This is a genomic window from Candidatus Sulfurimonas baltica (assembly GCF_015265455.1).
Classification (GTDB): Bacteria; Campylobacterota; Campylobacteria; order Campylobacterales; family Sulfurimonadaceae; genus Sulfurimonas; species Sulfurimonas baltica.
Genome location: NZ_CP054492.1, coordinates 749,728 through 807,398, shown reverse-complemented (window position 1 = coordinate 807,398; position 57,671 = coordinate 749,728). Strand labels below are relative to the sequence as shown.

Annotated in this window: 63 protein-coding genes (2 of these 63 only partly in view); 21 read left to right on the top strand and 42 right to left on the bottom strand. The window is 33.2% G+C overall.

Going from position 1 to position 57,671, the window contains the following annotated elements; genetic code table 11:
- A protein-coding gene (locus HUE88_RS04015) for a hypothetical protein (protein ID WP_194371317.1) crosses the window boundary here: on the top strand, nucleotides 1-616 show its 3' portion. Its footprint begins 509 nt before the window's first position; only the last 616 of its 1,125 coding nucleotides appear in the window; the start codon falls outside the window, past its left edge; it ends in the stop codon at nucleotides 614-616.
- An 8-nt stretch (nucleotides 617-624) separates the two neighbouring features.
- Here HUE88_RS04015 and HUE88_RS04010 read toward each other — a convergent pair whose 3' ends face one another.
- The 26 genes from HUE88_RS04010 to gspG all read right to left on the bottom strand — a co-directional run bounded on the left by HUE88_RS04010 (nucleotide 625) and on the right by gspG (nucleotide 24,445).
- Nucleotides 625-915: a Dabb family protein gene (locus HUE88_RS04010; protein WP_194371315.1), complete on the bottom strand. Its 291-nt coding sequence runs from the start codon at nucleotides 913-915 to the stop codon at nucleotides 625-627.
- Between the two features lie 56 nt (nucleotides 916-971).
- Nucleotides 972-2,327 carry an SLC13 family permease gene (locus HUE88_RS04005; protein WP_194371313.1) on the bottom strand — a complete coding sequence of 452 codons (1,356 nt, stop codon included), beginning with the start codon at nucleotides 2,325-2,327 and terminating at the stop codon, nucleotides 972-974.
- Nucleotides 2,328-3,584, bottom strand: a complete 1,257-nt coding sequence (locus tag HUE88_RS04000) for a protein kinase (RefSeq protein ID WP_194371311.1) — start codon at nucleotides 3,582-3,584, stop codon at nucleotides 2,328-2,330.
- Nucleotides 3,585-3,590: 6 nt separating this feature from the next.
- Entirely contained in the window at nucleotides 3,591-4,481 is an 891-nt protein-coding gene (locus HUE88_RS03995; RefSeq protein WP_194371309.1) for an NAD(P)H-dependent glycerol-3-phosphate dehydrogenase, read from the bottom strand.
- Nucleotides 4,478-5,176, bottom strand: a complete 699-nt coding sequence (locus HUE88_RS03990) for a TrkA C-terminal domain-containing protein (protein WP_194371307.1) — start codon at nucleotides 5,174-5,176, stop codon at nucleotides 4,478-4,480. The genes HUE88_RS03995 and HUE88_RS03990 overlap by 4 nt, the downstream gene beginning before the upstream one ends.
- Nucleotides 5,173-6,729 carry an ion transporter gene (locus tag HUE88_RS03985; RefSeq protein WP_229860147.1) on the bottom strand — a complete coding sequence of 519 codons (1,557 nt, stop codon included), beginning with the start codon at nucleotides 6,727-6,729 and terminating at the stop codon, nucleotides 5,173-5,175. Before HUE88_RS03985 ends, HUE88_RS03990 begins: the two co-directional genes overlap by 4 nt.
- A gap of 6 nt (nucleotides 6,730-6,735) precedes the next feature.
- Nucleotides 6,736-8,160: an Asp-tRNA(Asn)/Glu-tRNA(Gln) amidotransferase subunit GatB gene (gene gatB, locus HUE88_RS03980; RefSeq protein WP_194371305.1), complete on the bottom strand. Its 1,425-nt coding sequence runs from the start codon at nucleotides 8,158-8,160 to the stop codon at nucleotides 6,736-6,738.
- A gap of 104 nt (nucleotides 8,161-8,264) precedes the next feature.
- On the bottom strand, nucleotides 8,265-8,522 hold the full coding sequence (locus tag HUE88_RS03975) for a hypothetical protein (protein WP_194371303.1): 258 nt from the start codon (nucleotides 8,520-8,522) through the stop codon (nucleotides 8,265-8,267).
- A 16-nt stretch (nucleotides 8,523-8,538) separates the two neighbouring features.
- Entirely contained in the window at nucleotides 8,539-9,213 is a 675-nt protein-coding gene (locus HUE88_RS03970; protein ID WP_194371301.1) for a F0F1 ATP synthase subunit A, read from the bottom strand.
- Between the two features lie 90 nt (nucleotides 9,214-9,303).
- Nucleotides 9,304-10,335: a tRNA pseudouridine(13) synthase TruD gene (locus HUE88_RS03965; protein WP_194371299.1), complete on the bottom strand. Its 1,032-nt coding sequence runs from the start codon at nucleotides 10,333-10,335 to the stop codon at nucleotides 9,304-9,306.
- Complete coding sequence (locus HUE88_RS03960; RefSeq protein WP_194372508.1) at nucleotides 10,332-11,153, bottom strand: bifunctional riboflavin kinase/FAD synthetase; 822 nt, start codon at nucleotides 11,151-11,153, stop codon at nucleotides 10,332-10,334. Before HUE88_RS03960 ends, HUE88_RS03965 begins: the two co-directional genes overlap by 4 nt.
- Nucleotides 11,143-11,853 (bottom strand): 23S rRNA (cytidine-2'-O)-methyltransferase TlyA, encoded by a 711-nt coding sequence (gene tlyA, locus HUE88_RS03955; protein WP_194371297.1) that lies wholly within the window; start codon nucleotides 11,851-11,853, stop codon nucleotides 11,143-11,145. Before tlyA ends, HUE88_RS03960 begins: the two co-directional genes overlap by 11 nt.
- Nucleotides 11,850-12,401, bottom strand: coding sequence for an outer membrane beta-barrel protein (locus tag HUE88_RS03950; RefSeq protein ID WP_194371295.1), 552 nt, complete (start codon nucleotides 12,399-12,401; stop codon nucleotides 11,850-11,852). The genes tlyA and HUE88_RS03950 overlap by 4 nt, the downstream gene beginning before the upstream one ends.
- Nucleotides 12,402-14,363, bottom strand: a complete 1,962-nt coding sequence (gene ligA / locus HUE88_RS03945) for an NAD-dependent DNA ligase LigA (RefSeq protein WP_194371293.1) — start codon at nucleotides 14,361-14,363, stop codon at nucleotides 12,402-12,404. It lies immediately after the preceding gene.
- A gap of 28 nt (nucleotides 14,364-14,391) precedes the next feature.
- Nucleotides 14,392-14,901 (bottom strand): PulJ/GspJ family protein, encoded by a 510-nt coding sequence (locus HUE88_RS03940; protein ID WP_194371291.1) that lies wholly within the window; start codon nucleotides 14,899-14,901, stop codon nucleotides 14,392-14,394.
- Complete coding sequence (locus HUE88_RS03935) at nucleotides 14,898-15,335, bottom strand: type IV pilus modification PilV family protein (protein ID WP_194371289.1); 438 nt, start codon at nucleotides 15,333-15,335, stop codon at nucleotides 14,898-14,900. The genes HUE88_RS03940 and HUE88_RS03935 overlap by 4 nt, the downstream gene beginning before the upstream one ends.
- Nucleotides 15,328-16,845 carry a GspE/PulE family protein gene (locus HUE88_RS03930; protein ID WP_194371287.1) on the bottom strand — a complete coding sequence of 506 codons (1,518 nt, stop codon included), beginning with the start codon at nucleotides 16,843-16,845 and terminating at the stop codon, nucleotides 15,328-15,330. The genes HUE88_RS03935 and HUE88_RS03930 overlap by 8 nt, the downstream gene beginning before the upstream one ends.
- Nucleotides 16,846-18,717, bottom strand: a complete 1,872-nt coding sequence (gene gspD / locus HUE88_RS03925) for a type II secretion system secretin GspD (protein ID WP_194371285.1) — start codon at nucleotides 18,715-18,717, stop codon at nucleotides 16,846-16,848. It lies immediately after the preceding gene.
- Complete coding sequence (locus tag HUE88_RS03920; protein WP_194371277.1) at nucleotides 18,704-19,519, bottom strand: PDZ domain-containing protein; 816 nt, start codon at nucleotides 19,517-19,519, stop codon at nucleotides 18,704-18,706. The genes gspD and HUE88_RS03920 overlap by 14 nt, the downstream gene beginning before the upstream one ends.
- Entirely contained in the window at nucleotides 19,503-20,033 is a 531-nt protein-coding gene (locus HUE88_RS03915; RefSeq protein ID WP_194371275.1) for a hypothetical protein, read from the bottom strand. Before HUE88_RS03915 ends, HUE88_RS03920 begins: the two co-directional genes overlap by 17 nt.
- Nucleotides 20,027-20,434, bottom strand: a complete 408-nt coding sequence (locus HUE88_RS03910; RefSeq protein ID WP_194371273.1) for a hypothetical protein — start codon at nucleotides 20,432-20,434, stop codon at nucleotides 20,027-20,029. The genes HUE88_RS03915 and HUE88_RS03910 overlap by 7 nt, the downstream gene beginning before the upstream one ends.
- Complete coding sequence (locus HUE88_RS03905) at nucleotides 20,431-21,360, bottom strand: hypothetical protein (protein ID WP_194371271.1); 930 nt, start codon at nucleotides 21,358-21,360, stop codon at nucleotides 20,431-20,433. Before HUE88_RS03905 ends, HUE88_RS03910 begins: the two co-directional genes overlap by 4 nt.
- Nucleotides 21,350-22,267: a hypothetical protein gene (locus HUE88_RS03900; RefSeq protein ID WP_194371269.1), complete on the bottom strand. Its 918-nt coding sequence runs from the start codon at nucleotides 22,265-22,267 to the stop codon at nucleotides 21,350-21,352. The genes HUE88_RS03905 and HUE88_RS03900 overlap by 11 nt, the downstream gene beginning before the upstream one ends.
- A 3-nt stretch (nucleotides 22,268-22,270) precedes the next feature.
- Entirely contained in the window at nucleotides 22,271-23,485 is a 1,215-nt protein-coding gene (locus HUE88_RS03895) for a type II secretion system F family protein (RefSeq protein WP_194371261.1), read from the bottom strand.
- Nucleotides 23,482-24,027, bottom strand: coding sequence for a prepilin-type N-terminal cleavage/methylation domain-containing protein (locus tag HUE88_RS03890; RefSeq protein WP_268245921.1), 546 nt, complete (start codon nucleotides 24,025-24,027; stop codon nucleotides 23,482-23,484). Before HUE88_RS03890 ends, HUE88_RS03895 begins: the two co-directional genes overlap by 4 nt.
- The gene (gene gspG, locus HUE88_RS03885; RefSeq protein ID WP_194371251.1) at nucleotides 24,014-24,445 is read right to left on the bottom strand and encodes a type II secretion system major pseudopilin GspG; all 432 of its coding nucleotides are present in this window, start codon (nucleotides 24,443-24,445) and stop codon (nucleotides 24,014-24,016) included. The genes HUE88_RS03890 and gspG overlap by 14 nt, the downstream gene beginning before the upstream one ends.
- Before the next feature lie 100 nt (nucleotides 24,446-24,545).
- Here gspG and HUE88_RS03880 point away from each other — a divergent pair, with 100 nt between their 5' ends.
- The gene (locus HUE88_RS03880) at nucleotides 24,546-25,343 is read left to right on the top strand and encodes a hypothetical protein (protein WP_194371250.1); all 798 of its coding nucleotides are present in this window, start codon (nucleotides 24,546-24,548) and stop codon (nucleotides 25,341-25,343) included.
- Between the two features lie 104 nt (nucleotides 25,344-25,447).
- Here the strand turns inward: HUE88_RS03880 and HUE88_RS03875 are convergent, their stop codons facing one another.
- The 6 genes from HUE88_RS03875 to HUE88_RS03850 all read right to left on the bottom strand — a co-directional run bounded on the left by HUE88_RS03875 (nucleotide 25,448) and on the right by HUE88_RS03850 (nucleotide 32,724).
- Nucleotides 25,448-26,590, bottom strand: a complete 1,143-nt coding sequence (locus HUE88_RS03875; protein WP_194371249.1) for a hypothetical protein — start codon at nucleotides 26,588-26,590, stop codon at nucleotides 25,448-25,450.
- The gene (locus HUE88_RS03870; RefSeq protein ID WP_194371248.1) at nucleotides 26,565-29,450 is read right to left on the bottom strand and encodes a hypothetical protein; all 2,886 of its coding nucleotides are present in this window, start codon (nucleotides 29,448-29,450) and stop codon (nucleotides 26,565-26,567) included. The genes HUE88_RS03875 and HUE88_RS03870 overlap by 26 nt, the downstream gene beginning before the upstream one ends.
- A gap of 116 nt (nucleotides 29,451-29,566) precedes the next feature.
- Nucleotides 29,567-30,844, bottom strand: a complete 1,278-nt coding sequence (locus tag HUE88_RS03865; protein WP_194372506.1) for an MATE family efflux transporter — start codon at nucleotides 30,842-30,844, stop codon at nucleotides 29,567-29,569.
- 35 nt (nucleotides 30,845-30,879) lie between these two features.
- Complete coding sequence (locus tag HUE88_RS03860) at nucleotides 30,880-31,152, bottom strand: hypothetical protein (RefSeq protein ID WP_194371247.1); 273 nt, start codon at nucleotides 31,150-31,152, stop codon at nucleotides 30,880-30,882.
- A 115-nt stretch (nucleotides 31,153-31,267) separates the two neighbouring features.
- Nucleotides 31,268-31,519, bottom strand: a complete 252-nt coding sequence (locus HUE88_RS03855; RefSeq protein WP_194371246.1) for a hypothetical protein — start codon at nucleotides 31,517-31,519, stop codon at nucleotides 31,268-31,270.
- 2 nt (nucleotides 31,520-31,521) lie between these two features.
- The gene (locus tag HUE88_RS03850) at nucleotides 31,522-32,724 is read right to left on the bottom strand and encodes an MFS transporter (RefSeq protein WP_194371245.1); all 1,203 of its coding nucleotides are present in this window, start codon (nucleotides 32,722-32,724) and stop codon (nucleotides 31,522-31,524) included.
- Between the two features lie 131 nt (nucleotides 32,725-32,855).
- Between HUE88_RS03850 and HUE88_RS03845 the strand changes: the two genes are divergently transcribed.
- From HUE88_RS03845 to HUE88_RS03760, 18 genes are all read left to right on the top strand, one after another.
- A complete protein-coding gene (locus HUE88_RS03845) occupies nucleotides 32,856-33,233 on the top strand; it encodes a flagellar protein FlaG (RefSeq protein WP_194371244.1) in 378 nt (125 codons plus the stop codon).
- A 146-nt stretch (nucleotides 33,234-33,379) separates the two neighbouring features.
- The gene (locus HUE88_RS03840; RefSeq protein ID WP_194371243.1) at nucleotides 33,380-34,615 is read left to right on the top strand and encodes an argininosuccinate synthase; all 1,236 of its coding nucleotides are present in this window, start codon (nucleotides 33,380-33,382) and stop codon (nucleotides 34,613-34,615) included.
- Nucleotides 34,616-34,624: 9 nt separating this feature from the next.
- A complete protein-coding gene (locus HUE88_RS03835) occupies nucleotides 34,625-35,362 on the top strand; it encodes a ferredoxin-thioredoxin reductase catalytic domain-containing protein (protein ID WP_194371241.1) in 738 nt (245 codons plus the stop codon).
- A 102-nt stretch (nucleotides 35,363-35,464) separates the two neighbouring features.
- A complete protein-coding gene (gene rplI / locus HUE88_RS03830; protein ID WP_194371239.1) occupies nucleotides 35,465-35,911 on the top strand; it encodes a 50S ribosomal protein L9 in 447 nt (148 codons plus the stop codon).
- Nucleotides 35,911-36,456, top strand: a complete 546-nt coding sequence (hslV, locus tag HUE88_RS03825; protein ID WP_194371237.1) for an ATP-dependent protease subunit HslV — start codon at nucleotides 35,911-35,913, stop codon at nucleotides 36,454-36,456. Before rplI ends, hslV begins: the two co-directional genes overlap by 1 nt.
- Nucleotides 36,453-37,781, top strand: coding sequence for an ATP-dependent protease ATPase subunit HslU (hslU, locus tag HUE88_RS03820; RefSeq protein WP_194371235.1), 1,329 nt, complete (start codon nucleotides 36,453-36,455; stop codon nucleotides 37,779-37,781). The genes hslV and hslU overlap by 4 nt, the downstream gene beginning before the upstream one ends.
- Before the next feature lie 70 nt (nucleotides 37,782-37,851).
- On the top strand, nucleotides 37,852-38,754 hold the full coding sequence (era, locus tag HUE88_RS03815; RefSeq protein WP_194371233.1) for a GTPase Era: 903 nt from the start codon (nucleotides 37,852-37,854) through the stop codon (nucleotides 38,752-38,754).
- Nucleotides 38,751-39,719, top strand: a complete 969-nt coding sequence (locus HUE88_RS03810; protein ID WP_194371231.1) for a L,D-transpeptidase family protein — start codon at nucleotides 38,751-38,753, stop codon at nucleotides 39,717-39,719. Before era ends, HUE88_RS03810 begins: the two co-directional genes overlap by 4 nt.
- A gap of 11 nt (nucleotides 39,720-39,730) precedes the next feature.
- Nucleotides 39,731-41,029 carry a M99 family carboxypeptidase catalytic domain-containing protein gene (locus HUE88_RS03805; protein WP_194371229.1) on the top strand — a complete coding sequence of 433 codons (1,299 nt, stop codon included), beginning with the start codon at nucleotides 39,731-39,733 and terminating at the stop codon, nucleotides 41,027-41,029.
- 16 nt (nucleotides 41,030-41,045) lie between these two features.
- Nucleotides 41,046-42,581 carry a hypothetical protein gene (locus HUE88_RS03800; protein WP_194371227.1) on the top strand — a complete coding sequence of 512 codons (1,536 nt, stop codon included), beginning with the start codon at nucleotides 41,046-41,048 and terminating at the stop codon, nucleotides 42,579-42,581.
- On the top strand, nucleotides 42,578-43,213 hold the full coding sequence (locus HUE88_RS03795; RefSeq protein WP_194371225.1) for a type 4a pilus biogenesis protein PilO: 636 nt from the start codon (nucleotides 42,578-42,580) through the stop codon (nucleotides 43,211-43,213). The genes HUE88_RS03800 and HUE88_RS03795 overlap by 4 nt, the downstream gene beginning before the upstream one ends.
- Nucleotides 43,213-43,680 carry a hypothetical protein gene (locus tag HUE88_RS03790; protein WP_194371223.1) on the top strand — a complete coding sequence of 156 codons (468 nt, stop codon included), beginning with the start codon at nucleotides 43,213-43,215 and terminating at the stop codon, nucleotides 43,678-43,680. The genes HUE88_RS03795 and HUE88_RS03790 overlap by 1 nt, the downstream gene beginning before the upstream one ends.
- Before the next feature lie 8 nt (nucleotides 43,681-43,688).
- Nucleotides 43,689-45,212: a pilus (MSHA type) biogenesis protein MshL gene (mshL, locus tag HUE88_RS03785; RefSeq protein WP_194371221.1), complete on the top strand. Its 1,524-nt coding sequence runs from the start codon at nucleotides 43,689-43,691 to the stop codon at nucleotides 45,210-45,212.
- Complete coding sequence (locus HUE88_RS03780) at nucleotides 45,202-46,017, top strand: ATP-binding protein (RefSeq protein WP_194371219.1); 816 nt, start codon at nucleotides 45,202-45,204, stop codon at nucleotides 46,015-46,017. The genes mshL and HUE88_RS03780 overlap by 11 nt, the downstream gene beginning before the upstream one ends.
- On the top strand, nucleotides 46,010-46,837 hold the full coding sequence (locus HUE88_RS03775) for a hypothetical protein (RefSeq protein ID WP_194371217.1): 828 nt from the start codon (nucleotides 46,010-46,012) through the stop codon (nucleotides 46,835-46,837). The genes HUE88_RS03780 and HUE88_RS03775 overlap by 8 nt, the downstream gene beginning before the upstream one ends.
- Nucleotides 46,834-47,376 (top strand): hypothetical protein, encoded by a 543-nt coding sequence (locus HUE88_RS03770; protein ID WP_194371215.1) that lies wholly within the window; start codon nucleotides 46,834-46,836, stop codon nucleotides 47,374-47,376. The genes HUE88_RS03775 and HUE88_RS03770 overlap by 4 nt, the downstream gene beginning before the upstream one ends.
- Before the next feature lie 9 nt (nucleotides 47,377-47,385).
- Nucleotides 47,386-49,119: a GspE/PulE family protein gene (locus HUE88_RS03765; protein WP_194371213.1), complete on the top strand. Its 1,734-nt coding sequence runs from the start codon at nucleotides 47,386-47,388 to the stop codon at nucleotides 49,117-49,119.
- A complete protein-coding gene (locus HUE88_RS03760) occupies nucleotides 49,119-50,363 on the top strand; it encodes a type II secretion system F family protein (protein ID WP_194371211.1) in 1,245 nt (414 codons plus the stop codon). The genes HUE88_RS03765 and HUE88_RS03760 overlap by 1 nt, the downstream gene beginning before the upstream one ends.
- Here the strand turns inward: HUE88_RS03760 and HUE88_RS03755 are convergent, their stop codons facing one another.
- Complete coding sequence (locus HUE88_RS03755; RefSeq protein ID WP_194371209.1) at nucleotides 50,364-50,930, bottom strand: YigZ family protein; 567 nt, start codon at nucleotides 50,928-50,930, stop codon at nucleotides 50,364-50,366.
- Between the two features lie 40 nt (nucleotides 50,931-50,970).
- A complete protein-coding gene (locus tag HUE88_RS03750) occupies nucleotides 50,971-51,681 on the bottom strand; it encodes a YebC/PmpR family DNA-binding transcriptional regulator (protein WP_194371207.1) in 711 nt (236 codons plus the stop codon).
- A 78-nt stretch (nucleotides 51,682-51,759) separates the two neighbouring features.
- Here HUE88_RS03750 and HUE88_RS03745 point away from each other — a divergent pair, with 78 nt between their 5' ends.
- Nucleotides 51,760-52,251 carry a hypothetical protein gene (locus HUE88_RS03745; protein ID WP_194371205.1) on the top strand — a complete coding sequence of 164 codons (492 nt, stop codon included), beginning with the start codon at nucleotides 51,760-51,762 and terminating at the stop codon, nucleotides 52,249-52,251.
- Here HUE88_RS03745 and HUE88_RS03740 read toward each other — a convergent pair.
- The 8 genes from HUE88_RS03740 to HUE88_RS03705 all read right to left on the bottom strand — a co-directional run.
- Entirely contained in the window at nucleotides 52,241-52,972 is a 732-nt protein-coding gene (locus tag HUE88_RS03740; protein ID WP_194371203.1) for a tRNA 2-thiocytidine biosynthesis TtcA family protein, read from the bottom strand. The genes HUE88_RS03745 and HUE88_RS03740 overlap by 11 nt on opposite strands.
- A 28-nt stretch (nucleotides 52,973-53,000) precedes the next feature.
- Entirely contained in the window at nucleotides 53,001-53,693 is a 693-nt protein-coding gene (locus tag HUE88_RS03735; protein WP_194371202.1) for a 5'-methylthioadenosine/adenosylhomocysteine nucleosidase, read from the bottom strand.
- An 8-nt stretch (nucleotides 53,694-53,701) separates the two neighbouring features.
- Nucleotides 53,702-54,418 carry a nitrilase-related carbon-nitrogen hydrolase gene (locus HUE88_RS03730; protein ID WP_194371200.1) on the bottom strand — a complete coding sequence of 239 codons (717 nt, stop codon included), beginning with the start codon at nucleotides 54,416-54,418 and terminating at the stop codon, nucleotides 53,702-53,704.
- A gap of 1 nt (nucleotide 54,419) precedes the next feature.
- The gene (fabD, locus tag HUE88_RS03725) at nucleotides 54,420-55,358 is read right to left on the bottom strand and encodes an ACP S-malonyltransferase (protein ID WP_194371198.1); all 939 of its coding nucleotides are present in this window, start codon (nucleotides 55,356-55,358) and stop codon (nucleotides 54,420-54,422) included.
- A gap of 15 nt (nucleotides 55,359-55,373) precedes the next feature.
- Entirely contained in the window at nucleotides 55,374-56,159 is a 786-nt protein-coding gene (locus HUE88_RS03720; RefSeq protein ID WP_229860145.1) for a DNA-binding transcriptional response regulator, read from the bottom strand.
- On the bottom strand, nucleotides 56,113-56,631 hold the full coding sequence (locus HUE88_RS03715) for an FKBP-type peptidyl-prolyl cis-trans isomerase (RefSeq protein WP_194371196.1): 519 nt from the start codon (nucleotides 56,629-56,631) through the stop codon (nucleotides 56,113-56,115). The genes HUE88_RS03720 and HUE88_RS03715 overlap by 47 nt, the downstream gene beginning before the upstream one ends.
- Before the next feature lie 68 nt (nucleotides 56,632-56,699).
- Nucleotides 56,700-57,662, bottom strand: coding sequence for a tetratricopeptide repeat protein (locus HUE88_RS03710; protein ID WP_194371194.1), 963 nt, complete (start codon nucleotides 57,660-57,662; stop codon nucleotides 56,700-56,702).
- Between the two features lie 3 nt (nucleotides 57,663-57,665).
- A protein-coding gene (locus HUE88_RS03705; protein WP_194371192.1) for an OmpA family protein crosses the window boundary here: on the bottom strand, nucleotides 57,666-57,671 show its 3' portion. It continues 585 nt past the right edge of the window; 6 of the gene's 591 nt are visible here — the last part of the coding sequence; its start codon lies beyond the right edge, outside the window — the gene reads right to left on this strand; it ends in the stop codon at nucleotides 57,666-57,668.

Here is a 57,671-nt window from a genome sequence, read left to right as displayed (position 1 = left end):
TGTATATCTGCGTGCAAGTGAATCACTAAATAAAGACTACTACACCCTTGCTACAAATCAAGAAGAATCAAATAACATTGCTATGCGTCTTTACCTTCTTTGGCATGACACTGATATAGACTTAATTTACAACTATTCAGACGTAACCAAGGAAAAAATAGGTTTTGACTTTTCCAAAAATATTCAAACAAACTTTGAAGTTCATGGTGAATATGCTAAAGTCATTGATGATAATTACTCATATCTTTTAGGTATCCGCTACCTAACTGACTTTGAACTTACAATAATCAGTGAATACATCTATCAATCAGATGGTTTAAACAAAGAGCAGATTAAAACATCAATGGTCACACTTCCATTTATTGCAAAAGATTATGCCATTACATCAATTTCTCAAAAAGAGCCCTATGAGCTACTATATTTTAGTATCTACTACAACAATATGACAAACCTTCAAGACCTCTCACAGCAAAATAAAATTGGAGCTGCTTATAGTTTTAGTAACAATATAGATCTTGACTTCTCTTACAACATAAACAGTGGTTCAGACTTGAGTGAGTTTGGGAAAAAACAGGTAAGTGACTTTGTCTGGTTAAGAGTGACTTGGAACTACTAAAGGTATGATTACAATACGTAATCAACGACCTTGGACTCTAGAGTTACAGATTTTATAAGCTCTACTACTTTTAGATGCTCAGGATGCACTGCATAAGCCTGCAAATCTTCTTTTGTATCAAATGTTGAGTATAGTGACATATCAAATGCTCTCTCGGTTCGTGAAAAGTCAACCCCTACTTCCATAGATTTTAGAGTTGGTATTAGCTCAACTAAAGAGTTTAACCTTTTTACAACCTCTTCAATATTTGAATCTCTATTTTCTTCTTTAAATTTAAACATTACTATATGAACTATCATTACAAACCTTCTAATATATTTGGCAAAATTTTATCTAACTAGAGGCAATATAGCCCTTAAATAATCCCTTTCCAGAAAAACTGGGCAATCATCACTATTAAAAATACTCCGACAAGATTTAGAACTATTCCGTATCTCGCCATATTTTTAACAGATACCGCTCCACTGCTCATGGCTATTGCATTTGGCGGCGTGGCGATTGGAAGTATAAAAGCATAACTGGCACATATCGTTGCGACCATCATAAAGAGAGTTGTATTTATGCCGGCTTGCTCTGCTACTGCGTATATAACAGGAAGCATTATAGAGATTAGTGCAGTGTTTGAAGTTATCTCTGTTGTAAAAGTAATAAGCATTGCCACACTAAAAAGCAGAAGTATTGGTGGCAGGTCTGTCATAACTATAAGATAAGATGCAACTTCATCTGCCAAGCCTGTTTCGCTAAAAGCTTTTGCAATACTAAATCCAGCACCAAATAAAAACATAATTCTGTATGGGATTTTTGCTTTATCATCCATCCAATCTAGTATGCTAAATGGTGGTGCGAAGAGTAAAAGACCACATGTAAGTAAAATTCCCGCTTCACTTAGTCCAAGTCCATTCCAATATGGTTTTATAGGTGCGTTTATCAAAAGTAAAACTACTAGACCGGCAATTAGATATAACACTTTTTTTTGATTTATGTCTAAAGTTTTATTTTCACTACCTATTGAAATGTCAATATCTTTTACCCCCATGCTAAGAAGTGAAGCAACTACGAAGAACATAAGAAAAACCAAAGGAGCAGTCATCCACATCCACTGAAAAAATGGTATAGCCTCCATTGCTTTGTCCTGCATAATCCCTAGTAAAATAAGGTTCGGTGGTGTTCCAATAGGGGTTAATATTCCGCCAACGCTAGCACCATAAGCTATTGCAAGAGCAAATCTCATTTTAAGTCTTAAATTATCCGTTATAAAAAGAGCAATAGACATAAGTAAAAGCGTTGTAGTTGTGTTAGATAAAACTGAACTAAGCATTCCAGATGTAATTGTTAGTGAAAAAATTATACCCTTTGGGGTTGAGGGAAAAATAGATAACATCTTGTCCGCTATCCAAGTGTGAAGATGAGTTTTCTCAACCGCAATAGCAAGTAAAAAACCGCCTAAAAATAAAAATATAATAGGGTGAGAGTAGTTCGCTGTTGTTTCTTTGGTGGTTAAAATTGAGAATGCAGGAAAAAGGATGATTGGTAAAAGAGAAACCACACCCAACGGTAAACCCTCGTTTGTCCACAGAGTAACTAAAATAGCTATCAGCCCAAGAAGTGAAGCTTGTTGTGTTGTAAAGACAGTTAAAGATAGAGCGAAGACTAAAGCACCTATTAAAATAGCTACTGCAATCTTTTTAAACTGTTCTGCATGTTCACCCATCTAAAACACCATCTCTTCAAACAGTGGTCTGCTCTGCACATCTTCACTCATGCACTTTTCTCTTAATAAATCAAGACTTTTATACTCTCCACTATCTTTTTCACTACAACGAACTAACATGTCATCTAAAAGACATCCAAAAGCTCGTACTTCTATTTTCTCATAATCTCTATTTTTTTTGTCGTAAAAACTTGCAGCTCCAAAGTCACCAAGATAACACTTATTCTCGTTGTTGATTAAAATATTGTGAGCATAAAGGTCGCCATGCATCAGACCTTTGTCATGTAGATGAGCAGCAGCGGAGACAATAGCTTTTGCTATTTTATAGATAGCTTCTACACTGAACTCTCTACCCTTTTCATATATGTCTCTTGTGCATGTATCAAAGTTTGGCGGGTATCCCAAGTTCTCAAAAATAGCTGGGATGTACTCTAAAAGCAGACCTAAGCGCTCATCTCCTTTTATCTTCGCAAATACTTTAATAAGATTCTCATGTTCACCAACACTCATACATGCATTCATCTCATCTTTTGCATATCCATCGCTAGTTACGGCACCCTTAAAAAACTTAATGGCTACATCTTTGTCTAACTCTTTCATATAAGCCTTAAATATCTTACCTGAAGCACCCTCACCTAAAAGTTCTTTCACCTCTAACTCTTCGTAAGCTATCTCTTTGTGACATATATCTGGACTCTCTATACATGGATTACCAGAGAATGCTAACCATGAGAGTTTTGGAAGTCTTAATAACCAAGATGGTATATCTTGTAGTTGGTTTGCAGATAAACGGAGTAGTTCTAGATTTTTACACTCTGCCATAGAGTCTGGCAGATTAGTTAGTTGGTTACCAGCGAGTGGAAACTTTTGCAGTTTTGATAGTTTGCCGATGGAGTTTGGCAAGCTTTTAAGTCTGTTGTCTGTCAATATAAGCCAACTAATACTAAGAGGCAATATATCTTCATCAAAATGCTCTATTTGGTTTGCTTTTAAACCTAACATGTAAAGATTTTCACACCCTTTAAATGCAGATGGCACAGTAGTAAAGTTGTTATATGAAAAGAAGGCAATCTTTAGTTTTTTAAGACTGCTTAACTCCGCTGGGATATGAGAAAGTGAGTTATTACTTAAATCTAAAAACTCCAAGGTGTCTGCTAACTCAAATATTTCATATGGAAAAGATGTAAGATTCTCAGATAAAGAGAGTTGTTTAGTCCCTTTTAGCTCGCCTGAACGAAGTTGTGCTAATGTTTGCATATAAATCTAACTTGAGAGCAAGTCTCTTAAAGACTCTTTAGGATTTTTGCCCTCCAACATCTCATAAACCTCTTTGGCAATTGGAAGATACAAATTGCGAAGCTGAGAAATTTCATGTAATGCATAAGCAGTACCTATCCCCTCCGCAACTTCTCCAAGCTCTTGAAGAATATCCTCTTGAGTTCTCCCTTTTGCTAAACCTAAGCCGACACGAAAGTTTCTTGACATGTTAGATGATGCAGTTAGAAAAAGATCACCCGCTCCACTAAGTCCCAAAAAACTATCCTCTTTTGCTCCGTAGTGAAGGCCAAACCTCTGCATCTCAACTAGTCCGCGAGAAATAAGGGCTGCTGCAGCATTTTTACCAAGTCCTAATCCTTCGCAAATCCCCGCAGCTATTGCTATTACATTTTTATATGCACCGGCAACCTCCGCTCCAATTACATCAGTTGAAGTATATATTTTTATAAAAGATGGAAATAGATATGAAAACTCTTTACTTAACTCTTCATTTTTAGAATTAATTACTAAAGCCGTAGGGAGTGACTGCATAACCTCTGTTGCAAATGATGGACCTGAAAGAAAAGCAATGTTAGATTCAGGAATATGGTTTGCATAAATATCATTTAAAAATCTACCAGTCGTTGCTTCTATACCTTTGGATGCAACCAAAATCTTTTGATTTGTAAATACAAAGTTGTCTTCCAGCCAAGATGCTATTTGTTGCGCAGGCACCGTAATAATTAAGTACTCACACTTTAGTATCTCTTTTAATGAAACAAAGTTTTTCACCTCTCTTGGTGTTCTTGAGGTTATAAAAACATCACTTTTCTCACTCAGTGCGAAAGCTAAAGCCGAACCCCATTTACCTGCTCCTATAACACCAACTTTACTCACAATCTGCTCCCTATCAACTTTTCAAAATCTTTAATATCTTGTTCATATCCAACAACAACAAAAATGTCACCGCTTTTAATTATATGGTGTTTTTCCTTCGATGCGTATATGAACTCGCTACTCATATCATCATGTACAATAGAAATAACGATTATTCCATGCTCCCTGCTCCAATCTATGTCTGCCGGGTATTTACCATCGAAAAAATTATTGTTATCAACTACTATTTGAGCTATTTTTAAATCACTTTTTTCATATAAAATATTGTGCAATACCTCTGTAACTATTGGTTTTTCAAGCATCTCTACAATAATATTCGCAGTAGTCTGCGTAGTTGGAATAACTCTTGTTGCCCCCGCTAAAGTAAGTTTGTCTGTACTCTCTTTATCTTCTGCTAAAGCGACTATTGTCAAATCTTTAAACGAGTCTCGCAGTGAAATAGTTAAAAATATATTTTCTGCCATATCCTCAAGAACACAAAACGCAACACAATCATCTATATCAACAATAGTGCTTAAATCATCCCAATTGTCACTCAAATCAAAACTATGTATTTTATAATTATTCTGCTCTTTTAGCTCACTATATTCGCCTAATCTAAAAATGTATATATTTTTATAGTATGCTGATATATTTTTTTCAATCTCAAAAGTGTAGTCGTTGTAGCCAAAAATCAGAGCACTTTTTTGTCTCATTTTTTACCCTTATTATTCAATGAGTTGCTAAACTCCTTTATAAACTGTATATTTCCTATTACAAGAAGATAATCGCCAACTTCTAAAACTGTGCTGTCAATAGGATTAAATAAAAATCTTTTTTTACTCTTTTTATATATTCCCAAAAGTATAACCCTATACTTTTTATTATGCAAATCACTAACGGTTATAAAATTACTTAGAACTCTATCGCTTACAAGAATCTCTTGCATATCAATACCGTTAAAGTTTGAACGTAAAGCATGGATTGCTTCAAATGCAACTGGCTGACCAACAAACTCTTTAGCGACTATCCCAACCAACTCTTTTTCATAAATAAGTTCATTAACACCTGCAAATATTAACTTGTTTCTATTGCTCTTATTTTTTAAAATAGACAATATAAAGACATCCTTGTTAAAGGAGCGAACAGTTAATGCTGTATATACATTCTCTACATCGCTATAACTTAAGCAGATAATTGCTTTTACTTGCGCTTGTATATTTATACGAAGTTTTCGGTAGCTCTCTGTAGCTCCTGGATCGTAATTTAGCACTACAAAACCATCTTTACGTGCCGATTCAGCTTTTGAGAAATTTTCTTCTAAAATAATGACTCTATTTTTTATAGAAAGTTTTTTAGCAACCTCTTTTGATATATTTTCATAACCGCAGATAAGATAAAACTCTTTTATTTTTTCTATATCGTCAATAAGTTTTGTGTCTTTTATCTCATCTAATTTTTCTGTAAATGCTGTAACTATAAGTGAAGTCGTAAATGAAAAGACTGCGATACCAGCAACTATAACAAACATCGACACTACTCTTCCAGGCTCCGTTATTGGAGTTATATCTCCGTAACCGACTGTTGATATTGTAACTATAGACCAATACAAGGCATCAAAAAGAGTCTTTATCTGTGAGCCTGGGCTGTTTGCTTCCATTACATAAATCAAAACAGATGAAACAAAAATAATAATTGAAGCAAAGATTAGTAACGTAAAAAACTCAAACTTTTTTGCAGCAAGAACTGAGGCAAAAGTTTGAATACTTTTTGCATATCTAAAGAGCTTGAAAACTCTAAATAGTATAAAAATTCGAAGAAGTCTTAGCTCATGAAAAAATGGAATAATTGCCATTAAATCAATAATAGCTTTAATTGATAATATATATTTAAATTTAATTTCGATTATCTCTTTTAAAGCATCAAATAACTTAAATTTTTCTCCAAGCATAGCATTATGCTCACTTTGCTCAATTATAACTTGAGTTACACTGCTACTTACCCAAAGCCTCAACATGTACTCAATAAAAAAGATAATAGATATGACATAGTTATTGAAAAAAAGAAGAGTGTCATTAACATGTGACTTTACTTCTCGTATCAAAATTACAACACTTATAAAAATAAGAGTAATCATAAATAGGTCGAAATATCTTTTATATTTGTTGTTGCTGTTTTCTAATAGATTATAAAAAAAATGTTTATTTTTTGCATATTTTTCAGATGTATTTATATGGTATGCAGTATCAACCAGCAAACGCTTAAGCAAAACTAATTATCCTAGTTTTGCTTTTAGCACTTCATTTACGGTTTGAGGGTTTGCACTGCCCTTTGACTCTTTCATGACTTGCCCGACAAAGAAGCCAAAAAGTTTATCTTTACCGCCTCTATACTGTTCAGCCTTATCTTGGTTTGCAGCTATAATAGCGTCACATATAGCTTCAATTGCACCATTGTCACTAACTTGTTTTAAACCAAGAGCATCAATAACACCGTCAACTTCAAGATTTTCAACCATAAGCCTGTCAAGTACCTCTTTTGCCGCTTTTCCACTTATGGTGCCGTCCTCAATTCTTTTCACCAATTGTCCAAGTTTTTTAGCATCTACTGGAGAATTTGTGATGTTCATATCACCTTTTAGACGACCTTGTAGTTCTGTTGTAAGCCAAGTCAAGGCATTTTTTGCAGATATGCCTTCTTGCATCATAGCCTCAAAAAAGTGCGCCATCTCTACAGCAGAAGTTACAACACCCGCACTATACTCGTTCATGCCATAATCTTTTACAAATCTATCTCTCTTTTCATCTGGGAGTTCTGGTATTTGTGAGTATACAGCCATCATCTCATCAGTTACTACAGCTTTTAGCAGGTCCGGCTCTGGGAAGTAACGGTAATCAGCAGCTTCCTCTTTACCACGCATAGAACGAGTCTCTTGCTTCGTTTGGTCAAACAATCTAGTCTCTTGAGCTATCTCTTGCTCATATACACCATCTTCCCAAGCCTCGCTCTGACGAGCCACTTCCAGCTCAATTGCTTTTTGGATGAATTTAAATGAGTTTATATTTTTAACTTCAACACGAGTATAAAGTTTTTCATCACCTTTTGGACGAATTGAGACATTTACATCAACGCGAAATGACCCCTCTTGCATGTTCGCGTCACCGATATCTAAGTAACGAATTATTGAGTGAAGTTTTTTAAGATAAAGGATAACCTCTTCTGCACTTCTCATATCAGGCTCAGATACTATCTCTAAAAGAGGAGTTCCTGCACGATTTAAATCAACTTTAGATATATCACCGTCATGTATATTTTTTCCGGCATCAGCTTCGATATGAGCACGATTAATGCGGATAATCTTGTGGCTTCCGTCTTCAAAGTCTATTTGCAATTTTCCATGCTCAACAATAGGTGTGTAGAGTTGTGTAATCTGATAAGCAGAGGGACTATCTGGATAGAAATAACTTTTTCTATCAAAGAATGATGTTCTATTTACAGTCCCGTCAATAGCAGTTCCGAGCATAATAGACTTATGTAAAACTTCTTTATTTAGTACCGGCAAAGCACCTGGAAGAGCTAAACAAGTTGGACAAGTATTTGTATTTTGTTTGTGATTGAAACTCGTAGGACACGAGCAAAAAAGTTTTGATTTTGTATTTAGTTGTACGTGGACTTCAAGACCGATAACTACTTCAAACATAAGTTTCCTTAGATAAAATTCATAATATTAAGGGTACATTTTACCTGATTAAAGCTTTTAACTCTCATAAAGTAAAAATATCTTAATTAACTATAGCAACATATTTATTTTAGTTTTAAAATGCTCTCTAACAGTATTGTTTGTTTTTTAGCTTCTTCGAGTCTTTGTCTGTTTATAGAAAAAGCATCCAGAGATAAAGTCATAAAAAGTGAGATAATTATAAAGAGTATTGTGCAGAAAATTGCCAGGCCTAAACCTAAAAAAAGGAGAGTGTTAAAAACAATCACAGAACCAAAAAGTAATATGGCCCATGACGCTCCAAGCAAAAAGCTTATAATTCTATCGAATTTATCTTTTTGCATAGTTTTTCAGTTACGACTAGTGGTCGTCAACCGCTACAGCGCCACCAAGGTAAACATACGTAAGCATCATAAAGATGAAAGCTTGCAAGAATGCCATAAAAGTAAGTAGTGCAAATGGAATCATCGGTAAAACCCATGGAGCAAGCATTAAGATTACCATTAAGAACATATCGTCACCTTTAACATTTCCGAATAAACGGAAAGAAAGAGACACTAAACGAGAAAAGTGAGACACGATTTCGATTGGGAACATTAACCAGTACAACCACCAAACCGGACCCATAAAGTGCTTGAAGTATTTTATAACACCCTGCTCTTTAATACCAACATAGTTATAGTATACAAACACAGACAAAGCCAATGTTAACGGCATCTCTAAAAATGCAGTTGGAGCTTCAAAGCCTGGCACTACACCTATGAGGTTAGCAATACCGACAAAAAGGCCGATTGTAGCAACAAGCGCTACATATTTGCGAGCTTTTTCTTCGCCCATAACATCTGTTCCCATTTTAAGAACACCGGAAATGTATGCTTCCATAACATTTTGAGTTCCTCTTGGAACCATCTGAAGGTTAGACATAGCAATCTTAACAAGCATTAAAGCTATTCCTGCTGATAAAAGCATGTGCGTCATGTAGATAAAAGTTTTATCGTGAGATAATAAACCGAAAAATGTGAACAATTCACCCATAGGTGTACTCCCTGTCTTAAATAATTGAGGCATTATATTCAAAGTTGGATTAAACTTTTATAATACTGCCTATAATTTATGTAATTTTTTTTATTTTTGTTTAATTTTTGGCTTTACATCTTTAGCTGTATAGTTCTTGTTCGCAATACTTTCTAAAAAAACTGTTGCATAAGAGCCTTTTGGAAGTGTAAAAGAGATATTTAACATTGTTTGCTTTCTAACATAATTACACTCTATATCTTTAGGGTAAATCAGTGCTTCTCTTCTGTACCCTTTTTCTTGTAAAAACTCGTCATCGTACTCTTTTTCTATCTCTCTTGCTTCATCTCTTGCACGAAAAGTATCTCTACCACATAAAAGCCCGGTAGGAACCAGTTTTTTATTTTCAAAGTCTCTTGTGGGCATAATTTTAGGAGTAGATAGGTTGCCTTTACTATCTTGGTAAACATCTCCATCAAGAAGTAAATATTTACCATCATTTTTTTCACGTGAGAGTTCTACTCTCTCTCTCAGCCAGTCATTAAAAAATGTACTCTGATAAATAGAGATTAAAAAGTTTTTAATCTTTGAATCTTCTATAAATATTTCACCTTTTATCATCTCCTGAGCTTGTTTTATTGAGTCGTTATCACGCCCAAATCTCTGGTAACCGAAGTAATTTGGCAAACCATTTTTAGCAATTTTTCGTGCACACTTCTCAATCTTGCCTGAATCGATATTATCAACAAAATGTAAATTTACACTAAATCTATTCCCGCACAAATCACCCATTCTAATAGAGTGTGAGTGTCTTATTGTCTTTAATATTTTAATCTGTTTGTGGTGAAATTTTTTAAGCATCTTTTCATACGAAGCGTCAACAGACAGATATTGCGTTGTTGTCGCATGTTTATCTTTTAATCCTGCATAACCAATCTTTTGCGCAGGAATACCAAAGTACTCTGCAAAAATCGCTACCATGTCCCAAGTTGTAAGTTCAACTTTTTTTACATGTATAATTAAGTAGTTCCCTTTGCCCTTAAACTCTGTGCACATAACTTCATCAACCATAAAATCATCCGGTGTTTGGAAAAACTTAAAACTTATATCTTGTGTTGTATCTAAATATTCTCTTTTTCTCATAATTGCAAAAACTTTAATTCTTTTGAAGCGACAAGTATATCTTTGTTTATCGCTTTTTTGAGCTCATCAAGTGACTCAAACTTTTTGTTATCTCTTATAAAAGAGACAAAACTAATTCTTGCTTTGTTGCTACATGTAACTTCGCCGTCAAGTATATGAGACTCAATAGCAAAACTTCCATCTGTAGTTACGCGGTGCCCCACAAATGATACTGATGGATGATAATGTTCTTCATCATCTATTCTAGTAAGAGTAGCATAAACTCCCTCTTTTGGAGTAAGAAAACCTTCTGCTTCTATATTTATAGTCGCTACCAACTCTTTTTTTCCAATGCCTTGACCTTTAACTATTTTACCTTTAATAGTGTAATTATGCCCTAAAAATGCATTAGCACCTTTTATATCGCCTATACTTACTTTTTGTCTGATTTTATGTGAATGAACAGAGTCCCCATTTAAAGTCACCTCATCAACGACTTTAACATCTCCTGCAAAAAGTGTTTTCAAATCATCAAAAGAGTATTTTCTGTTTTTCCCAAAGTGAAAATCATACCCGACAACTATTTTTTCCAATTGAGGAAATTTATCATTCAAAAAACCTATAAACTCTTCACCGCTCAAATGGCGGATATCCTCTAGCTCAATATATAAAATAGGGTACTGAGAAAAGTTTTCACGCTCTGACTTTGGAGTAAGGTTGGCATAACCCGTCTCTATTACAACAACAGTCCCTTTATCGCCAAGCTCCGCAAAAAGGTGCTGATGACCTATATGCATCCCATCAAATCCACCGATAGCAATAGCGGTGCTATTTTTCATAGCAATAGCAGTATTCAAGATTTCCCTCCTTACCAGTTAGTTTTGAAGCAGATTTCAAAATTCGTTTCCACCCCTTTAATTTACAGGCATCTTCAAATTTTATCATCGCATTTAGTATTGCTTTTTCATCGAGAACAACACCGTTGTTGTCCCTTTTTGCTTCACGCCCTACTTCGAACTGTGGCTTAAACAGCAAAATTATTTTATCATTTGCCAATCTATCAACATCATCTAAAATGTATAGCAGTGATATAAAAGCAACATCACTTACGACTATATCAAATGTTTTGTCACTCTTAAACTCTCTGATGTCACAGCTCTCATAAGAGTGGACTCTTGCATCTTCTTTAAGGCTTACATGTAACTGTTCTTTTCCAACGTCTACAGCAGTCACTTCGCTAGCACCATATTCCAAAAGAACCTGTGTAAATCCGCCTGTTGATGAGCCTATATCTAATGCTGTTTTACCATCTACATGTAATTTCAATTCATCAAGAAAACTGCTAAGTTTAAAAGCTGAACGAGAGACATACTCTTTATGCTCTTTTACAAGAACTTCATCGCTCTGCTCTAGTTTATATGAGCTTTTTATAATAACTTTCCCGTTTACACTTACCAATCCATCTTTTATTAGGCTCTGTGCTTTGTTTCTGCTTTGTGCAAGTGAGTTCTCAAAAAGATAATTATCTAACCTGCTCAAAACTGAACCTCCAAAGCAGCGTACATATAGTCTATTGACATGCCATATTTCACAGCGCTTACCGGTTCTTCATATTTAAATCTGTACATGTCGTATGCTACCTTCATACTTAGCCATTTATTGAACCTGACACCGATACCTACTCCATACTCTTCGCTAAAACCTTTCAGGCTTAGTTCATCCTCTCTAATCTCACCTGCTCCAAGCCTTACATAAGTGTCTAAAACATCGTTAAAAAAAGCATAATGACCTAAAACGCTAAAAGTAAAGGCCGTAAAAGAGAGGTTGCTGAGACTACTACTCTTCTCAACGCTAAAACCCTTATCACTAGAGCCGAATTCTGCATAGCCAACCTCAACAGAGAGATGTTTATTTATGTATGCACCGGCATAAAGGGACATTGCTTTAGAGCTAGATTCTGCAATGGAGTCATAGTAATCACTATTGCTATACTCAGCAGTTCCATAGCCAATCCCTAAATACGGTCCGCCATCTCTGTCTGCGAGTAAAGCAGTAAAAAACAATGTAATTATTAAAAATATTCTCATTTAAACACTCCCACTTATTTTTTTTCTCATCTCATCTTCTGTTATACACTCTACATGTAGAGATATAGCTTTGTCATATTTACTTCCGGCATCCTCGCCGTAAATCAAGAAGTCTGTCTTTTTAGAAACACTTCCTGAGACTTTTGCACCAAGATTTTCCAACATATCTTTTATATCACCGCGTGACTCACTCATAGTTCCAGTTAGAACTGCCGTTTTACCTTTAAAAGGGTTCTCTTTTGCTTCTTCTTTTTGCACAGGTTCCAATGGCTTTAAAATATCTTGTAATTTTAAAATCGTCTCTTTATTTACTCTTACAAACTCCAAAACAGACTCAGCCATCTCTTCGCCTATTCCATCACAAGCGATTATCTCTTCCTTGCTTACATGTAAGAAGTTACTGCCAAACTTTTCACTCAAAGTTTTAGATGCAACCTCCCCCACATGTTCAATCCCAAGTGAGTTTAAAAAACGCCAATATTCAGAACCTTTTGCATTTTCTAATGAGTTGAGAAGATTTTGAGATTTTTTCTCTTTAAAACCTTCAAGTTCCAAGAGCTTATCTAGTGTTAAATCAAATAAATCAACAACGCTTTTCACAAGACCTGAGTTAAAAAGAGCCTCAACTATCTTGTTTCCAAGTCCATCTATATTTAGACACGGTTTTGAAGCAAAGTATATTATGGAGTTTATAACTCTAGCTTCACATGTAAGATTTTGGCATTTAAGCAAAACCCCCTCATCCAAGAGTTCGCTACTACAAACTGGACAACTTTGCGGTCTTTCGTATTTTACTTCGCTTCCATCACGCTCATGGGTTAAAACTTTAATAATCTTAGGAATAACATCCCCGCTTCTTAGGATGATAACTTTGTCATTAAGTCTTATATCTTTTCTATCTATCTCATCGAAGTTATGTAGAGTCGCACGCTCCACTACTACTCCGTCTATATCGGTAGGTTCGACTATTGCCACTGGAGTTACAGCACCAGTTCTTCCAACTTGTAAAACTATCTCTTTAACAGTAGTTATCTTCTCAACTGCCGGAAATTTATATGCAACAGAAAAACGTGGATTTTTAACAGTGTAACCCATATCTATTTGAGAAGCTATTTCATTAACTTTAACAACCATTCCATCAAGCATCATAGAGTAACTATCTCGGTCTCTCTTCATAACTTCATATATCTCTTCTATCTCGGCAAAATCTTTACATGTAGAACTCTGCGGCGGCTTTCTAAACCCTAAAGAGTAAATAAACTCCATCTTGTCACTTAGCAGTTTATGTTCTAGTGCGTTCTCTCCGACACCATATGGCAAAAAGACCAAATTTCTTGAAGCAGTTACAGCAGAGTCAAGTTGTCGTAAACTTCCAGCAGCCGCATTTCTAGGGTTTGCAAAAACAGCTTCACCCTCTCTCATTCTTGCTTCGTTTATCTTTTCAAACTCTTCTTTAAATATAACAACCTCGCCGCGAATCTCAATACGCTCTTCATACTCTATAGTAAGAGGAACAGTTTTTATTGTTTTGACATTTTGGGTAATTAGCTCACCAATTTCTCCATCACCGCGTGTAATTGCCTGAGTAAGTTCACCGTTTTCATAAATGAGATTTAGAGATGCACCGTCAAATTTAGGTTCACAATAAAATGAGATTTTTTTATCTAGTTTGTATGTTTTAGTAAGCCACTTTTGCAAGCCATCTGCATCAAAAACATCTTCTAAACTCCACATACGAGTGAGATGCGGAGCCTTTGTAAAACCATCTCTAACTGCGTCACCGACTCTCATGGTAGGTGATTTTTTTAAAATATCATCTTTATTATTTTGTTCATACTCGACAACTTCATGATAGAGCTTATCGTAAACCTCATCAGTTGTAATCGGGTCATCTAAGACATAGTAGTGGTATGAGTAGAGGTTAAGTTTCTCTACTGCTTCTTTATACTCTTGTAAATTCATAATGGAATTTTATCTTAATCTTTCTAAATTAATCTTCCAACACTTTAACTTTAAGAAGTATCTCATCCGCCTTTTTAAACTCTACATGTATTAGATAAGCCTCTTTTAGATTATCTTTTGATTTGTAGACTCTAAAACTATCCACTTCACCTAAATAATCTACGCTAAATACACTATCTCGGTTTAATGGGTACTCTTTAAACTCTTGCAGAGATTCAAGTCTGTAAAGCTTAGACTCTTTAACTATATAAGCGATGTATGGGTTGTGTTTTCTATGAAAAGAGTTTGAACTTTGCATAAAAACGACATCTACATGTGGGTCTTGATTTATGATATTTATTTTTTTGTTAATTGCTAAAGAGAAGTCCAAAAATATAATTTTTTTTCTGAGTTGTTGGCTTTTTATAGTGTTTAACTCTTTTTCTAAAAAGTCATTAGAATTGTTCAAAGAAGCATAGCTTTTATATAAAAAAACCATCATAATAGATAAAATAGTTACAGAGATAAGCATCTCAATAAGTGTAAAACCTTTTCTCATTGAACTCTAAGCCTTAGCAGTCCGGCAGAAGATGTATCGCTCTTAAGTACAGTTTTTCCTATCTCAAAAACCATATTAGTCTCTGCTTGGTTCTCTACTCTATCTTCCATGTTGTCTGACTCACCTATATCGCTCATGTCAATTCTCTCAAGCACTTGATAGACTACTTCCACCTTACTCTGTTTAACTCTTCGTCTTAAATCATCGTCAAGATCAAAATCAGATATAAGCTTGTCTAAGGTAGTGGTCTCATTTTCAAATCCATAATCTTTATTTTCAATTATAAATGAGACAAACTGGTTTATTTTTATTTTTTTTTCAAGCTCAAAAAATATATGTGAGCTATTACCCTTCATCTGCAAAAGGGCTGCGATTACTACTGATATAATCAGTACAGCAACCATAACTTCAATCAGTGTAAAGCCTTTACGCATGCCCTAAACCGATACGAATCGCTTCTTCTAAAGATGTTTCTCCGTTGTGCAACATATCTGAGAGCTGAAATGAGATACTCTTAAGTCCATCAGCTTCAAGTGCTGTTTTAATAGTATGCTCATCTGTTGTAGTTTTTAACAAATCTTTTATTTTATCATTCATGATTAAAAGCTCACCTATGGAGCGGCGACCGGAATATCCGGTGTAGTTACAACTTTTACACCCATTTGCCTTAAATATTTTTGCATCTGCATGTAGGTTATAATCTTGCGCGAAATTTTCTGCTAAAGCATCCTCAACTTTGCACTCAACACACAAAACACGGACTAACCTTTGAGCAAGAATTCCCAAAAGAGAAGATGAGATCAAAAAAGGTTCTACCGACATGTCAGCAAGTCTTGAGATAGTAGCAGCTGCAGAGTTTGTATGCAAGGTTGAGAACACCAAGTGACCGGTGAGAGCCGCACGAATAGCAATAGCCGCTGTCTCTTCATCACGAATCTCACCTATCATTATTACATCCGGATCTTGTCTGAGTATAGAGCGAAGAGCCGAAGCAAATGTTAGCCCCACCTTCTCATTTACCTGAATCTGAGCAATATTGTCCGACTTGTATTCAACAGGGTCTTCAACCGTTATAAGGTTTTTTTCAGGTGATTCAACTTCACGCAAGAATGAGTGCAGAGAGGTTGTTTTACCGCTACCGGTCGGTCCTGTAACTAAAATAATTCCATGAGAAGCACGAAGCAGTTTTTTCACATCGTCAATAAGTTCGCTGTTAAAGCCAAGTTCATTTATTTGTGGGATTTGAGAACTTTGCATAAGAAGTCTCATAACAACTCTCTCACCATAAAATGTCGGCAAAACAGAGACACGAATATCTAAAGTCTCTCCGGCAATTTTTATCTGCGTTCGCCCATCTTGCGGGATTCTTTTTTCAGAAATATCAAGGTTTGAAATAACTTTGATACGGCTAATTATGAGGTTAACAACCTTTTTGTCTAAGTCTGCATTTTTACTCAACATACCGTCAACTCTAAATCTTACTTCACCCCGTTTTTCTTGAACTTCTATATGAATATCCGAAGCCCGTTTTTTAACAGCCTGATAAAACAGAGCATTTACAAACTTAATAATAGGAGCAGACTCTTCTGAGGTTAAAATATCTGATGAAGTTCTTAAAAAGTCTGTTAATGATATGTCTGCATCTTCACCCTCTTCACTAGAGTCTTCTCTCATAGTCTCTATTGCTTTGTCGGTACGAAGTTCTAAAAATCGGTTGTAGAGTCTGTCGTAAGAGTCCTCATCAAGCATTTTAATAGGATATTTATTTTGTAGTTTTGTGTAGTAGTTACTTGCTTCTACCAAATATCTCTCACAAATTAGAGCACAGACCTCGTTATCTACCTCACTAAAGAGAAGATAGTTTTTAACACTTAAGTCCGTATCTAATTCCAAAGGCTCATAAATATCAAGTTTTACGTTATGCAGAGGCTCTAATTTTAACACTTAGAATTCCTCTTTTTTTGTTTCTGTATTATTAGAAGTGTTTGTCTTTTGAGTTTCTACATTTCCTCTCTCTTCTATATCTTTAAACACTTTATCGTTGTACTCTCTTTGAAGTTTTGCAAGTTCTCCTAAACCTTTTTGTAGTTGAGACAACTTTTCACTCTTCTCTATTACATAAGGGGTTAAAATAACGACTAAATTATCTTCTTCTTTTGATTTAGATGTAGATGAGAACAGCCAATCACCAACAAAAGGAATATCACCAAGAAGGGGAACTTTACTTTTAGATTCACTATCATAACTCTTAACAAGGCCACCAATAATGATAGATTCACCATGACGTAAAATAGCTTGAGTCTTTACCTCTTGTTTTGATGTTACAGGTTGACCTGTCGCATTGTTTGTTCCATCATCTGTAACGCTCTCAAGTATTGCTTCAACATCTAAAGTAACCTTATCTACAGATGAAACACGAGGTTTAATTTTTAAAGTAAGACCAACTTCTTCTCTTTTGAATGATTGAGTTGGCAAGCCTGTAGTTCCTACGGTTGAAGCATTTTGAACAGAAATTGTTTTACCAACATATATAGATGACTCTTTGTTGTTTACACATAGTATTGATGGATTTGATATTGATTTTGACGCCCCATTTGTCTCAAGAAAGTCAATAGTAGCCCCCAAAGCAAATGCACTTCTTGCTCCTGTACCAATACCTCCTAAATAATCTAAAACACTTTTTGAAGCCACACTAGTTAGAGTGTTATCACCAAAATTTGCACTCATAGCATATAAGCCTGATGATGACACATCCCCACCTGCAAACCCCCATTTTACACCTAATGATTCAGAATTCTTTTTGTTTATCTCTATTATTCTAGCTTGAACATAAACCTGATACTTCTCTTTATCAAGCTCATCAATAATCATTTTAATACCTTTTATAATTGCAGGTTCTCCAACTGCAATAACGGCATTTATCTCTTCACTCATTGAAACATTTGGCTTTAGTGCTGGGTCTGTATATGTCTGCTTTGAAATTATTTCATTTAAACTAGCAAGTACAGATTTTACATCAGAATTTTTTAGGTTAAATATTTCTACACTCTTACTTATATTTGACTCAACATCAAGTTTTTCTACCAAAGCCTCTACTTTTTCAACATTAGCTTTATTCCCGACAACTATAATCCCGTTTATATTGTCATCTACTATTATTTTAACTATCTGAGACTCCACTTTATCATTAAAAAGTGACTTACTAATATCTGCTACTCTTGCCTGAAGTTTTTTTATCTCTGCATTCTTAATGTAAATTATTTTTACTATAGATTCATTCTTTGTATCAATATTTTTTATAACTTTTTTAATAGTCTCTATGTTTTTAGGGTAATCTGTAATTAAAATCGTATTACTCTCTTTCATAGTCATAAGCTTTGCTGTTTTGGAGATAAGATAACGAATTTTTGCAGCTATTATATCAACATTTTCTCCCTTAACCTCTATGGCCTGAGTAACCATAATAGAGCCGCGAAGTTTTTTATCTTGAGCTTCAACTTTAACATTGTTACTCGCAGCCTCAGTTGAGCGGACCACTTCATACAAAGAGCCGTTTTGAATTAATGTAAAGCCTTTAGACTCCAAAACAGATATCATTATATCCATGAGTTCATCATCATAAATAGGAGTACTGCTAACAAAGTCTACAACTCCTGTAATCTTATGGTTTATTAAAATATTTTTATTTGTAATTTTTGATATTAGTTTAATAAAATCATCTATAGCTAAATCTGAAAAATTAACATTAACCTGCTCTCTTGCGCTTAAAACCAACACTAAACTAAGTGTTAAAAATATTATTCTAATTAATCTCATATACCAACTCCATCTCTTGATTGTTTCTTATTACCACTATTTGTATTGTGTCTAACTTATCTATATTTTTATAAATATCCAAAGCGTCTTTATACGAGTTCAATTTTACATTGTTTGCTTTAATTATCACATCACTTACTTTTAAACCAAGTTTGGCAAACTTAGATTTCTCATTTATCTTCGTAACTTTAAAGCCTTTTATATTTTTTCCATCTTTAACTTCCACAATAGAGATATCTTTCCACATCTCTTTTGGATTTTTTGCATATGTAGCTATATCTTCGCGAGTCACTTCTCTTTTACTATCAAAAACATCATCAGTTTGAACTTTTGTAATATGTGAAGTAGTTTTACTCTCTTGTTTTTCAAGATAAAGAACATACTCTTTGCCATTTTTTTGAAGTATTGCACTCATAGGAGCAATTGATTTTAAAATATACCCATTATATTTTTCACCAACAGCAATTATTTCTGTATTTTTAGGCTTTGCTTTTAAGGCTATAATAATAAAACCACTACTTTTTGTTCCATACAAACCACTTAAAATCATATCAGTTATATTTGTTCCAACAGACTCGACTGAATTAACCGGCTTATTTATTATCTCTTTTTTAACCTGTTGTATCATATTTTTAAAATCAACTCTTTGGTATTTGGGTTGATAATTCTCTTTTACGTTAAGTTCAACTCCTTCGCTTGGTAGATACCATAAAACTACAAGTGACAAAGCTTTTGCAACAACAAGTAAAATCAAAACCTTTGTTAAGATTGAAATAATGGTTGAGTTATATATTTTTTTCATAAATATACTCCCCATCTTCAGATTTTTTCAAATTTTTAAGTGTGCTCTTATAATCTTTTAACATTATTTTTGAAGGGTTTAACCTAAAATGAAAAACTCTGTCAATAATATTAAAATTAGCACTAGCCTCTCCAAACTCTCCAGCACTTACTGCTTTAATATTTAAAGGGTCTAAGATTGTGTATTTAATATTTACACTCTCAACATGTAACGGAAAGAAAGAGGCTGCTACTGATGAGAGGGTAATATCTTTAAAATCTATAGTGTTATAAGCAGCAAATATATTAATATCAACACTAGCTATAGTAGCACTATCAACACCTTTAACTGACACTACCGCTTCATTTATACTTAAACCTAAACCACTATCTTTTACATCCTCTTTACTGATTACTATAGAGTAAGAGTTTAGTTTTTGTTCTAAAAAGTAATAAACACTAAGCTTTGGTGTTAAATACATCAGAGATATAGTGAAAAACAAAAAGTAAGCAAAAAATCTTCCTATTTTTACCATCTTATCTCCATTTTAAAGCTTACTTTATCATCACTTAATTTTTTTATTTGCATTGAGTGAATATCATAAGCACCATTTAAAAGTTTACTCATAAGTAAATTTAAAGAGTTTATCTCTATAGCTTCTGAACTAATACTCAGAGATGAAGCTTTAAACTTTTCACTTATAGATGCTGACTTTAAAGCTGGTTGTTTTAAGATAGATTTTAATGACTTTTTTACTTTTGCCTTATCTCCATATACCTCTTTTAATCCACCAAGCTCAGTTGCTATTTTTTCAGTTGTTTTATAAATCTCCTGAGCCTCTTTTAACTCTATTTTGCCTGAGTTTAGTTTAAATGTGGTAAGAACTAAAATCATTACTAGTAATATTAGAACATATATTGGGTTTATGCGATTCATAGAGCTATTTCCAAATGTAAAACTCCATTGTTATAAGTTGATTTAAACATTACATTTTTTGCTTTTAAAGCAGAAGTTATATGCGAAAATGCATTCTTGTTGGTGCCGCTAAAATCAACAACCATTACTTTCTCTCTTAAGCTTATAAGTTCTATATGTTCACTTTGCTTTAGTTTCAGAGACAGAAAAGAAGAGATATATTTTCTAATATTAGTCTGTTGTATGTGTATTTTATTATATTTTTTCAACATAGATTTGTTTTGAAGCATTGTTGGTTGCAGGCCATTTTTAGCGAAGAGTTCATCTTTTAACTCTAAAATATTATCTGCTTTTTGAGCTGTTATAAACAATTCACTAAAGACAATTAAAATCAAAACAACTAAAACAGCTCCAATATTATAGAAATTTTTAATATCTACTATGTGCCCGAACTGCTGGAGTACGACTTTATGTTTAGATAAATCTACAGAGTTTAAATCTAGTTCACCTTTTTCTTCTACCCAACAACATGGCACTAAAATAAGAATATCATCTTTTATATAAATACTTTGGCTCTCATTGATTTTCACAGCCCCATTTATCGACAACAGTTCACTTTGAGCAAAGTATACATTTGCTACATCAGATATGGCTATATTTTTTTTAGCTATTTCATCAAGTATCTTTTTATCTTCATAAGCAAAAATAAAAAACTCTGATTCCTTAGAACTTCTATAAGCACTATAGCTGTATTTACCGTCAGGAAGTGTCTCTTCAAAAATTGATGGGAGTAGTTTTTTAACATCTCGAATGCTCTTTACCGGCAAAGTAATTTTTTTTACCCAGTATAGAGATGGTGATAAAATTATATTTACCTTAGCATCAATACTAATCACATTAGAGTTTGAATCTAGAAATATTGTTCTATATTTTTTATTAAATATCATAACTAAAATTAGACCCTTTTTTATTTGTCATATTATACTCAAATCTTATGTTAGCTCGTTTGTTATTTTGCAAGATTTCCACTTTAACATCTATATGTGGCTCATAATAACTTGTTTTAAAGTTTCCTAACATTATCTTTTCATCATCTTGCAAACCTATATCATCAATTGTAATCCAATAGCCTCCACTAACTGCTATTGCTTGAGCTCTCTCTTTTGTACATCCTAGCATCAACTCCCACACATCAGCTGTTGCATAATTCACATCAATAGTTGTATTTTTGTCACTGCTAAAATAAAATAGATTGTCAAAATTAATATTTTTTAAACTATTCTCTTGAGCTGTTTGCATATAAAAACTGTTAATTTCATCTAAATGTTCACTTGAGGCTATATAATCTCTAAAAATATAAGGCTTCTCATAAAAAATTTCCGTATTGTATGAAAAATCTTCTTTAACTCCACTAATACCATCTAATAAAATATCTACATATATATTATTTATCATATTATTATTCAGATATTCTCGCAATGCATTAACTTTTTGAGAGTCTATATTATTATTACCATCTGTTAGTGTATTTGGGTTAAATCTTGACCTTGCACTACTAAGCTCAAGAGTAATCTTTAAACCTGAACTCTCAAATGGTATAAAACTGCTTTGTGACAAAAATGTAAAAAGAGCCTCTTGTGATTTTTCACTTGCTATTGACTCTAACTCTTTAGAGCTTTTAAGCATTGTTAAGACATCGTCTATAATCACTGATGTCTGAAGCATAAAATTTTCACTATTTACCTCACTGGAAGCTTCATTAACATATTTTAGTCCAATTCCAATACTTACAGTTATAGCCATTATAAACATTAACGTTATAAGTAGTGCTATTGCTTTTCTATATGTACGCACTTACTAACCAACGCTCATAGAAAAAATAGGCAATAACATTGCCGCAACAATAAACCCTATACTACCTCCAACAAACAACATAAGTGCTGGTTCTAGCAGTGTTAAGAGCATACTTATCTTATCTCGGTTCTCTTCAAAATAGAGCTCAGAGACATTTGTCAATACATTTTCAAGTTGTGATGTCTCTTCACCTAAAGCTATAGACTGTATAAAAGAGTAATCTATCTTAATGTTTGAACTGTTTAAAGCATTTGAGAGTAGTTTTCCTTCAACAACTTTTTTAGCAGAAGTTACAAAAAGCTCTCTAAGGACAAGGTTGTTTAATATATTTGCACTAAGGCTAATTGTTTGAACGAAAGGGACACCCGAACGAACTAAAAGTGAAGCAATATAAGAAAACCTAGCCAATTCACTTTTTTGTGCGACATCCCCAAATAGTGGCAACCTAAGTATTAGCTTATGAACGCCATATACAAAAGCGTAACTCTTGTTCATGAGCAACATAAATATAAATATAAATACAGCTATTAATATTAAAATAGTTGTAAAATTATCATTAAAAAAATCACCCATAGCTATAACAACTTGTGTGGCTTTTGGAAGTTCTTGATCCATGCTCTCAAATATACCTGTTATCTGCGGTACAACAAAAGCTAACATAAAAGATATCATAAGCAGCGATATTATAATCATAAAAGAAGGGTAAGCAAAAGCAGCTTTTATCTCTTTTTTTATTGTTTCTTGCTCTTTTAAAAACCGTGACAATTCTAAAAGCACTTCATCTAGAATCCCACCATTTTCACTTACTTTTATTGACTGCTTGAAAAACTCTGGCAATATTACAACATTTTGTGACTCTAATGCTGTATAAAAGTCTTTTCCCTCATCTAAATGAGTTGAAACCGTACTTAAAAACAGTTTCATTTTATTATTGTTTTCATAATGTGTTTGTACTATTTTAAGCGCTGAGACAATACTGATTCCTGAGCGAATATACATGGATAGTTCACGAGATAGTGAAGACAACTCTTTTACGGGGATTTTATACTTGCGTGAGAAGTTAAAGTTTTCATAAAAAGCTGGAGCATCCTCAAAAATAGTATGATAAATAATTCTTTTAGATCTTAACTTACTTTTTGCCTCTTCCAGTGATGCAGCTTCTACTTTTTCATTAACTTTTTTGCCGTAAGAGTCTATCCCTTTATATTTAAAAATCATCTCAAAACTTCCTGAGCTAAAACATCTTTAAACTCAACCACTTCTTCGAGCGAGTCGTAAACAGATGTTGAACTTAAGTATGTTGAAAAATCATAAACTTTATCTTTAAATTCTACTATCACTTGCTCACCTATCCCTCTTTTATCAACACTATATGAGAAACACACATCTTCTTGCACGTCTTCACTGTTAAAATATACTTTTTTGCTCTGCTCCTGTATACCTGTATAAAAATCATATCTATATACTCTTATGGTATCATCTATAATATCGTCAAATGGAGTTGTTGAGATATACTCCTTAGAATCAACCAAAACACTACATCTCAAACAATTATCAAGACACAAAAGCTCAACACTTTTAGTATGTGGAATATTATATAAATACTCTTTTAAATTTTTTAAGCTCACTTGTGTATTTGAGCCGCCTAAATTTTGAAAATTTGTCACACTTAAAGTATAAACTACTCCCATTATAACAATAACTATAATAAGTTCCATAAGGGAAAATGCGGATCTTTTCAAGTAGCTATTTACACTCACTCATTTTTATATCAGCTGCCTCATCATTTCCACCTTCTTTTCTATCCGCACCCAAAGAGATGAGCTCTACGCTTCCGTTATCATGTACATAGATAAATTCACTGCCCCAAGAGTCTTTTGGCATTTTCGAATCTTTAAAATAACCGCTTGGTGAATAGTTGACATACTTATCTGCATCTGGGTTTGACACCAATGCACTAAGCCCCTCTTCCGTGGATGGGTACATACTGTTATTTATTTTAAACATATCCAAAGCACCATTATAGATGCTCTTCATCTGAACACAAACTAAGTTTCTTTTAGCCTCTTCTCCTTTACCCGTAAGGCTTGGCATAACCATTGCGGCTAAAAGCCCTAGAATGACTATAACAATCATTAATTCTATAAGTGAGAATGCTTTTCTTGCTTTTTGTTGCATAACAATACCTTTAACTTTTTTAATTTCTTATTATAGTGAAATTTTTCAATTAATTGATTACATTAAAAATTATGTGTATAATCACTACTAAAGGATTTATATGCGTAATATTATTATTTTTGCACTATTAACGAATACCCTCCAGGCTGAAATATATGAAAACAGACTGGAACTTGGGCTTAAAACGACATCTTATAATTATACTGAACGTGACTTACAAGGTATAATCATTGACACGGAAAACTCAAAAATTTCTGAAATAAATGGTGTTTATGGAAGTTTCGATTATTTTTTTAATGACTATAGTGAAAAGAATTACGATGTTGCTTACTATCTTAATTTTTTTGGAAGTGCTCAGTATGGAGAAACAGATTATGTAGGTTCTCTTTTAGAGTATGACCTACCTTATGGATCTCATACATCAACAACTCTAAACACTTTTTATGAATTTCAAGCAAATATAAAACGTTTATCCCAATATAACAATAGTGCTCTTTACTTTACTCTTGGTCTTGGTTACAAAGTATGGGAGAGAGAACTCTCTTCTACTCAACTCGAAACATATTATTATCCATTTGCGCAGGTCTCGATTGGTGTAGAGACCAAAATATATAATAACCTACATGTAGGATTAGAGCTGAGCGGGCAATTAGCATTTGACGCAAAAATGGATGCCCTAAACGAGACCTTTAATCTTGGAAAAGTCTATAGTTATAAAATTGCTGCTCCGATTAAAATACCTATGTATGAAAAGATAAGTTTTACCGCAAAACTTGAGTATGAGTATGCTAATTTTGAGAAATCAGATTTTGTACAGATTGGAAATTTTACCTACTACGAACCAGACAGTGAACAAAAAAACTGGAATTTATATGCGGGAATCGAGTTTTTGTTTTAATTGAGACCTCTGATTAATTCATAAACTAGATTCCAAGTCAAGCTTGGAATGACGATAGTTCCGCCACCATGAGCTTGATTTATGGTTTATTTGAGTGATAATAGTTAAAAATAAGTGCTTAAACTCAAACCAACTGCAGATGGTTCAAATAGGTCATTACACTTCAAGCCAATTGTGTAATTTTTATAGATTATATTAGTTCCAAAACTTTTAAACCTTGTTTCATAACTAAAGTCCATTTTAAAGGCATCTGTAAATATTTTTTTGTAAGTTATATATGGCAGATAGGTATTACACACGTACTCTGAACCTATATAAATAGCAGATTTTTCAAAAGAGACCCCTCCTTCAAAACGCCATTTACGCATTAAACTTTGTGTGTAATTTTCTGCTCTTTCAATTCCAGATATAGTAGGACTATATGTAACATATCCATTTTCATCGTAACTCTTATTGTCCGATGACATCTCCACATAACTGTATGGCACATCATCCCAATATAGTTTTCCAGATAAATCATTAACTAAAAGCAAAAATGAAAATGTATCATCTTCTAGTAAAAGAGAAATATGTGATGTATATCCATACGCTTGTGATTTTTCAACATCAAGGTCATATAGATAATTTTCTGTGTATCTATAATATGAACTTGCTGAAAAATCATAATCATACTCTGAAATTGCCGTAGCATCACCTAAAATATAGCCATCTTGCATCTGTCTTGCATAAAGAAATTCCAAGCCAAATCCAGCACTAAATTTCCATCCATTTTTTTTATAAAGCTCAAAACTATTTGCCACGACTAAACCATGTGATTCAAAACCATCTATCTCCATGCTCAAATTGTAAACTTTACTTGTTTCAAAATCAATATCATTTTTTGCGTTGTAAAGTAGTTTCACCATATCTTCTGATGCAGAAATTGCAACTTCTTGTCTATATGCATAGCCAAAATAACCCCAAGTATCATCTGAAAAGCCAATATCTACACGAGCAAATGCCAACGCTAGGTTCTCACCTGATTTAGCATGTAAATCTCCTTGAAGATCATTAAACAATTCTTTTATGCTAAAAGGGTCATTTGCAGCGAAAAGCTCTGCTTTAGAGTAAAATTGATAATTTTTATTTGTAAAGTTTTGTGGATTAAAAAGAGGTAAATTACCGGCAAAAGCCGGTAAACTTTTTAAACTAATAGCAAGAAGAGCTAAAAGTATGTACTGTTTATGGAAGTGATTCAAAACTACCATCAACATATTTGATAACTGGAACACCTGCTCTATCTTCAAAACTACCAAGCGTTAAACTACCTTTAGTTAATGTACTTGTAGTGTAGTTTATACCACCATTATCAACAACAACATCTGCAGTAATACCATCTGATGTTATAGTGATTTCTCCGTTTGTCATATTACTGTCAAATACAGCACTAGCAACTATTGCAGTAGTATCATAACTATACGTTGCAGTAATATTATTTTGCGTAGCACTATTAGTAAATCCTAAGTGAAGTGCCATTTCTGGACGACTTGGCATATTTAAAGAACCATCAAATGTAACATCCACAAGTGGCGTTGCATCGATGCCATCAAGATCTATTGTAACTACATTTAGCCATTGTGCATTCAAATCACCTGTTACTGAAGCTGTTGTATTTGTTAAAGTACCGTTAAAAGTAATCTCACTTGGTAACCAACCGCTATTATAAATATTGCTTTCTGACCAATTCCAAGACCCATAGCTAGATACTTGCAGTGTTCCTATTGAACATGATAATCCTGTATAGTTACCTAAATTTACAATATCTGAATATTGTGCATCTACATTTATATCATTAAAATAATTTTCACTCTGAATCTGCACTCCATTATCATAAGCATAAGTATAATCTGGAATATATGATGCACCATCAAAATTAAAAGTCAAGTCACCCACAGGTGCACTCATGTCAGAACAAGTAAAATTAACTCCAAAAGAGCTATATGGTACGTCAACTATCCCACCTTTTGCTGCCCATAGAGTATTTTGTGCATAACTGTTTACAGTAAGAGTACCATTTACACTATAATTACCTACAGTTCCTGCTAGAGTTAAACCATTTAACTTAAAATAGTTTCCTATAGGTTCGCCAGTAGTTGCATTAACATCATACCCAACATTTGCAGTTAGATTAGATATTGTAAAAGAATCACCATTACTAGAAACACTACCTTCTATTGCAATAGAAGCACCCTCTGTTGTTTTTGTTACAGTCACACTACCATCAAAACTTTGAGAATTTATTAAACTTGCATTTGTGTCAATCTCGTAAGTTTGTGGCAATGTACCAACTATATTTGCCGTAAGTGTAGTATAAGAAAAAGCTGATAGGTTCTCATCAACAATGTCTGGATATGTCACTGTACCTGACCACGCATTATTATTCGTATCTAAAATTGCATAACCCCATGAAACGCTGCCACTAATATTATTGTCTGTAAGTGTAACATTTCTAGTAGTTCCAGGAATAGTATAGTTTAATGTTGTTTGGTTTGTATCCATAGCAAAGTTAGTACGCGTAATAATACCATCTAATGCTTCACCAAGAAAACCTATATCAATTGCAGCACCATTTAATGCACTCTCCATAGAGAGGGCCTCTGTATCTAAAAAGCCTGGAGTTCCACTATTGTCATAGTCTACAACACTCATAGCCTGAGTACGCAACTCTGTAAAAATTGCTTTTGCTTGTTCCACATCAGTTAATAAAGCTAAGCCTTCTGGAGGAGTAATTACAAGAGCTAATGCCATTAGTTCTGCATTTCCTGTTGCATGAATCAACTCACTAAATGCAGCTGTAGTCATGTCTGAGCTAAAACCTTCCAAAATAGCTATATGGTATACAGCTGAATCACTTGCTACTATATCAAGATTCAACAAATATGCTTCTACTAAATCTTCATTATAAGCTATGCTAAGCGGGTTAGTGATTGAAGTAGGTACACCAGAAAGTGCTAATAATTCTGCTGTTGTTGTTGTAAAAGTATAACCTGCAATATTTATTGTTGCATTAATATCACCCTCAGAAGCTGTAATACTATAACCTGAAAGTAAATCTACCAAGGCTATCGTTTTAAGTTCGAATGGATCTGTCTCTAATAAAACTTCAGTATCTGATATTGTTGTATTGTTGTCTATTGAAGTCTCTACTCTCGCTTCATACTCCTCAATCGCATCATCAAAACCTATTGCTGTACTAGATATAGTTTCAGAAGTTGTGCCTGTTGTACCTGTTGGTAGTGCTACTTCTAACTGATCCTCAATTGTCTGTGCTAATACAACAGCTTCTTGTGCACCCGAACTTAAACTTGTATTTGTTTCTTGTGAAGCAACTGTTACAATTTCCGCCATACCTGCTGTCCCGTTAGAATCTGCAACTAAACCTGAAACTGTTACAATTGCGTTAGCAAGACTAGAATAAATAGCAGTTACAGCAGCATCTTTATTTGTTTGTGAACCATCTGCAACACTAGCTGCAGCAAGAACTTCAATAATTTTATGAATAGTTAATGCTGATCTAAGTAAATCAGTTGTTCCGCCATCAGAAAGAGCCTCTGCAACTGGGTCTTTATCTACATCATTTACATCAAGTCCTAAAGCATCTGCAACTTTTTGCTTAGCATCATCAACTGTACCACCACTAGCTAGAACAGCTTCAACCATTGTAGTTATTGGTGTTATATTAATTGTTGCTTTAGTTTCTAAAGGTGCTTTTAAACTACCAACGAAAGGCTGATTCGTATCAACATCCGTACCACCATAAACAAGCATAGGCGCTTTATTTATCTCAGCTATTGCTTTTTGTTCTGGTGTCATTGTTAAAGTAAATGAACCATTAATATCTGTTGAAGTAATTGGATCAGAACCAATATTACAAACCCCAGTAACATTTAAGTCAACACAAACGGTAGCAAGATATAAGTACCCATCTACTGCCGCCCCTGATATCACTGTATCCGCTGCTACTACTGGATCCGATGAAGTGCCGCCACCACTACTGCTACAACCCGTAAGCAACATGCTTGCTGTTAATATTGATATACCAATATTTTTATAACTAAATTTTCGCATTAATATTCCTTTTTTTATACTAAACCAACACTAGCACAAAAAATATAATATACCATTTAATAATAATTAAAAAATAACTAAATTACTTAAAAGTTACTAATAGCAACAATAAGTAACTATATTTTCATATCTAGCCAAGCCCTTTTATTATAAATATGACGATAAATAAGTCCTTTTAAAAGTGTCTCGATATTCATAATAATAAATATTGCGATAATCCCATAACCCATCTTATAGGCAATATATGATGGAATAACTCTAAAAATCCACAAAGAAAACACGTTAACTATCAAAGTTGTTTTTGTCGCCCCTGCACCGCGAAGAGCCCCAGAATAGACAAACATTATTGCAAGTGGAATTTGAGCCAATCCAACAAGTATGAGGTACTGCGAAGCTACAACTATTGTTGCTCTGTCTGTTGTAAAAAAACCTACTAATAATTCTGGAAAAAGTATAAGTAAAACGCCAACACTCCCCATAAATACATAAGCGATTCTTCCACTTATTATCCCCGCATTATAAGCTCTGTCTTTGTTGTTTGCCCCTAAGTTTTGCCCAACCAAAGCCATAGCGGCTATTGCGAAACCGAAACCTGGCATAAAGGCGATTCCCTCTATTCGAAGCCCTACTTGATAACCTGCCAACTCTGCTGTTCCGTAAGCTGCTATAATAGAAACAAACACCAAAAATGATAGACTTGAGACCCCTCGGTCCAGAGCTGCACTCCAACCGACATTCCATACCCTTTTTAAATCTTTTATTCTGATAATCGGGATTAAGTTTAACTTTGAGTGTGGTTTTTTAATAAGTATAAAATAGGCTATTACGTTAAAAAAATATGCAATTATCGTAGCATAAGCTGCACCCTCTATCCCCATAGCTTCGAAGCCATAATGACCAAAGATTAAAACATAATTTAAAAAAGCGTTGATTGCTGCTGAGAAAAGTTTTATATATAGTGAACTTTTAGTATCTCCCGCAGCTGAGAGTGCATTGTATAGAAGATTATCTATAAATATTACAACTATACCAAGAGAGAGTATTTTAAAGTAGATTGTACCCTGCTCTATTACATCACTCTGCGCACCCATCCAATAGTAAAAAGATTCACTTCCCATGTATCCGCCAATTGTAACAAATACAGAAAGTATAATTGCAAAAATACTAAGAGAGTAAAGAAGTGCAGAAGCTCGTCTTTTTCTCCCCTGCCCGATAAAACGCGAAATCAGAGCATTTCCACCAACAACATATAGTGTCATAAGAACATTTATAATCATCATAAACTGCATACTCATACCAACTGCTGCGAGTGCCGAGACACTGACCATACCAACCATTAACATGTCAATAAGAATTTGAAGAATATCTACAAGATGTTTTAGTGCTGCAGGAATAGCAATTGAGAAAACTTTTTTAGTGTCTCTAGAGATTACTCTTGAAAAAATTGTGCAACCTCTGTCATTATTTCTATTAGCTCATCTTTAGTCTCAAAGTGCAACTCTTTTTTATTTCTAAGTTCATCTTTAGGCGGAGTAAAATCAAAAATCAAAGCATATGATGTAATATTCACTTTTTCACCATTCATGTCAGCCCATTCAAGTGACATTTCTGCTGTTTCACCATTGACTTCAACAACGGCAGCTGGGTAAAGTCTTACTATTTTACTTAAATCTATATCACCTATTTTTGACTTGTAAATCATCGCATCCCTTTAATATCGGATTTTATCTTATATCTCCTTGGTAGCGTATTATAAAGATAAAACACTCAAAAAATAACCATTATGCCAATAAAACGAGGTAAAAAGCGTGAATCATTTAGTTTTTCTCATTTTTATTGTTAAGGCTCTTGCTCATGTCTCCATTTTTCATTTTAATATATGCCAGTACACCGAATGCAACTCCAATTATAATCGATATAACGCCCCAAAAATCATCTCGCTCATAAGCCATTGCTATCCAACAAAGATCTGCAAACAAATAGACCACTACAGCTTCATAAATTTTTCCACGAAATGTTAAATATGCCCCTACATTTAGAAGAATTCCCCCGATTACTGCAAAACTCATTATTAAATATCCTTAATATTTTGACTTTTTAAAATCCAAGCAAAGTATACACCACCTATAATAAATCCAAAACCTATCAACACTGTAATAAACTCTAGCGAATAACTTGAAGTAGCCAAGAATCCGATCATAAAAGATGTAAATGCAGCTGAACTTAAAAATAACATATCATTGTATGCCACAATTCTACCATAGTATTTTTGTTCTATATTTTTTTGAAGCAATGTATATGTATATGACCAAAGCGTTGTAGTAAATAGCCCTACAATCACACTTGCAGCAAGTGACATGTAGAAATCTTTCATAAGAGCAGCCCACAACCATACAGCTAATGCCTGAGCTATAAATATATAGCTTAATCTTTTGTTGTTAATCCATTTGCTTAGTATTATTGGACCTATTACCAATCCAAGAGCCCTTGACGCATGCATCAGTCCAAGCGCTAAAGATGTTGCTATCACAGAGGCATAGTATTTATCAACCATTAAAGCAACCAAAGCATCAAAAGCTGTCAGTCCAACAAAAGAATGCATCAACATAAGATGAATTGCATGTGGAAATCTTTTTAAATACCTAAAGGTGTCCCTCATCATCTCAAGTAGATTTTCACTGTTTTTGATTATTTCAACTTTAATATCTAGATTATAAAGCAAAGCAAAACCTACCATAAACATAAAAGCATCAAGGATAAATGCAACTTTAACTCCAAATAAATAAACAACGAATCCGCTTAGTGCCATTCCTAAAGTATATGAAAACGACCAAATTATTGAGTGAAGTTCATTTGCTTTTTGTAATTTATTCCCATCAAGTATCTTTGGTAAAAGTGACATCTCTGTAGTAAAATAAAAGCTTGCTGCTGCCATTTTTATAAATATTAGAGAATAAAGCAACCACAAATCAGATACATCGTTTACCAGAACTAAAAAAAGTGTTGCAAAAATTTCAAATCCTATTAGAATCAACATAAGTTTTTTTGGTTTCATACTGTCTATTATTGAACCGCTTAAAGGAGCTTGTATTACTCCGGACAAAAAATGAAGCATCGCGACAAATGCGACTACATCTGCGGAGACTTCCATTTGAAGTAAAAGTGTGTAAATGGCTACATTGCTAAACCATGCGCCAAAATAAGCAATAAGCTGAATGGTAGATAGTTTTTTTAATACAGGTTCCGATTTTAGAAGTTTAAAATATTCATTCATAAACGGAAGATTATCATAAATAAACAGATAAAAATTGAAATTTTGAAATTTTTCGTACTATTAATTAAAGTTATTTTTTTAATGGTCGATTTTCAGTGTAATAATTATATTCTCTAATGAAGGGGTACGTCATGGATGGCATAGCAAATGTTGCAAAACAACAGCAAACGCAAGTAGGTTCGCAAGAAACTCAAGGAAGAGTGGTTCAGCAACAACAGCAAGTTCAAAAGGTTGATGTTGTTAAAGAGATGCAAAAAGAGACTTCTGGTACAGATACCAAAATAAACTCTAAAGAGCAGGTTAAGGATTTAGTTGACCAACTAAATAAAGCAATGGCTCCGATGAACACAAATTTAAAATTTGGTGTAGATTCGCAAGATGTATTTTTTGTTTCTGTTATAGAGTCAGAAACAAGTAAAATGATTAGAAGATTTCCCGCAGAACAAGCCGCTGATTTTCTTCCAAAGATGCAAGAAGTCACAGGAATACTATTTGACTTAAAAGGGTAAACAATACCCTTTTAGGAAATTATTTTCCTTATTTTTAAATCTTTACTAGTCTTTATTTTTTTATTTATATAACTCCCACTAACCATTTTTTAATCTCTTTTATTGTAGTATCACGACATTTATTTTGCTCAACAAGGGTTTTTTATATGAAGAAAGAAGTTAAAAAAGTAGTTTTAGCATATTCAGGCGGGCTTGACACCAGTGTTATTTTAAAATGGTTACAAGACGAGTATAAAGCTGAAGTTATCACATTTACAGCAGATTTAGGTCAAGGTGAAGAAGTTGAACCAGCGCGTCAAAAAGCACTTGACAATGGTATTAAACCTGAAAATATTTTCATCCTTGATATTCAAGAGGAATTTGTAAAAGATTATGTATTTCCTATGTTTAGAGCAAATGCAATCTATGAAGGTGAATACTTACTTGGAACATCTATAGCAAGACCACTTATTGCAAAAAAGCAAATAGAGATTGCCTATAAAATGGGTGCAGATGCTGTAAGTCACGGAGCTACCGGAAAAGGAAATGATCAAGTTAGATTTGAACTTGGATATTTAGGACTTAATCCTGACATTACAGTAATCGCTCCATGGAGAGAGTGGGATTTAAACTCTCGTGAAAAACTTTTAGCATATGCAAGAGAGCATGGGATAAAAATAGATCAAAAGCATGTTGATTCAAATGGAAACCCAACTGTTAGTCCTTATTCTATGGATGCGAATCTACTTCATATCTCTTATGAAGGACTACACTTAGAAAATCCTATGAATGAACCAGAAGACTCTATGTGGCTATGGTCAAACTCTCCAGAAAACGCTCCTGATGAAAAAGAGTACATCACTATTGGATATAAAAATGGTGACCCTATCTCAATCAATGGAGAAGAGATGTCTCCGGCTACATTTTTAAGAACTTTAAATAAGTATGGCAATAAACACGGTATCGGAAGAGTTGATATTGTTGAGAATAGATTTGTTGGCATGAAAGCTCGTGGATGTTATGAAACTCCAGGTGGAACTATTATGCTAAAAGCTCACCGTGCTATTGAATCTATCTGTTTAGACAGAGAAGAAGCTCATATGAAAGATGGCATGATTGCTAAATATTCTGAGCTAATTTACAACGGTTTTTGGTTTTCACCTGAAAGAGAGATGTTACAAGCAGCAATAGATACAACTCAAAAATATGTTCAAGGAACAGTAAAACTAAAACTTTACAAAGGTAACGTTGAAGTTGTTGGTCGTGAATCTGACATGTCATTATACTCTGAAGCACACTCTACTTTTGAAGAAGATGAAGTTTATAACCAAAAAGACGCAGAAGGTTTTATTAGATTAAATGCTCTAAGAAGAATTATTGCTGGTAAAAAAAGAAATAAGTAAAGGATAAAAATGAGTATTATAAAAATTGATATGAATTCAGAAGAGTTCCAATCAAGAATGGAAAAAACAGTAGCATTTACAGATAAGGTAATTAATCAATTTGGTTGGGAATACAACCCTCAAGATGAAGTTAATGAAGGTGTACAAATGGGTCTTGCTCGTAACAAGATGATGTATAACAAACTGTTTTGTCCATGTTTTATGGTTGAAGATGTTGATGGAAAGCCACAAAGTACTGGAAATAGAACTTGTCCTTGTACTCCTGCTATTGAAAAAGAGATACCAGAAGAAGGAAAGTGTCATTGTGGAATTTTCTGTACTCCTGAATATGCAGCAAGACAACGTATTGAAATGGGAATGGAAGAAGTAGTTCATACACATTCACGTGGTCTTACAAAAGAAGAGTGTGAAGTACTTGTAGCTCAAAGTGAACTTGACGGTGATGAGATAATCTCTCTACTTGAAGCAAGAGAACTTGGAATGACAAACTTCAAACTTGTAGATGTTCGTGAGCATATGGAGTGGCAAATGGGTCATATCAAAGGTGCCGACAAACTTGTTCCAACAAGTAGTTTCTTCGCAGCTTTAGATGATGCAAAACTAAATAAAGATGAAAATATTATCGTTTACTGTCATGTTGGTAGCAGAAGTGCGCACTGTGCTAGAATCTTAGCAGATATGGGATACACGAAAGTAGGAAACCTATCTCATGGTATTGTTTCTTATGGCGGCGAGATAGAGAGATAAAATTGCATTATTGCAATGGGCTTCCTACCGAAGTTGTTGAAGACTCTCTGTGAGAAAACCAAGTGTTAGCGTAGCTAGCGGAACAAAATTAAGGAATAAGCAATGAAAGTACTACTAATTAAAGATGTAAAAAGTCTTGGCAAAGCTGGTGAAGTTAAAGAAGTTAAAGATGGTTATGGAAAAAACTTTTTAATTGGAAAGGGTTTTGCTAAACATGCAACACAAGAGATTTTAGCTCAACACAAAGCTGACGAAATACAAAATGCTAAGGACTTAGCAGATGAAATTTCTAAGCTAAAAGCAATGTCTGTGAAGCTTGATAAAGCTGAAATTATTATTACTAAAAAACTTGGTCAAAATGGTCACCTTTTTGGAGCTATAACTAAAGATGAAGTTGCACAAGCTTTGCTTGATCAGCATGAAATAGAGATAGACAAAAAACATATTACAGATAAAGTGGCTATTAAAACTGTTGGCGAACATGATTTAGACTTAAAATTAGGTCATGGCATACACGCTACACTTCATGTGGATGTACAAGGCGAATAATGTTTGACGCAACAACAATACTTGCTTATAAGGGCAAAAATAGAGCCGTTATTGGTGGTGACGGGCAAGTCACTTTTGGAGATAGCGTGCTTAAAGGCAATGCAACAAAAATCCGTACACTTCATAATGGTAAAATACTTGCTGGCTTTGCAGGAAGTACTGCTGATGCTTTTAATCTATTTGACATGTTCGAAGAGTTTTTAAAAGATAAAAAAGGTGATATTTTAAAATCTGTTATTGAGTTCTCTAAAGCGTGGAGAAAAGACAAAGTTCTTCGTCGTCTTGAAGCTATGATGATTGTTTTAAATAACGAGCATATTTTTATACTCACAGGAAATGGTGATGTTGTTGAGCCTGAAGATGGGGAATTAGCATCAATTGGCAGTGGTGGAAATTATGCTATATCTGCTGCGCGCGCGCTAAAAAAACATGCAACACTAGATGAAGAAGAGTTGGTTAAAGAGGCGCTACATGTAGCGGCTGATTTATGTATCTATACCAATCACAATATCAAAACGCTAACGCTAGATGGAGAGAATAAGTGAATTTAACACCAAAAGAGATAGTTGAGTATTTAGATCAATATGTTATATCACAACACAATGCTAAAAAAACTATCGCTCTAGCACTTAGAACAAGATATAGAAGAATGCAACTAAACGCAGAACTTCAAGATGAAATAATGCCTAAAAACATTTTGATGATTGGCTCTACTGGTATTGGTAAAACTGAAATCTCTAGACGACTTGCTAAAATGATGCAGGTTCCTTTTATCAAAGTAGAAGCGAGTAAATACACTGAAGTCGGTTTTGTTGGGCGTGATGTTGAGTCCATGATTAGAGACTTGGTTGTTGCATCAATAGCAATTGTTAAAGCTGAAAAAGAGGAACAAAATAGAGAAAAAATACAAAACTATGTTTTAAATAAAATAGTTGAGAAACTTCTCCCCCCTCTTCCAGATGGTGCTAGTGAATCTAAAAAAGATGACTACCAAAGACTTCTAAAAGCAATGGAGGAGAGGGTGACATCTGGCGAAATGGACGATAAAACCATAGAACTTGAAATACAAAAGATACATGTAGAGTTTAATGATACAAACTTACCGCCGGAAATGGCTAAAGTACAGGAATCTTTTTCTAAAGTATTCTCTCAAATGAATAAAGAGGACAACAAAAAAGAGGTTACTGTAAAAGATGCAAAGTCTATATTAAAACTTGAAGCAACTTCCAAACTCTTAGATATGACAAATATCAATGCTGAAGCACTTAAGCGTGCAGAGGATGGCGGAATAATCTTTCTTGATGAGATAGACAAAATAGCCGTTAGTGAAAAATCTCAAGGGAGAAATGACCCAAGCAAAGAGGGAGTTCAAAGAGATTTACTTCCAATAGTCGAAGGGAGCAGTGTTACTACAAAATATGGTGTTATCAATACTGACCATATTCTTTTTATAGCTGCCGGTGCATTTCACACAACTAGACCTAGTGACCTTATTCCTGAGCTTCAAGGTAGATTTCCTTTAAGGGTTGAACTTGAATCTCTAACAGAAGAGACATTATATAAGATTCTAACACAGACAAACAACTCTTTGCTTAAGCAATACGAAGCACTTTTAGGCGTTGAGGGTATGACATTAGTCTTTGAAGATGAAGCTATTCGAGCAATTGCAAAGCTTTCTCACAGAGCTAACGAAATAACTGAAGACATTGGCGCTAGAAGACTTCACACTGTACTTGAAAAAGTTTTAGAAGACATTAGTTTTAATGCTGATGAAAAAAATGGTGAAGAGTTTAGAATAACTTCAGAATTAGTACATGAAAAGCTTGATTTGGTTGTTGAAAATGACGACTTATCTCGCTATATACTATAAATAATAACGACAAAAAAGTGATTTCTTTGTCCTCATGCCATTTATGGCTATTTTAATAAAGGGTTAATATATGACAAAAGCTGGTTTTACTAAAAAAACCCGAGCGGGTTTTGTATCTCTAATCGGTCGTCCAAATGCTGGAAAAAGTACACTTATGAATTCACTTTTAGGTGAAAATATAGCTATGGTTAGCCAAAAAGCTAACGCAACGAGAAGAAGATCAAATGCAATAGTAATGCATGAAGATACTCAAATTATATTTGTTGACACCCCAGGTTTACATGAGAGAGAGAAAATTTTAAATCAATTTATGCTGGATGAAGCTCTAAAAGCAATGGGTGATTGTGATTTAATAGTATATCTTGCACCAATAACAGATTCTACTGAGCACTATGAAAAATTTCTAAAACTAAATAATGGCAAAGTTAAGCACATAATAGTGCTTAGCAAAATAGACCAGGTAAATCAAGATAGACTATTTAAAAGAATTGCTTCATATAATCAATATTCAGATCAGTTTGAAGCACTTATACCAGTTGCTATCCCTAAAAAAATGGGTCATGATGAACTACTTAAAGTTATATCTAGAAATTTACCAGAGTCTCCTTTCTTGTACGACCCAGATGATTTAACAAGTGAGCTTGTTCGTGATATATATGCTGGATTCATCAGAGAAGGTATTTTTGAAAATGTAAGTGATGAAGTACCTTATGAAGCTGATGTACTTATTGATTCTATTAAGGAAGAAAAAAATATAGATAAAATATTTGCAACAATAATAATTGAAAAAGAGTCTCAAAAAGGGATTATTATTGGTAAAGGCGGTGATTCTATCAAGAGAATCGGGAAGTACTCCAGAGAAAAAATAGAGATGCTCAGCGGGAAAAAAGCTTACCTTGAGTTACAAGTCTCAGTTAAAAAGGGCTGGACTAAAGATAAAGCATTTTTACAAGAGATAGGTTATTCATCATGAGATTATTACTTCTAATATTTATTCACTTCACTCTATTTGCAAATGACATTTTAACTAACTACAGAATTAGTGGTATAAATGAAATTGAGAAGCAGATGGATTTAGAACTCACCAAAGAGGAGTATTGGTCTGCATATATACAAAACAGAGATACATCATTTGGTTACATTGAATCTTACTCAAATATTCTTACATGTAATAAAGAGGAATCTAATCTAAATTTATATGTTTCAGACGATAGTTCTAAATTTAAATTTAAAAAAGAATATAGTGCTTTCACTGGAAAAAGAAAAGGTGATAAAACCGAAGAGGGAGATTTAAGAACACCAATTGGGATATACCAAATAGTTCAAAAACTATCTAAAGATACAAAACTAAATCCTTTTTACGGACCGCTTGCTTTTGTTACTTCATACCCTAATATATATGACGAGTACAGGGGGAAAAATGGTTCTGGAATTTGGATACATGGTCTTCCAACAAATGAGTCAAGAGATGATTTCACCAGGGGTTGTATTGCTATAAATAACCCAAATATAGAATGTTTGGATAGAAATATAGATATTACTAAAACTCTGCTAATTATAAATAGTTCCAAAGTTGAAAAGAATGTTTCTAAAAAAACACTCTCATCAATTTTATCACAACTATATGCTTGGAGATATGCTTGGCTTTACAATGATGTGAACAGCTATCTAAATTTTTACAACTCTGAATTTATAAGAAATGATGGGATGGATATTCAAAAATTCAAAAACTATAAAGAAAGAGTTTTTAGAAAGAGTGAGAAAAAAACCATTATTTTCAATGATATAAATATAGTTCCATACCCAGATAGTAGTAATGTTTATCAAATAGCTTTTAAAGAGTTTTACGAGTCTGATACATTTAAATTTTCTGGAGATAAGACTTTAATTGTAAAAGTTGACGAAAACAGTAAAATCTCTATTTTAACAGAAAAATAAAAGCATTTATAATGAATATATTTGCAGTTAAAATAATTTTTATAGCTCTTTTTTTGAGCGCTAATGCTCATGCCAACATACAACTTATTAAAAAAGAAAACTCTGACTCCAATACAACACTTCTAATAATAGCCGGTGTCCATGGAGACGAGCCTGGTGGATACTTTGCTGCTTCTATATTAGCAACCCACTATGACATTAAATCTAATAATTTATGGATAGTTCCGAATCTCAATCAAAAAAGTATTCAAGAAGATTCAAGAGGAATAAATGGAGATATGAATAGAAAATTCTCTGCTATTAAGAAAGATGATAAAGATGCTGATATTATTAAAGAGATTAAAGGGATTATTCTATCAAAAAACGTATCATTAGTTTTAAATTTACATGATGGTCATGGCTTTTACAGAAAAGAAAACAATGGTAAAATTTTCAACCCTACTGCGTGGGGACAAACTTGCGTAATAGATCAATGCAAACTTAATCAAAATCAACCGTTTGGAAATCTAAATAACATAGCATCAATAGTTAAAGATAATATGAATAAAAAACTTATTCAAAAGCATCACAGTTTTAATGTTAAAAATACAAAAACAAAGTTTGATGATGAAGAGATGCAACTTTCACTCACCTATTTTGCTGTAACAAATAACAAACCGGCGTTTGCAATTGAGAGTAGTAAAAATCTCTCTTCACTGTCTCAAAAAGTTTTTTATCAGTTGCTTGCTATAGAAGAGTTTATGAATATAATGGAAATTTCATACACTAAAAAATTTAAATTGAATGAAAAAAACCTCAGTAAAATAATAAAAGATTATGGCACATTAGGTATAAATGACAATATTTTGTTAAATTTAGACAATATCAAAAAAAGATTAAGCTACATTCCGATAAAATCAGAGAGTAATGAATTTAAGTTTTCAAATCCCTTAGGTAGCGTAAAAAGTGTCAATGGCAAGTTTATTGTTTACATAGGCAACCAGATGGTTACGACGCTGGAACCACAATTTTTCAAGGGTGCGCGTGATTATGCGAAAAATTTCGATGCGATAATCGACGGAAAGACTATTTCTTTTGATAACACTTCAGATATTTTCGTATTTGACGATTTTAACGTGATAGAGCGAAGTGGTTATCGTGTAAATGTTATTGGCTATTCGTCAACAAATAGAAAAAATGAAAGCGGCATAGATATAAGTCTTAAAGACTTAAGCAGAAGGTTTTCAATTGACAATAACGATAAGGTTTATAGAGTTGAGTTTTATAAAAATGATGAGTTTTGCTTTATGTCAAAAGTTCATTTTAAATAAATAGGATTATTAAAAAATGAGTAAAATAGAACAATTATCTTTTACTAATGTAATTTCTGTTAATCCATACAAAAATACGTATGTTAGTTCGGTTTCAAGTTTTTTAAATGAAACTGTATCCCCAGTGTATACAAAAGATCAGTATTCAATATCTTATCTAAATACCAAAGACTTTATAAATAGTCACATCAGCTTAAGCAAGAATATTCCAGACGAAGATTTATATGATGCTATTTATAACAAAGCTTATGATGAGCTAGGATTAGATCAGGCTGTAGAATATCATATACAATATATAGAATCATTTAATAAATTGGACGAGAACAATAGAGACTTTCATGTATTTATCATAGATCCGATAGTTGTAGATGATACATTCAAAAATACAATTGAAAAGATTAAATATATTGACTATATCATTCCTTCACCTTTATTAATTAAATCACTCTATTCTAAAGAGATTATAGAAGATAGTGGTGTCCACTGTTTTTTATATTTTCAAGAAAATGACACATTTATAGCAATTTACGATCGAAAAGATTTTATATATATGAAATCTTTAAATTACTCATTCTTGCAAATGCATGATAGATTTTGTGAAATTTTTGGAGAAAGAATTGAATATGAAGATTTTATAAACTTTGTTTCAAATGAAAACTTAAAAATCACATCCAGCAGATATAAAGAATCATTTATTAAACTTTATAAAGAAATATTTGCTAATGTTAGCGATATATTAACATATGTAAAAAGAGCTTTAGATATAAAAATAATCGATCATATTTATATAGATACTCAATTGCAAACTGTTAGCAAACTGGATGAAATCGCAGAAGTAGAACTTAGTGTCAAGAGCAGTAATTTTAATTTTAATTATGGATTTGAAAGTGCAAATGAGCATATTGATCACATACACTCTCTTATGCACCTGTATACAACCACAAATACCGAGGAAAAATATGAGTGTAATTTCACAACGTATCATCGTCCTCCTGCATTTATAAAGAGAGAGAGCGGGCGTGTTATTTTACTTGCCATTGCTTCAATTGTGCTTGCCTTTATATACCCAATCTCATATTGGACTTTAACATATGCTCAATCAGTGCAATATAATCTTTTAGAAGAAGAGTATAGAGAAGTACACAACACCAAGACAACAAGAGAAGCAATAATTAAAAACAAAGAAGCTGATAAGCATAAAACATCTGCACTTCTTGATAAAGAAAAGCAAGAATATGTAGAAAAGAAAAATACACTGATTAAAATTCATGATGTTAAAGTAAACTATCCCATGAAAGCAAATCTTTTGTACAAATTATCTAAAGATATAAATAAATACCAGGTAAAACTTGAAACGGTGCTCTATTCTGAGAAAGAGACCAAAAAACAGTTACAACTTGGATTAGTCTCCTCTAAGGATAAAAAGATAACTGATTTAATCAAGTACTTGACTAAAACATATGAAGGAAAATTCAGCTTTTCTATTGAAGAAATTTCATACACAGAAGAGTCTAAATTGTACTTTGGTGAATTAAAGGTGAATTTATTATGAATTTTATATTAATGATAGAAGATTACTTACAAAAAACCGACAATTTTTTTAAAGAAAAATCTCAAAAAGATGTGTATTACATATACTTAATGATTATTGGCGTTATTGTTGCCATAGCATATCCATTCTATGATTTATCAGTGGATGAATTTACAAATGCGAAAAATAAGGTAAAGGAAATTTCAGTAAAAATCAATTCCGATAAAGCATTTTTACAAGTTAATCCGGAAACTAAAATAGTTCAACTAAGTCAAGATATTAAAAAACTTGCAACTGAACTGCAAATCAATATAGACAATAATGAATATATTAAAAGTAAAATTGAAACAATATCTTCACTTATATATGATGAGAGAGCTTGGGGTGAATATCTTAGTTCAATATCAACTAATGCGAAAAAGTACAATATTCAAATTATCAATTTCACAAATAAATATGCAACGAACAATGAATCTTTTGGTCATATACTTGATATAAGCATTCAGTTCAAGAGCGACTATTCTAATGCTATTAAATTTATAAATTCTTTAGAGAAAAGTGAGTTGGTAGTTGATGTACATGATATAAGCATGAGAGCAGAGGATGCTCTAAATACAAAACTTGATATTTCTGTTTGGGGGATTACCTACTAATGAAAACAATATTAATAGCAAGCGCTTCAATTATCTTAACTGGCATCTTAGCTGCAAATGAACTTGCATGGGTAGATGAACAGATAGAAGCAATAAAACCGCCCAGAAAAGGGATTAATATATCTTATGCAAAAGATCCATTTATTTTTTTAGAAAAAAATGGTTACAAAGCTAAAGGGAAGAGAAAAGTTTTTCTAACATCCTCTTCTGCGAAGTCAACTCCATCTCTTAAAGGAAGTACTCCATATATATCAGATATCCAACCGCCAAGAACTGAGTTAATTCTGGACTTAGTCATAAACTCATCGGCCATGATTAATGGAAGATGGCATAAGGTAAATGATAAAGTTGGAAATTATACACTTACAGATGTTGGTAAAGATTCAGTAACTTTAAAAATAGGTGATAAAGAATTAATTTTATCAACACATACTAAAAATAAAAACTTAAAATTTAAAAATAAGTAGGACTAATTATGAAACTTATAAAAACTACAATGTATACAACATTAATAACTCTTCTACTTTCAAGTAGTGTATTAGCAGACTGTTCTTATGAACTATTTAGCATAAGCTCAACAAAGAACACAAAAATAATAGATTTTGTTGAACAGCTTAGCGATGAGTGTGATTTTAGTATTATAATATCTGATTCTCATGCTGAAGAGTTTTTAAATACCAAATTACAAAAAACCAACCTTAACAACTTAACAATAGATGAAGTTTTCAACATTGTATTGAAAGAGAATAATCTATCATATACACTTGAGAACAATATTCTAAAGATTTCATATCTAAATACAAAGATGTTCAGTATCGACTATATACTCTCACAAAGAAAAGGTGAGTCAAACACTGATATTACACTATCTTCAGAAGGTGCAGGAACTACAAGAGCAGTAGCAACTACTACGACAACTGATGGAAATTCAAAAGGTGGTGGTGGTGCTGGTAAATCAGGTATGAAAATCGAGAGTACAGATGAAGTTGTCTTTTGGAATCAGCTCGACTTAGAACTGCAAAGAGTTTTAAACAGACCTCAAGATAAATACAAAGCAGAAGCTCCTATTATAAATAAAAATGCAGGTATTGTAACTGTTACCGCGACTGTCAAGCAGATGGACAGATTAGAAGGCTACCTTAAAAATCTTCAAGATAAAGTACAACTTCAAGTTTTAATTGATGTTCAACTTCTTTCAGTAACAATGAGTAAAGGTAAAACTACCGGTGTTGATTGGAAACAGCTGTATGCTCTTCAAGATATCAATATAGAATTTGGTGCAAGCGCTGGGCAAAGAAGTGGAGTAAAGCAAGATGACAGCTTTATTACCCTTAGCAGTGCATCCGGTGTTCATTTAAATGAAGTTATAAAATTTCTTAAAACGCAAGGTGATGTAACTTCTATCTCCAATCCGAAGGTTTTAACTCTAAATAATCAACCTGCACTAATAACTGCAGGAGTGGAATATTTTTATAAAATAACAAGTACAGAAACATTAGCAGGCGCTACAAGCGGAACTCAAAGCTCAAGCGAAGATGTTCAATCAGTTTTTGCAGGTGTTCTTTTAGATATTACACCTGAGATTTCTGATGATAAAACAATCACACTAAAGATCAACCCTTCTCTATCTGAAGCAATAAGCACTACATTTATAGCTACTGGAGCCGCTGACAGAACTATGCCACCAGATTTAAGTCGTCGCCAATTATCATCTGTTGTGACTGTTAAAGATGGCAATAGAATTATTTTGGGTGGCTTAATAACTACACTTGATTCAATTGATGTAAATAAGGTTCCTATTCTAGGTGACATCCCTATCCTTAACTATCTTTTCAAATATGAAAACAAAGTTAGAACTGTAACAGAATTGGTAATCGTAATTGAGCCTCATATAATTAATAAAGAGAAAGATACTCTTTCTTTAAGTGACCTTGGATATACAAATATTTCAAAAGATCAACTATCAAACACTAAAAAGAAAGAGGCAGATGAAATCTAGTATTTATCAAATCTCCAGGGATGTTTTTTTAGATACTGTAAACGCTGAAGATTATATACAATTAGACAGAGTATCTACTATTTACCAATCTCTAAAGTACTCTATGAATAAACCTCTTAAAATGATACTTCTTTATGGAAAGCCAGGTACTGGAAAAAGTATGTTTTTAACAAAATTGCATAAAGATCTCTCTCCTATACAAAAAATTCATCTTTATAAAACGCCCATCTTAGATGAAAGTGAGTTTTTCAAAACGCTTGCTCAAGATTTGTTTGATATTAAATATAGTGGTGAATTAAACTTTACACAATTTATGAAAGTAGTAGAAGGAAATGAATTAGATTCTGGAATTGTTCCACTTATACTTCTTGATGAAGCACAATTGTACTCAACTCCTCTTATGGAAAAAATAAGACTTCTATCTGACACAAGAAAAGTAAAGTTTGTAATTGCCCTTCACAAAACAGAGAAGGAAGACATCATTGCTAAGGAACATTTTCAAACAAGAATTTGGGAAAGCATTAAACTTGACAACTCTTCAAGTGCAGAACTTAAAATCTATATTCAAAAAAAACTTTTAAAAGCAAACTGCTTCGACAGTGCAAACATGTTTTCTAAAAAATCTGTAAATTTAATTCATAAACTAACAGATGGTAACTATAGAGATACGAATAAACTAATTTATACAGTATTTGACATATATGAGCATTACTTACAAAACAATCCATCTAAAATCAATGGAGATTTTATTTCAAATAAAATTATTGAAATGTCGGCAATACACACAGGACTTCTAAATGCTTAATATAAAAGATTTGGAAGCAAGACACACCAAATACAGACTAAAGTCATACATTCCACATGTAGCCATAGCTATTAGCACAATCGCTATATTAATCTCCATAGTCACAATATTTAATTATAGCTCAATTGCAAATATTGATGAAAAAAATATTACCAAAGAAAATAATAGAGCCGTAGAGTATGTTCAAGCAAAAGAAATTGTAGAAATTTTGCCTACTGTTATAAATGACAACAGCGTAAAAGAAACTCCTTTGGTTAAGACAGTTGAAGCAACAAAGCAGAGTAGTAAAGAAAAAGTTTTAATTACTGAGAAGGAAGTAAAAGATAAGATGTTGCTATCGCCATCTTTGAATTTTATGCGTAAAATGCAAACTGAGACAGTTGAAGATTATAAAAATGAAAATAATAAAGCAGAACCGGAATCTAAGCAGTTGCCAAAAAATAAAAAAATTGAAAAAATTGAAAAAGTGAAAATAAACAAAGTTGAGAGCAATACAATCAGCATAAAAAAACAAGATATATACAGTGATATTGATCATGTTATACAAAGATTCAAAATCAACAACAATCCTGCTCTGAGCTTATTTGTAGCTAAAAAATATTATCAAATTGGTGAGTATGAAAAAGCATACAATTATGCTTTAATTACCAATGGAATAAACAACAACATAGAAGCTAGTTGGATTATTTTCACTAAAGCGCTTATAAAACTTGATAAAAGAGAGATGGCAATCGAAACACTAAAAAAATATCTAAATCACTCCAGTTCATCACAAGCAAAAATCTTATTAGATGAAATTTTATCAGGAAAGTTCAAATGAGAATATTATTAATAGTTTTAATTACAATAAGCCTATATGCTGACACAAAACAAGATATGTTTAATCTTTATCAAAATAAAAAGTATGAAGATGTTTGTAATATTGGATTTAATAATTTTAACAAGTATAGACAGGATGAGGAGTATATATCTCTATATGCCTTTTCTTGCCTGAATGCCGATTATATAGACCGCTTATCCACGCCAATAGCAATATTAAAATTTTCTCAAGAGTCTCGTTCTAACTCTGCTTATTTCTCTGTTATATTAATGCAAAAAAAACTACTCTACCATGCTTTGATTGATGGTTACAGCGTGTCGTCATTAAATTTACCTACTACCGATTATGTATTATCAAAAGTTTTTGATTTGTATGCTAAAATTGGGGATCATGAGCCAAGGAATTTTTATTTGTTTGAAGATGAGAATGATAGTAAATTAACATATAAGCTATATCTTGTTAAGGATGATGAATTAAGTAAAATAGTGATTGAAGAGTATTATAATTCAATAACAATTAAGCGCCATATTTACTGGTAGGAGGCATTAATGGATAGAATTACTTCGGATTTACTAGAAAATGGCTCCATTATGCAGGGACAAGTCGATAGACTGATTTCAAAAGGGTTAGACACGAACCTAATCCTTAGAGATATCACGCTATCTGGATTTATTACAATGGATAGGTTGATTCGATTTGTTGTTGATAAGATTCAAAATGGTGTTTATGATATCTCAATCATAGAGGACTATGACTATATACAAGAAAAAGATGTTTTAGTAAAGTTAGCTGAGAAACAGGATCTTCTATTTTTGGATCTTGACTCTATTGATATGGACTACAGGTTGACTGAAAACATATCACTGACACAACTTAAAAAATATAATGTTTTCCCTGTATCAGAAGATGAAATGAGTGTTACAATTGCTTTTTGTGATCCACTTGACTTAGAAGCTCAAGAATCTGTTCAGAGGCTTTTTATCAGAAAGCCTATTAAGGTAGCGGTATCCACAAAAAAACAGATTCTTTCTTATCTTTTTAAGGTAGAACTTAAAGATAGCGTCAAAGGACTTGTAAAAAAAATAAGAGATGAGCTCAACTCAATCAGCTCTTTAGAAGAGCAACAAGAAGCATCTTCTATATTGCTTCTTATTGATGTAATATTAAACGCATGTATTAAAGGTCGTGCTAGTGATGTACATATTGAACCTACAGAGAAAAACTGCGTTGTTCGCGCACGTATTGATGGAAAACTAGCAGAAATATTTATTTTTGAAAAAGATATATACCCTCCTCTGGCATCAAGATTAAAACTGCTTGCAAATCTTGATATTGCAGAAAAAAGAAAACCACAAGATGGACGTTTCTCAACGCTTGTTGGCTCTAGAGAATATGACTTTCGTATATCAACACTACCTATATTATATGGTGAGTCTATTGTTATGAGGGTATTGGACAAACAAAAAGCATTAGTTAAACTAGAAGAGGCAGGGATGGATAGCGCAAGTTATCACAAGCTTCTAAAAGGTTTAGAAGCTCCATATGGCATCATATTGGTAACAGGTCCAACCGGTAGTGGTAAAACGACTACTCTATATGGTGCACTAAATGAACTAAGAAATGTTGAAGATAAGGTTATAACAGTTGAGGATCCGGTGGAGTACAGAATGAACCTTATTCAGCAGGTTCAAGTAAACCCAAAAGTAGGTCTTAGTTTTGCAGATGCACTTCGTTCAATATTAAGACAAGATCCTGATAAAATAATGATTGGTGAGATTCGTGACAAAGAGACATTGGAGATAGCTATTAAAGCAGCGCTCACAGGTCACTTAGTTATATCAACACTGCATACCAATGACTCAATCAGTGCAATAGCACGTATGGTTGACATGGGTATACCACATTATTTAATCAGCGGTGCGCTAGTTGCTATACAAGCACAAAGGCTGGTTAGAAAAATATGTGTACATTGCAAAACTGTAGCAAAAGTACCAGCGTCTGTTATAGAAGAGATGCATGGGCTAATTCCAGAAAATTCTAAATTTTATATTGGAAAAGGGTGCAAAGAGTGCAATGATACCGGATACATGGGTAGAGAAATGATATGTGAAGTTCTAACCATTACAGATGAACTTTCATCTTTGATTGCAAAAGGCTCATCTAATGATGTACTGCATACGCAAGCAGTCAAAGATGGCTTTATAGGAATACTAAAAAATGGTATTGACAAAGCTATTGAAGGTATAACAAGTTTAGAAGAAATTTTAAAGGTGGCAAAATAATGAAATATTTTATAGCAACTATACTTATAAAAGGTAAAAAAGAGGAGCATGGTTTATATGCTGAAGATAGAAAAAAAGCTAACGAACTTGCAAAATTAAAACACGCAGGAATCATTATTAAAGTTGCTGAGGGTGAAGAACCATTAGAAGCACGTTTGAAAAGATTTAAAACAAACTTATTAAAAAATATTCAAAAAAGAAAATTAAAACCGGATGGCTTAATTGCATCAATTCGGCAACTTGCCGTTATGACAAATGCTGGTATTTCTATATATGACTCCCTTAATGAAATCGCGAATTCAACCGACGATCAAAACTTAAAACTTGTTTTTAAAAAACTCGCTGAAGACATCAATTCAGGACATTCTTTATCTAAATCAATGGAAAATTTCCGTTTTGAGCTTGGTAATTTGACTATTGCAATGGTTCAGCTAGGAGAGAAAACAGGTAACTTAGATGAGTCTCTATACTCGCTTGCTGATATGCTTGAGGAAATTCGTGCAAACATTACAAAATTTAAAAAAGCTATGGCGTACCCTAGGAATGTAATGATAGCAATGGCTATTGCTTTTACTGTTTTAATCTCCTATGTTGTGCCACAATTTAAATCTATATTTGAAGAACTTAATGCTGAGCTTCCTCTACCAACTCAAATACTGTTAACATTAGAACACCTTTTCAACAACTATGGACCATATGTTTTAGCGATTCTTTTTGCATCATTTGTAACATTCAAATATCTCATAAACAACAATAAGGATATAAGATTTGGATGGCATAATGTACTTCTTAAAACAATGCTTATCAAAAACATAATCAAGTATGCAACTCTTAGCCGCTTTACTCTCGTCTTTTCTGAACTAATACGAGCAGGTATTCCAATAGCTGAAGCTCTTGACACTTCTGTAGCTATGATAGACAACCTTCCACTAAAGAAAAAACTATTGTCTGTAAGAGCAACTGTTGAAAAAGGTGGAACACTCAACGATGGTCTCAAGGATACTAATCTTTTTGAAAATATGATTATTCAAATGATTAGTGCAGGAGAAGATAGTGGTACTCTAGACACAATGATAAAAAAAGTTGCAGAATACTACAAAATGAGATTTGATGCGATTATTGATGGTCTTTCAGAAGCAATAGAACCACTAATGCTATTAATAATAGCATCTATGGTTATTTTATTGGCTCTAGGTATATTTTTACCTATGTGGGATATGGGAAGTGCCGTTAATGGGAGATAACTAATATAGTAATCGCTCAACACTCTCTAAAAAGCACTCCATATCCACTTTGGATGCTTTTAGTTCATATATTACTTGTGTTTCAAAAACTTTATTGACTATCTCAATTTCATATCTTAAACATTGATGTTCTATTTTTCCAACATTAGAATAAATAAAAGATATACTCCGAGTGACTTCCTCTTTATACTCAAATAATTCTGACATTCCAATAACCAAGTTAACGGTTTCGCTATAGGCTCTAACTAAGCCACCGGTGCCTAATTTTGTCCCACCAAAGTATCTCACAACTATAACTGCACTATTAATAATCTCGTTACCTTGAAGAACCATTAAGCTTGGTTTTCCAGAAGTTCCATTTGGTTCACCATCATCACTTGAATGTTCAACAACTTGGTTATATTCATTGAAATACCTAAAAGCCACAACAAAGTGCCTTGCTTTTGGATTAGATAGCTTTAATTGTTTGAGAATATTTTCATAATCTACATATGGCACTAGATGAGCAATAAATTTTGACTGCTTGACTTCTAACGTTTGAGTAGTATGTTTGTTTACGTATTTCATATATATAAAAATTCTACATGTAGCTACATGTAGAAATATATTAGGCTAGGTTAGTAAAAACTTTTTGAACATCATCATCATCTTCAAGTTTTTCTAAAATTTTATCTATATCTTCTTGTTGCTCATCCGTAATAGTTATAGGTGTATTTGGCATTCTTTCTAGATTTGCTTTTGTTATTTCAATATCCATACCTTCTAAAGCTTCACTAAGTTTTCCAAAACTAGTATAATCTCCGGTAACTAAAACAACTCCCTCTTCTTCTTCAATTTCTTCTAAACCAGCATCAATTAACTCCAGTTCTAACTCTTCAATATCCATGCCATCTTTTAGCTCAAATTCAATTAATGCTTTTCTGTCAAACATAAAGTCCAAAGAGCCTTTTGTTAGCATCTCCCCACCATTTTTGGCAAGTATATTTTTAACATTGGCTACTGTTCTTGTATTATTATCAGTCATGCACTCTATAAAAAGTTGCACACCATGAGGAACCTTACCTTCAAAGTTGACTTCAATCATACTAGCCGTATCTTTTGCTGATGCTCTTTTTATAGCTGCTTCAATATTGTCTTTTGGCATATTTTCAGCTTTGGCATTTATAATAGCCGTACGAAGTTTGGAGTTCATATCTGGATCACTACTGCCCTCTTTAGCAGCCATAGTGATAATCTTTCCTAATTTTGGAAACAATTTAGACATTGCTCCCCATCTTTTTAATTTTGATGCTTTTCTATACTCAAAGGCTCTACCCATAAATTTTTCCTTACTTATTAACACTAAATTTAAATTCAAAAATGTATAATAGCATATAGTGTTATATAGGGGATTTAAATGCAACCAAGTTTCGGAATAAAACACCATTTTTTCAGTGCTTTTCGTGAATTATTTGTTCATCATCATGGTTCGTTGGAGTTTCGTGCCAAATTATTTGCTCTAATGGTAGCTGCCAATATAGAGTCAAGAGTGGAGTCTTATGAGATTGTAAAAAAGATTGGGATGGATATTTATAAAAATGACCCTGACAGAGCAAATCTGTTAATGTTATCTACAAAAGAGCTTGTTAACAAAGTTAAAGACAACAATGGTTTAGACATAGACACTCTCATAGCAAACATTCAAAAAGATTTAAAAATGGTCCCGAGATATGCTAAAAAAATCGATGTTGACTCACTAAAACAACTGCTTGTATTATCGCATGACAATGATATTATATCTTATCAGGGAAATATTTTAGAATTTTTGCAAACAATAAAAGAAGAGATACTTCAGGATAAAAAATCTCAAATTGAGCTTGATGAAGAGAATTTGGAGTCTAGATACTAAACTTCTCTTTATCAAAAAAACTATCAACAGATATATTTTTAAATGCCGCATTTAAGCTGGTAAAAAGCGAAGGAAACTCTTTCTCCATCTTGCAAAGCATCTCTTTCATATTTGCTCTGGCATGTGGCATCTTAACGTCAAAGCGCATTGATGGACAAGCCTCATCGCCAATTGTAGTAATGTTATTATCTGCAGCAAATGCTGATAACTGACGCTCTCTCATCTGAATTAGAGGACGAATAACAACCAATCCATTTTCAGCCCTATATATTGGCGCTAATGAGCGCATTTGACCATTATAAATAAAGTTCATAAAAAAACTCTCTGCAGCATCATCCATATGGTGACCTAGCGCGACCTTGTTACAACCATTTTCCTGAGCAGCAGTGTATAGGTACCCTCTTCTCATTCTTGAAAAAAAACTACAAAATGATGAATTCTTTCGAATTTTATCTTTTGCTAAATCATAAACTTTAGTGTCATGAACAATATGAGGAATATCATGCTCTTTACAATGAGCAGTTAGTGCATCATAATTCTCACCCATTCCATAGCTTATTGTTACTGCTATAAATTCGAATTTAAAAGGAGCACGGCGTTGTTGTTCTTTCATAGCATGAATCATAGTAATTGAATCTTTACCGCCACTAAGCCCAACCAATATCTTATCACCCTCTTCTATAAGGTTAAACTCAGCATTTGTTTTACCAAGTTTTGACATTATTTTTTTAGAGATTTTAATGGATTGTTTATTCAACTATTTTATCTACCATCTTCATTACAAACTCTGCACTCTCAACTGCACTAGTCTCAAGAAACTCATCAAAAGAAAAGCTTGCATCCATATCAGCTGCATCACTAATTGCACGCAGTATAAAAAATGGAATATCTAGTGCATTACAAACTACAGCAACAGAAGCGCCTTCCATCTCAAGAGCATCAGCTTTAAAAGTATCGCCAATCCAATTCTTTCTCTCTTCATTAGCAACAAATTGATCACCAGTAGCAATAATTCCTTCTTGAACTATTTTACCCATCTCCTTTGCTACTTCTTTACTCATTTCAATCATTTTTTTATCTGCTTCAACAAAAACAGCACCTTCTGGCACAAAACCAAAAGGATGACCAAAAGCAGTAATATCTAAATCATGTTGAGACAATTTAGTTGCAACAATTAAATCTCCAACTTTAAGAGTTGGAGATATAGCTCCAGCAACTCCCGAAAACAGAAGTTTTTCTGCTCCAAAATGCTGTATCAATGTTGAAGCGGTAAGAGTTGAAAATACTTTACCTATTTTAGAATAGGCAATAACTAATTCAACACCTTTGTATGACGCTTCATAATATTTATTTCCTGCATATTGAGTTGTTTTATACTCACCTAGTTTTTTTAGTATTGGAGCTATCTCTTCGGGCATCGCACCCATTATTGCTATTTTCATATATTTCCTTATATTTTAAATGTTTTTACTTTTTTTTCATAAAGGGGCAACTTATGAGTTATAAGTCCTTTTTCATCTACTATGCAACTTCCACCCCAAAAACCAAGACCATCTTCAAAACCAACTCTGTTAACAAAAATTAATTTTGCTTTGCACTCTGTTGATACTGTCTTTATAATATCTAGCCATTTATCTTCTATCTCCAAACCAGAATCACTAAATCCACGAGATGGAGAAGCTACAAGAGCTAAAATATAATCAGGATTTTCATGTATTAAATCTTTATGCACAGACTTGTGCCATAAATCCTCACACACGACCATAGACACCTTCCCATATTTGCACATAAAGCTTTCAAAAATGTTTCCGGCACTAAAGTATCTAGCTTCTTCGAACATACCATAATTTGGAAGATGTACCTTATAATGCTTAGAGAGCAGTTTACCATCAGAAAAGTAAAGGGCTGCATTTCTAAAATTGTCACCATCTCTTATTGCTGCACCTATAGCGATATCTACATGTAAACTTAATGTTTTCAACTCATTTAGTTCATCCAAGTTCCATGCATCTTCATAAAGCTTATCTTGAAGTAAATATCCATTTAAAGAGAGCTCAGGAAAAACTATTAAATCACTACTATCTTTAAACTCACTTATTGTTAAAACAACATCTTCAAGATTGGAGCGACTTAACTTAGGCGAACTCTGAACTAAAGTGACTCTCATATTAGCTACAAACTTCCTCTACAACCTTAGCTAATGATTCCATATCTGAAATATTCAACGTTATCATATCTTTAGCTATTCTACGATTTAAACCTTTTAATGTAGCACCGTTTCCAAATTCTATAGCCATATCAATATCATTAGAAATAGCTTCAATTGACTGTTTATATTTTACTGGTTTAACTAACTGATCCTTAAGTAGTGATACAGCTTCTGTTTTTGTACTATATGGAGTTGTTGTAACATTTGAGATAATAGGAGCTTCAAAGCTATTCTCAATCATGCTCTCCATCAAACTTTCAAAAGGTATTTGTGCAGATGATAAAAGTTCACAATGACTAGCTACAGACATATTCAAAAGTATAGCTTTTTTTGCACCAGCATCTTTAAATGTTTGTTCTAATGAACTTAAATCTGCTTTCATACCCGCAACAACTAATTGTCCATCTTGATTATAGTTCGCTGGCCAAACTTTTTTACCATTTGACTGTGCATCTAAACAAACTTTTTCTATGCTCTCATCATCCAATCCAACAAGGGCCATCATTCCAGCTTCAATATCACTACACGCATCTTGCATAAGTTGTCCACGCCTGTGAACCAACTCAACAGCATCTACATAGTCAATTGCACCACTGGCACATAAAGCAGAAAACTCACCAAGAGAGTGCCCCAAGAATAACTCTGCTTTTATATCTGGACATGCCTCTTTAAACAGACGGTAAGCAACCATTTGAACTAAAAGTATTGCTGGTTGAGTATAAGCTGTTTGTCCCAACTTATCATTTTCTTCAAATATCAACCCTTTAAAATCAACACCTATTCTTTGTCCAGCTTTATCAAACATCTCTCTAGCAATATCTGAGTGTTCATAAAAGTCTTTTCCCATTCCTATGGCTTGACTTCCTTGTCCTGCAAATATCATCGCAATTTTTTTCATTCATTTTCCTTAATATTATAAATATTCGCTATTTTCAGCTATTTTTTTTCTTAGAGTATTTCTGTTTAATCCCAACTTATCAGATAGTTGAAGCTGAGATTTGAATCTTTGCAAGCCTGCTTTTATAAGCGGCACTTCATATATGTGTAAAAAATTTTTATAGTCGCTATTTGAGCCAAGCTTATCAACTAAATAGTTCTGAACTATGTTCATCAACTCACTATCATTGATATCTTGCAGTAAATAACTAATCATAACCTGCCGTCTCAAAGAGTTTGAGTTTTGACTCAAATCAGGCTGAAAATTTTTCATATTAAACTCTTCTTTAGTATAAAAAAGTTCTGATGCTTCTTTAGCGAACTTCTTAATCAAAAGCTGAACATCTTCTAATCTCTGAGACAAAGGTGGTATATCAAATTTAATACTAAAAAGTTTATCAGTTACATCATTATAATAAGAACTTTTTGCTGTAGCGATAACCCTTATATTTTTAGAAGTAACAATATCAAAAATTTTATTTATGTTTGGTGAGTTCTCTAGATTAGTAATAACTATCTCACTAACACTATCAAGTGTTACGAGTAGTTCCTTCAAATTTGATGCATCAAGTATTGGCGCATCTGGAAGAATATAGTGTGCTAAGCTCTTTTTTCCCACACCAATTTCTCCGGTTATAAGAGAATTTACACTCAGTGCTTTTAAAAGAGTAGCAGTTTTAAATGCTTGAGCAGAAGAAGCAGAAGCTGTTATATAACTAGCATCCACAACCCGCGCCGCCACCAGTACCACAACAACCTTCATTATTTTGTTTGTTTTCAGCAGGAATACCAGTCATAGCCTCTTCCGCAGAAGCTTCTCTAATATTATTAATAGACACGTTAAAAGTTAAATCTTTACCAGCTAAAGGGTGGTTAAAATCAATAATTACATTCTCAGTACCTATTTCTTTAACTATAACTTGAACAGTACCGCCATCTTCACCTTGACCATAAAGACTCATTCCAACTTCTAAATCAATACCGGCAAATTGATCTTTAGGAACTTCTTGCTTTGCCTCATCATTATACTCTCCGTATGCATCTTCAGCTTTTATTAGTAATTCTGATTTTTCACCAATTGACATATTAACAATACCATTTTCTAGTCCTGGAATAATCTGACCTTTACCAAACATAAAAACTAATGGTGCTCCACCTATATTACTGTCTACTATAGTATTTCCATCACTAACTTCATACTCTATTGCTACAATTTGATTTGTTTCGATTGCCATTTTCAATGCCTTTTATATTTTTTTTGGATTTTAACATAATAATGCTAACACAGCTAAGTTAATAACAATTATTTAATTAAACTAAGTTTATTATTCGCGATTTTTGCACCATTACTATTTGGGTACTTAGTAATTACAGCATTATAAAAAGTTTTTGCATTTTTCTTATCACCAGTATTATCCATAGAAATTGCTGTATGTAGCATCAAAATATCCATATATGATGCTTTTGAATAAAGAGATGCACTTTTTTTATAATAAGCTATAGCGTCAGAATAATTTTTCCTATAATACTCTATCTCACCCAACATGTAATGTGCGCGAGCAGGTCTATAGTTTCTTTTTACTAAATTACTATAATATTCATATGATTCTGAATAAAGTTTTTTATCATAAAAAATTTTAGCTTGGTTCTCAATATCAGCACTCGACATAGAGTCCAAACTAGACTTCTTTTGCTTTGAACCATCTTTTAATTCTTTTGTCACTAAATCTTTAAAATTATTAACGTCATTAACAAGGAGATTAAACTCATCTTTTGTTACATATGTGCTATTTATCTTATCAATCAGCTTGGTTATCTCTGCAATTGCAAGGTTTATTTTTTCAATATCTGTGATATTTACAAGAATAAGCTTATTATTCTCTTTGATTGAATTATTGTTTAATTGCGTTGAGTCATTAAGTCTTTTATTAAATTCAACACTACTCTTAAGTTCATCACTATTCTCTTTATTTATTGATTTTAAATCCAATTTATTTTGGCGGGATAAAGAACTTATACTTTCAATAATAGTCTGTAATCCATCAATTCTCTCTCTTAGTGAATCAACTTCATTAGCTTGATTATTACTTTTAACTACAACTTTTTGAAGATTTTTTTTATTTTCTAAGAGTGTTTTTTCACTTGAAGTTAAACCATAGGGTTCTGGACTGTTTAAATTGCCAGCACCGAATGCAGAAGGTTCTGCACCGATTAAGTAATAAGGTAATAATATTGCATAAAGAGCAATTAATATGCTTCTATTCATAAATTACGG

Excerpts from the sequence above, each read along its gene's own strand:
- HUE88_RS03780 (WP_194371219.1), top strand. The coding sequence starts at position 45,202 with ATGAAATCTAGTATTTATCAAATCTCCAGGGATGTTTTTTTAGATACT.
- HUE88_RS03910 (WP_194371273.1), bottom strand. The coding sequence starts at position 20,434 with ATGAATCGCATAAACCCAATATATGTTCTAATATTACTAGTAATGATT.
- HUE88_RS04000 (WP_194371311.1), bottom strand. The coding sequence starts at position 3,584 with ATGCAAACATTAGCACAACTTCGTTCAGGCGAGCTAAAAGGGACTAAA.
- rplI (WP_194371239.1), top strand. The coding sequence starts at position 35,465 with ATGAAAGTACTACTAATTAAAGATGTAAAAAGTCTTGGCAAAGCTGGT.
- HUE88_RS03795 (WP_194371225.1), top strand. The coding sequence starts at position 42,578 with ATGAATTTTATATTAATGATAGAAGATTACTTACAAAAAACCGACAAT.
- gatB (WP_194371305.1), bottom strand. The coding sequence starts at position 8,160 with ATGTTTGAAGTAGTTATCGGTCTTGAAGTCCACGTACAACTAAATACA.
- fabD (WP_194371198.1), bottom strand. The coding sequence starts at position 55,358 with ATGAAAAAAATTGCGATGATATTTGCAGGACAAGGAAGTCAAGCCATA.
- HUE88_RS03715 (WP_194371196.1), bottom strand. The coding sequence starts at position 56,631 with ATGGCAATCGAAACAAATCAAATTGTAGCAATAGAGTATGAAGTTAGT.
- HUE88_RS03840 (WP_194371243.1), top strand. The coding sequence starts at position 33,380 with ATGAAGAAAGAAGTTAAAAAAGTAGTTTTAGCATATTCAGGCGGGCTT.
- HUE88_RS03805 (WP_194371229.1), top strand. The coding sequence starts at position 39,731 with ATGAATATATTTGCAGTTAAAATAATTTTTATAGCTCTTTTTTTGAGC.
- HUE88_RS03800 (WP_194371227.1), top strand. The coding sequence starts at position 41,046 with ATGAGTAAAATAGAACAATTATCTTTTACTAATGTAATTTCTGTTAAT.
- HUE88_RS03730 (WP_194371200.1), bottom strand. The coding sequence starts at position 54,418 with ATGAGAGTCACTTTAGTTCAGAGTTCGCCTAAGTTAAGTCGCTCCAAT.
- gspD (WP_194371285.1), bottom strand. The coding sequence starts at position 18,717 with ATGAGATTAATTAGAATAATATTTTTAACACTTAGTTTAGTGTTGGTT.
- HUE88_RS03770 (WP_194371215.1), top strand. The coding sequence starts at position 46,834 with ATGAGAATATTATTAATAGTTTTAATTACAATAAGCCTATATGCTGAC.
- HUE88_RS03775 (WP_194371217.1), top strand. The coding sequence starts at position 46,010 with ATGCTTAATATAAAAGATTTGGAAGCAAGACACACCAAATACAGACTA.
- HUE88_RS03755 (WP_194371209.1), bottom strand. The coding sequence starts at position 50,930 with ATGAAATACGTAAACAAACATACTACTCAAACGTTAGAAGTCAAGCAG.
- HUE88_RS03740 (WP_194371203.1), bottom strand. The coding sequence starts at position 52,972 with ATGTCAAAACTTGGTAAAACAAATGCTGAGTTTAACCTTATAGAAGAG.
- HUE88_RS03935 (WP_194371289.1), bottom strand. The coding sequence starts at position 15,335 with ATGCGTAAAGGCTTTACACTGATTGAAGTTATGGTTGCTGTACTGATT.
- HUE88_RS03860 (WP_194371247.1), bottom strand. The coding sequence starts at position 31,152 with ATGATTTACAAGTCAAAAATAGGTGATATAGATTTAAGTAAAATAGTA.
- HUE88_RS03870 (WP_194371248.1), bottom strand. The coding sequence starts at position 29,450 with ATGCGAAAATTTAGTTATAAAAATATTGGTATATCAATATTAACAGCA.
- era (WP_194371233.1), top strand. The coding sequence starts at position 37,852 with ATGACAAAAGCTGGTTTTACTAAAAAAACCCGAGCGGGTTTTGTATCT.
- HUE88_RS03845 (WP_194371244.1), top strand. The coding sequence starts at position 32,856 with ATGGATGGCATAGCAAATGTTGCAAAACAACAGCAAACGCAAGTAGGT.
- HUE88_RS03990 (WP_194371307.1), bottom strand. The coding sequence starts at position 5,176 with ATGAGACAAAAAAGTGCTCTGATTTTTGGCTACAACGACTACACTTTT.
- HUE88_RS03750 (WP_194371207.1), bottom strand. The coding sequence starts at position 51,681 with ATGGGTAGAGCCTTTGAGTATAGAAAAGCATCAAAATTAAAAAGATGG.
- HUE88_RS03760 (WP_194371211.1), top strand. The coding sequence starts at position 49,119 with ATGAAATATTTTATAGCAACTATACTTATAAAAGGTAAAAAAGAGGAG.
- HUE88_RS03765 (WP_194371213.1), top strand. The coding sequence starts at position 47,386 with ATGGATAGAATTACTTCGGATTTACTAGAAAATGGCTCCATTATGCAG.
- HUE88_RS03710 (WP_194371194.1), bottom strand. The coding sequence starts at position 57,662 with ATGAATAGAAGCATATTAATTGCTCTTTATGCAATATTATTACCTTAT.
- gspG (WP_194371251.1), bottom strand. The coding sequence starts at position 24,445 with ATGCAACAAAAAGCAAGAAAAGCATTCTCACTTATAGAATTAATGATT.
- HUE88_RS03895 (WP_194371261.1), bottom strand. The coding sequence starts at position 23,485 with ATGATTTTTAAATATAAAGGGATAGACTCTTACGGCAAAAAAGTTAAT.
- HUE88_RS03915 (WP_194371275.1), bottom strand. The coding sequence starts at position 20,033 with ATGGTAAAAATAGGAAGATTTTTTGCTTACTTTTTGTTTTTCACTATA.
- HUE88_RS03975 (WP_194371303.1), bottom strand. The coding sequence starts at position 8,522 with ATGCAAAAAGATAAATTCGATAGAATTATAAGCTTTTTGCTTGGAGCG.
- HUE88_RS03960 (WP_194372508.1), bottom strand. The coding sequence starts at position 11,153 with ATGAAAAATAGCACCGCTATTGCTATCGGTGGATTTGATGGGATGCAT.
- HUE88_RS04010 (WP_194371315.1), bottom strand. The coding sequence starts at position 915 with ATGATAGTTCATATAGTAATGTTTAAATTTAAAGAAGAAAATAGAGAT.
- HUE88_RS03920 (WP_194371277.1), bottom strand. The coding sequence starts at position 19,519 with ATGAAAAAAATATATAACTCAACCATTATTTCAATCTTAACAAAGGTT.
- HUE88_RS03965 (WP_194371299.1), bottom strand. The coding sequence starts at position 10,335 with ATGAGAAAAAGAGAATATTTAGATACAACACAAGATATAAGTTTTAAG.
- HUE88_RS03720 (WP_229860145.1), bottom strand. The coding sequence starts at position 56,159 with ATGAAGGTTGTTGTGGTACTGGTGGCGGCGCGGGTTGTGGATGCTAGT.
- HUE88_RS03950 (WP_194371295.1), bottom strand. The coding sequence starts at position 12,401 with ATGAGAATATTTTTAATAATTACATTGTTTTTTACTGCTTTACTCGCA.
- HUE88_RS03835 (WP_194371241.1), top strand. The coding sequence starts at position 34,625 with ATGAGTATTATAAAAATTGATATGAATTCAGAAGAGTTCCAATCAAGA.
- HUE88_RS03875 (WP_194371249.1), bottom strand. The coding sequence starts at position 26,590 with ATGGTAGTTTTGAATCACTTCCATAAACAGTACATACTTTTAGCTCTT.
- HUE88_RS03850 (WP_194371245.1), bottom strand. The coding sequence starts at position 32,724 with ATGAATGAATATTTTAAACTTCTAAAATCGGAACCTGTATTAAAAAAA.
- mshL (WP_194371221.1), top strand. The coding sequence starts at position 43,689 with ATGAAACTTATAAAAACTACAATGTATACAACATTAATAACTCTTCTA.
- HUE88_RS03970 (WP_194371301.1), bottom strand. The coding sequence starts at position 9,213 with ATGGGTGAATTGTTCACATTTTTCGGTTTATTATCTCACGATAAAACT.
- HUE88_RS03790 (WP_194371223.1), top strand. The coding sequence starts at position 43,213 with ATGAAAACAATATTAATAGCAAGCGCTTCAATTATCTTAACTGGCATC.
- HUE88_RS03855 (WP_194371246.1), bottom strand. The coding sequence starts at position 31,519 with ATGAGTTTTGCAGTAATCGGGGGAATTCTTCTAAATGTAGGGGCATAT.
- HUE88_RS03940 (WP_194371291.1), bottom strand. The coding sequence starts at position 14,901 with ATGAGAAAAGGTTTTACACTTATTGAGATGCTTATCTCTGTAACTATT.
- ligA (WP_194371293.1), bottom strand. The coding sequence starts at position 14,363 with ATGAATTTACAAGAGTATAAAGAAGCAGTAGAGAAACTTAACCTCTAC.
- hslV (WP_194371237.1), top strand. The coding sequence starts at position 35,911 with ATGTTTGACGCAACAACAATACTTGCTTATAAGGGCAAAAATAGAGCC.
- HUE88_RS03905 (WP_194371271.1), bottom strand. The coding sequence starts at position 21,360 with ATGATATTTAATAAAAAATATAGAACAATATTTCTAGATTCAAACTCT.
- HUE88_RS03735 (WP_194371202.1), bottom strand. The coding sequence starts at position 53,693 with ATGAAAATAGCAATAATGGGTGCGATGCCCGAAGAGATAGCTCCAATA.
- HUE88_RS04005 (WP_194371313.1), bottom strand. The coding sequence starts at position 2,327 with ATGGGTGAACATGCAGAACAGTTTAAAAAGATTGCAGTAGCTATTTTA.
- HUE88_RS03745 (WP_194371205.1), top strand. The coding sequence starts at position 51,760 with ATGCAACCAAGTTTCGGAATAAAACACCATTTTTTCAGTGCTTTTCGT.
- HUE88_RS03810 (WP_194371231.1), top strand. The coding sequence starts at position 38,751 with ATGAGATTATTACTTCTAATATTTATTCACTTCACTCTATTTGCAAAT.
- HUE88_RS03880 (WP_194371250.1), top strand. The coding sequence starts at position 24,546 with ATGCGTAATATTATTATTTTTGCACTATTAACGAATACCCTCCAGGCT.